Origin of the sequence: Roseobacter sp. (assembly GCF_024639605.1) — a bacterium.
GTDB lineage: Bacteria > Pseudomonadota > Alphaproteobacteria > Rhodobacterales > Rhodobacteraceae > Roseobacter.
The window spans coordinates 1-52,886 of record NZ_JAHEHZ010000005.1 but is presented as its reverse complement, the minus strand read 5'-3'; the positions used below and the strand labels follow the sequence as shown (position 1 = coordinate 52,886).

Annotated in this window: 52 protein-coding genes; 23 read left to right on the top strand and 29 right to left on the bottom strand. The window is 60.6% G+C overall.

Annotation, left to right across the window (positions count from 1 at the left end):
- The 4 genes from Q0M35_RS01580 to Q0M35_RS01565 all read right to left on the bottom strand — a co-directional run.
- On the bottom strand, positions 1-948 hold a 948-nt coding region (locus tag Q0M35_RS01580), incomplete at its 3' end, for a fatty acid desaturase (protein WP_295311514.1).
- Between the two features lie 236 nt (positions 949-1,184).
- Entirely contained in the window at positions 1,185-2,453 is a 1,269-nt protein-coding gene (locus Q0M35_RS01575; RefSeq protein WP_295311510.1) for an ABC transporter permease, read from the bottom strand.
- The gene (locus Q0M35_RS01570; protein WP_295311508.1) at positions 2,450-3,256 is read right to left on the bottom strand and encodes an ABC transporter ATP-binding protein; all 807 of its coding nucleotides are present in this window, start codon (positions 3,254-3,256) and stop codon (positions 2,450-2,452) included. Before Q0M35_RS01570 ends, Q0M35_RS01575 begins: the two co-directional genes overlap by 4 nt.
- Positions 3,257-3,376: 120 nt before the next feature.
- The gene (locus Q0M35_RS01565; protein ID WP_295311506.1) at positions 3,377-4,387 is read right to left on the bottom strand and encodes an ABC transporter substrate-binding protein; all 1,011 of its coding nucleotides are present in this window, start codon (positions 4,385-4,387) and stop codon (positions 3,377-3,379) included.
- Between the two features lie 793 nt (positions 4,388-5,180).
- Here Q0M35_RS01565 and Q0M35_RS01560 point away from each other — a divergent pair.
- From Q0M35_RS01560 to Q0M35_RS01550, 3 genes are all read left to right on the top strand, one after another.
- On the top strand, positions 5,181-6,572 hold the full coding sequence (locus Q0M35_RS01560) for an aminotransferase class III-fold pyridoxal phosphate-dependent enzyme (RefSeq protein ID WP_295311504.1): 1,392 nt from the start codon (positions 5,181-5,183) through the stop codon (positions 6,570-6,572).
- A gap of 124 nt (positions 6,573-6,696) precedes the next feature.
- A complete protein-coding gene (locus tag Q0M35_RS01555; protein ID WP_295311502.1) occupies positions 6,697-6,951 on the top strand; it encodes a glycine zipper 2TM domain-containing protein in 255 nt (84 codons plus the stop codon).
- Positions 6,952-7,085: 134 nt separating this feature from the next.
- Entirely contained in the window at positions 7,086-7,505 is a 420-nt protein-coding gene (locus Q0M35_RS01550; protein ID WP_295311500.1) for an META domain-containing protein, read from the top strand.
- A gap of 73 nt (positions 7,506-7,578) precedes the next feature.
- Here Q0M35_RS01550 and Q0M35_RS01545 read toward each other — a convergent pair whose 3' ends face one another.
- Positions 7,579-8,307 carry an NAD(P)-binding oxidoreductase gene (locus Q0M35_RS01545; protein ID WP_295311498.1) on the bottom strand — a complete coding sequence of 243 codons (729 nt, stop codon included), beginning with the start codon at positions 8,305-8,307 and terminating at the stop codon, positions 7,579-7,581.
- A 383-nt stretch (positions 8,308-8,690) separates the two neighbouring features.
- On the opposite strand from Q0M35_RS01545, the gene Q0M35_RS01540 reads away from it, so the two are divergent.
- The 6 genes from Q0M35_RS01540 (at position 8,691) to Q0M35_RS01515 (ending at position 17,656) form a co-directional block, all read left to right on the top strand.
- Positions 8,691-10,175, top strand: a complete 1,485-nt coding sequence (locus tag Q0M35_RS01540; RefSeq protein ID WP_295311496.1) for a PLP-dependent aminotransferase family protein — start codon at positions 8,691-8,693, stop codon at positions 10,173-10,175.
- Between the two features lie 84 nt (positions 10,176-10,259).
- Complete coding sequence (xsc, locus tag Q0M35_RS01535) at positions 10,260-12,038, top strand: sulfoacetaldehyde acetyltransferase (RefSeq protein WP_295311493.1); 1,779 nt, start codon at positions 10,260-10,262, stop codon at positions 12,036-12,038.
- 44 nt (positions 12,039-12,082) lie between these two features.
- Positions 12,083-13,081: a phosphate acetyltransferase gene (gene pta, locus Q0M35_RS01530; RefSeq protein WP_295311491.1), complete on the top strand. Its 999-nt coding sequence runs from the start codon at positions 12,083-12,085 to the stop codon at positions 13,079-13,081.
- A gap of 18 nt (positions 13,082-13,099) precedes the next feature.
- Entirely contained in the window at positions 13,100-15,913 is a 2,814-nt protein-coding gene (locus Q0M35_RS01525) for a molybdopterin oxidoreductase family protein (protein ID WP_295311489.1), read from the top strand.
- A 124-nt stretch (positions 15,914-16,037) separates the two neighbouring features.
- Positions 16,038-16,784, top strand: coding sequence for a 4Fe-4S dicluster domain-containing protein (locus tag Q0M35_RS01520; protein WP_295311487.1), 747 nt, complete (start codon positions 16,038-16,040; stop codon positions 16,782-16,784).
- Positions 16,784-17,656 (top strand): DmsC/YnfH family molybdoenzyme membrane anchor subunit, encoded by an 873-nt coding sequence (locus Q0M35_RS01515; RefSeq protein WP_295311485.1) that lies wholly within the window; start codon positions 16,784-16,786, stop codon positions 17,654-17,656. Before Q0M35_RS01520 ends, Q0M35_RS01515 begins: the two co-directional genes overlap by 1 nt.
- A gap of 9 nt (positions 17,657-17,665) precedes the next feature.
- Here Q0M35_RS01515 and Q0M35_RS01510 read toward each other — a convergent pair whose 3' ends face one another.
- Both Q0M35_RS01510 and dapA read right to left on the bottom strand, forming a co-directional pair.
- Complete coding sequence (locus tag Q0M35_RS01510) at positions 17,666-18,829, bottom strand: M20 aminoacylase family protein (protein ID WP_295311483.1); 1,164 nt, start codon at positions 18,827-18,829, stop codon at positions 17,666-17,668.
- Between the two features lie 105 nt (positions 18,830-18,934).
- Positions 18,935-19,810 (bottom strand): 4-hydroxy-tetrahydrodipicolinate synthase, encoded by an 876-nt coding sequence (dapA, locus tag Q0M35_RS01505; RefSeq protein WP_295311481.1) that lies wholly within the window; start codon positions 19,808-19,810, stop codon positions 18,935-18,937.
- A gap of 126 nt (positions 19,811-19,936) precedes the next feature.
- Here dapA and Q0M35_RS01500 point away from each other — a divergent pair, with 126 nt between their 5' ends.
- Positions 19,937-21,910, top strand: a complete 1,974-nt coding sequence (locus Q0M35_RS01500; RefSeq protein WP_295311479.1) for a lytic transglycosylase domain-containing protein — start codon at positions 19,937-19,939, stop codon at positions 21,908-21,910.
- Here the strand turns inward: Q0M35_RS01500 and Q0M35_RS01495 are convergent.
- Both Q0M35_RS01495 and mnmD read right to left on the bottom strand, forming a co-directional pair.
- Positions 21,875-22,744: a DMT family transporter gene (locus Q0M35_RS01495; protein ID WP_295311478.1), complete on the bottom strand. Its 870-nt coding sequence runs from the start codon at positions 22,742-22,744 to the stop codon at positions 21,875-21,877. The two genes, Q0M35_RS01500 and Q0M35_RS01495, sit on opposite strands and share 36 nt — an antisense overlap.
- Positions 22,741-23,418 (bottom strand): tRNA (5-methylaminomethyl-2-thiouridine)(34)-methyltransferase MnmD, encoded by a 678-nt coding sequence (gene mnmD / locus Q0M35_RS01490; RefSeq protein ID WP_295311476.1) that lies wholly within the window; start codon positions 23,416-23,418, stop codon positions 22,741-22,743. Before mnmD ends, Q0M35_RS01495 begins: the two co-directional genes overlap by 4 nt.
- A 63-nt stretch (positions 23,419-23,481) precedes the next feature.
- Here mnmD and Q0M35_RS01485 point away from each other — a divergent pair, with 63 nt between their 5' ends.
- Positions 23,482-24,513, top strand: coding sequence for an FAD-dependent oxidoreductase (locus tag Q0M35_RS01485; protein WP_295311474.1), 1,032 nt, complete (start codon positions 23,482-23,484; stop codon positions 24,511-24,513).
- Positions 24,514-24,718: 205 nt separating this feature from the next.
- Here the strand turns inward: Q0M35_RS01485 and Q0M35_RS01480 are convergent, their stop codons facing one another.
- From Q0M35_RS01480 to Q0M35_RS01465, 4 genes are all read right to left on the bottom strand, one after another.
- Positions 24,719-25,261 (bottom strand): NADPH-dependent FMN reductase, encoded by a 543-nt coding sequence (locus Q0M35_RS01480; RefSeq protein WP_295311472.1) that lies wholly within the window; start codon positions 25,259-25,261, stop codon positions 24,719-24,721.
- A gap of 111 nt (positions 25,262-25,372) precedes the next feature.
- Positions 25,373-26,047: an OmpA family protein gene (locus tag Q0M35_RS01475; protein WP_295311471.1), complete on the bottom strand. Its 675-nt coding sequence runs from the start codon at positions 26,045-26,047 to the stop codon at positions 25,373-25,375.
- A 128-nt stretch (positions 26,048-26,175) separates the two neighbouring features.
- Positions 26,176-27,042 (bottom strand): bifunctional helix-turn-helix domain-containing protein/methylated-DNA--[protein]-cysteine S-methyltransferase, encoded by an 867-nt coding sequence (locus Q0M35_RS01470; RefSeq protein ID WP_295311469.1) that lies wholly within the window; start codon positions 27,040-27,042, stop codon positions 26,176-26,178.
- 50 nt (positions 27,043-27,092) lie between these two features.
- The gene (locus tag Q0M35_RS01465; protein ID WP_295311467.1) at positions 27,093-28,181 is read right to left on the bottom strand and encodes a Hint domain-containing protein; all 1,089 of its coding nucleotides are present in this window, start codon (positions 28,179-28,181) and stop codon (positions 27,093-27,095) included.
- 138 nt (positions 28,182-28,319) lie between these two features.
- On the opposite strand from Q0M35_RS01465, the gene nth reads away from it, so the two are divergent.
- From nth to Q0M35_RS01450, 3 genes are read left to right on the top strand one after another with little or no spacing between them, the layout of a single operon-like run.
- Positions 28,320-28,964: an endonuclease III gene (gene nth, locus Q0M35_RS01460; protein ID WP_295311520.1), complete on the top strand. Its 645-nt coding sequence runs from the start codon at positions 28,320-28,322 to the stop codon at positions 28,962-28,964.
- Positions 28,961-29,947, top strand: coding sequence for an adenosine kinase (locus Q0M35_RS01455; RefSeq protein ID WP_295311465.1), 987 nt, complete (start codon positions 28,961-28,963; stop codon positions 29,945-29,947). Before nth ends, Q0M35_RS01455 begins: the two co-directional genes overlap by 4 nt.
- Positions 29,948-29,949: 2 nt before the next feature.
- The gene (locus tag Q0M35_RS01450; RefSeq protein WP_295311463.1) at positions 29,950-30,546 is read left to right on the top strand and encodes a GNAT family N-acetyltransferase; all 597 of its coding nucleotides are present in this window, start codon (positions 29,950-29,952) and stop codon (positions 30,544-30,546) included.
- A 4-nt stretch (positions 30,547-30,550) separates the two neighbouring features.
- On the opposite strand, the gene Q0M35_RS01445 is transcribed toward Q0M35_RS01450, so the two are convergent.
- Positions 30,551-31,039, bottom strand: coding sequence for an RNA pyrophosphohydrolase (locus Q0M35_RS01445; protein ID WP_295311461.1), 489 nt, complete (start codon positions 31,037-31,039; stop codon positions 30,551-30,553).
- The gene (locus Q0M35_RS01440) at positions 31,036-31,494 is read right to left on the bottom strand and encodes a GNAT family N-acetyltransferase (RefSeq protein ID WP_295311459.1); all 459 of its coding nucleotides are present in this window, start codon (positions 31,492-31,494) and stop codon (positions 31,036-31,038) included. The genes Q0M35_RS01445 and Q0M35_RS01440 overlap by 4 nt, the downstream gene beginning before the upstream one ends.
- Positions 31,495-31,587: 93 nt before the next feature.
- Between Q0M35_RS01440 and Q0M35_RS01435 the strand changes: the two genes are divergently transcribed.
- Positions 31,588-33,615 (top strand): NADPH-dependent 2,4-dienoyl-CoA reductase, encoded by a 2,028-nt coding sequence (locus Q0M35_RS01435; RefSeq protein ID WP_295311457.1) that lies wholly within the window; start codon positions 31,588-31,590, stop codon positions 33,613-33,615.
- A 278-nt stretch (positions 33,616-33,893) separates the two neighbouring features.
- Complete coding sequence (locus tag Q0M35_RS01430) at positions 33,894-34,799, top strand: LysR family transcriptional regulator (RefSeq protein WP_169642015.1); 906 nt, start codon at positions 33,894-33,896, stop codon at positions 34,797-34,799.
- 51 nt (positions 34,800-34,850) lie between these two features.
- On the opposite strand, the gene Q0M35_RS01425 is transcribed toward Q0M35_RS01430, so the two are convergent.
- Genes Q0M35_RS01425 through Q0M35_RS01410 form a run of 4 tightly spaced genes read right to left on the bottom strand, consistent with a single transcriptional unit; the run spans position 34,851 to position 37,876 of the window.
- Entirely contained in the window at positions 34,851-35,852 is a 1,002-nt protein-coding gene (locus Q0M35_RS01425) for an OmpA family protein (protein WP_295311454.1), read from the bottom strand.
- Positions 35,849-36,421, bottom strand: coding sequence for a peroxidase-related enzyme (locus Q0M35_RS01420; protein ID WP_295311452.1), 573 nt, complete (start codon positions 36,419-36,421; stop codon positions 35,849-35,851). Before Q0M35_RS01420 ends, Q0M35_RS01425 begins: the two co-directional genes overlap by 4 nt.
- Entirely contained in the window at positions 36,414-37,154 is a 741-nt protein-coding gene (locus Q0M35_RS01415) for a GNAT family N-acetyltransferase (protein WP_295311450.1), read from the bottom strand. Before Q0M35_RS01415 ends, Q0M35_RS01420 begins: the two co-directional genes overlap by 8 nt.
- A complete protein-coding gene (locus Q0M35_RS01410; RefSeq protein WP_295311448.1) occupies positions 37,151-37,876 on the bottom strand; it encodes a molybdopterin-binding protein in 726 nt (241 codons plus the stop codon). Before Q0M35_RS01410 ends, Q0M35_RS01415 begins: the two co-directional genes overlap by 4 nt.
- A 48-nt stretch (positions 37,877-37,924) precedes the next feature.
- On the opposite strand from Q0M35_RS01410, the gene sfsA reads away from it, so the two are divergent.
- A complete protein-coding gene (sfsA, locus tag Q0M35_RS01405; protein WP_295311446.1) occupies positions 37,925-38,632 on the top strand; it encodes a DNA/RNA nuclease SfsA in 708 nt (235 codons plus the stop codon).
- Positions 38,633-38,696: 64 nt separating this feature from the next.
- A complete protein-coding gene (gene map, locus Q0M35_RS01400; RefSeq protein WP_295311444.1) occupies positions 38,697-39,527 on the top strand; it encodes a type I methionyl aminopeptidase in 831 nt (276 codons plus the stop codon).
- Here map and Q0M35_RS01395 read toward each other — a convergent pair.
- From Q0M35_RS01395 to Q0M35_RS01385, 3 genes are read right to left on the bottom strand one after another with little or no spacing between them, the layout of a single operon-like run.
- Positions 39,518-39,688 carry a hypothetical protein gene (locus tag Q0M35_RS01395; protein WP_295311442.1) on the bottom strand — a complete coding sequence of 57 codons (171 nt, stop codon included), beginning with the start codon at positions 39,686-39,688 and terminating at the stop codon, positions 39,518-39,520. The genes map and Q0M35_RS01395 overlap by 10 nt on opposite strands.
- Before the next feature lie 29 nt (positions 39,689-39,717).
- Positions 39,718-40,275, bottom strand: coding sequence for a 16S rRNA (guanine(966)-N(2))-methyltransferase RsmD (rsmD, locus tag Q0M35_RS01390; protein WP_295311440.1), 558 nt, complete (start codon positions 40,273-40,275; stop codon positions 39,718-39,720).
- On the bottom strand, positions 40,272-41,480 hold the full coding sequence (locus Q0M35_RS01385; RefSeq protein ID WP_295311438.1) for an FAD-dependent oxidoreductase: 1,209 nt from the start codon (positions 41,478-41,480) through the stop codon (positions 40,272-40,274). Before Q0M35_RS01385 ends, rsmD begins: the two co-directional genes overlap by 4 nt.
- 96 nt (positions 41,481-41,576) lie before the next feature.
- On the opposite strand from Q0M35_RS01385, the gene Q0M35_RS01380 reads away from it, so the two are divergent.
- Entirely contained in the window at positions 41,577-42,065 is a 489-nt protein-coding gene (locus Q0M35_RS01380; RefSeq protein WP_295311436.1) for a peroxiredoxin, read from the top strand.
- Positions 42,066-42,135: 70 nt separating this feature from the next.
- Here Q0M35_RS01380 and Q0M35_RS01375 read toward each other — a convergent pair whose 3' ends face one another.
- The 5 genes from Q0M35_RS01375 to Q0M35_RS01355 are packed head-to-tail and all read right to left on the bottom strand — an operon-like array spanning position 42,136 to position 45,753.
- Positions 42,136-42,993, bottom strand: coding sequence for a mechanosensitive ion channel domain-containing protein (locus Q0M35_RS01375; protein WP_295311434.1), 858 nt, complete (start codon positions 42,991-42,993; stop codon positions 42,136-42,138).
- Positions 42,994-42,998: 5 nt separating this feature from the next.
- Positions 42,999-43,295, bottom strand: a complete 297-nt coding sequence (locus Q0M35_RS01370) for a 4a-hydroxytetrahydrobiopterin dehydratase (protein ID WP_295311432.1) — start codon at positions 43,293-43,295, stop codon at positions 42,999-43,001.
- On the bottom strand, positions 43,292-44,479 hold the full coding sequence (locus Q0M35_RS01365) for a GNAT family N-acetyltransferase (protein ID WP_295311518.1): 1,188 nt from the start codon (positions 44,477-44,479) through the stop codon (positions 43,292-43,294). The genes Q0M35_RS01370 and Q0M35_RS01365 overlap by 4 nt, the downstream gene beginning before the upstream one ends.
- Before the next feature lie 48 nt (positions 44,480-44,527).
- Complete coding sequence (locus Q0M35_RS01360) at positions 44,528-45,298, bottom strand: glycerophosphodiester phosphodiesterase family protein (RefSeq protein ID WP_295311430.1); 771 nt, start codon at positions 45,296-45,298, stop codon at positions 44,528-44,530.
- Entirely contained in the window at positions 45,295-45,753 is a 459-nt protein-coding gene (locus Q0M35_RS01355) for a RidA family protein (RefSeq protein ID WP_295311428.1), read from the bottom strand. The genes Q0M35_RS01360 and Q0M35_RS01355 overlap by 4 nt, the downstream gene beginning before the upstream one ends.
- Before the next feature lie 500 nt (positions 45,754-46,253).
- Here Q0M35_RS01355 and Q0M35_RS01350 point away from each other — a divergent pair, with 500 nt between their 5' ends.
- A complete protein-coding gene (locus Q0M35_RS01350; RefSeq protein ID WP_295311426.1) occupies positions 46,254-46,928 on the top strand; it encodes a VacJ family lipoprotein in 675 nt (224 codons plus the stop codon).
- Positions 46,918-47,523: a phospholipid-binding protein MlaC gene (locus Q0M35_RS01345; RefSeq protein WP_295311424.1), complete on the top strand. Its 606-nt coding sequence runs from the start codon at positions 46,918-46,920 to the stop codon at positions 47,521-47,523. The genes Q0M35_RS01350 and Q0M35_RS01345 overlap by 11 nt, the downstream gene beginning before the upstream one ends.
- Before the next feature lie 7 nt (positions 47,524-47,530).
- On the opposite strand, the gene Q0M35_RS01340 is transcribed toward Q0M35_RS01345, so the two are convergent.
- A complete protein-coding gene (locus Q0M35_RS01340; RefSeq protein WP_295311422.1) occupies positions 47,531-49,717 on the bottom strand; it encodes a PBP1A family penicillin-binding protein in 2,187 nt (728 codons plus the stop codon).
- Positions 49,718-49,972: 255 nt separating this feature from the next.
- On the opposite strand from Q0M35_RS01340, the gene Q0M35_RS01335 reads away from it, so the two are divergent.
- A complete protein-coding gene (locus tag Q0M35_RS01335; RefSeq protein ID WP_169642031.1) occupies positions 49,973-50,311 on the top strand; it encodes a P-II family nitrogen regulator in 339 nt (112 codons plus the stop codon).
- 26 nt (positions 50,312-50,337) lie between these two features.
- Positions 50,338-51,645: an ammonium transporter gene (locus Q0M35_RS01330; RefSeq protein WP_295311419.1), complete on the top strand. Its 1,308-nt coding sequence runs from the start codon at positions 50,338-50,340 to the stop codon at positions 51,643-51,645.
- 271 nt (positions 51,646-51,916) lie between these two features.
- Here Q0M35_RS01330 and Q0M35_RS01325 read toward each other — a convergent pair whose 3' ends face one another.
- Positions 51,917-52,501, bottom strand: a complete 585-nt coding sequence (locus Q0M35_RS01325) for a cyclic nucleotide-binding domain-containing protein (protein WP_295311417.1) — start codon at positions 52,499-52,501, stop codon at positions 51,917-51,919.
- Positions 52,502-52,886 lie beyond the last annotated feature (385 nt).

Here is a 52,886-nt window from a genome sequence, read left to right as displayed (position 1 = left end):
CAGGCGTTGCGCGCGGGCGAGGTCGCCGTGGTCGCGCAATACTTCCGTCAGGCGGTAAAACGGAATGCGGCAGTAGAGGTGGTGCACGTGATGAATGCCGATATTGGCGGTGAACCACTGCAGCCAGGCCGGCATGACATAATGCGATGAGCCATGCAGGGCCGCATCGTGCATGGACCAGTCGTCGGGCTGGTCCCACTGGGTTTCCTCAAACTGGTGCTGCACGTAAAAGAGCCATACGCCCACTGTCGCGGCGACCAGTGTCGTGGGAACAAAAATCAGCAGCACCGGCATCAGGCCACCGAACCACACAATGAGCCCGATCATGATGGCCGCAGACAGCGTCGTTCCGACAGAGCTGACCCAGATGCGCCAGCCATCTTTCATCATGCCCCAGGGCAGACGGTTTTCAACGTAGAAAACATAGGCAGGCCCGAGCACAAAAAGTACCAGCGGGTTCCGGTAGGCGCGGTACCGCAGCCGCCCAAACGGACTGCGCGCCCGGTATTCGGCCACAGTAAGCGTCACAACATCACCGATGCCGCGCCGTTCAAGATTGCCGGCGCCTGCGTGATGCATCGAATGCGATTTGCGCCACACGTCGTAGGGCGTCAGGGTCAGCACCCCGATCGCACGTCCTATCCAGTCACTGAGGTTACGGTTAGAGAAAAACGACCCGTGGCCGCAGTCGTGCTGAATGCAGAAAAGACGCACCAGAAAGAGACCATTGAGACTGGCCAGCGCCACCGCCGCCAGTGCGCTCACGGGCAGAACCACCCAGGCCAGAACCCAGATCGCGACAAAGGGGATCAGGCTGACGGCGATTTCAAAGGATGAGCGCCATGCGTCCGGCTCGCGGTACTGAGCGAGAATGCGCACCCATGCCACAGCCGGCAACGGCGGCGACCCTGCAGAAATGTCGCCCTCAACGGGGGTCTGAGATGTCATTGGTGCCTGCCTTTTTTCGCTCGTTTCCACAGGGATAAACATGTCACGGGATTACACAAGGAGATTGACCGGTAATGAACGAATGTGTGACTTCCCGGACTCTGTCCGGATTTCGGGCAGATTACCGCTGTTTTCCGGCCGGTTTCCTCGCCGGGGAACAGGTGAGGGCGCGTCCCGGCAATAAAATGGGACCGGGGCCCCGCAGGGCCCCGACATTGTAATAACCGGTCAGCGGATCAGCCCTTGCCCTTCCAGGGCACCAGCAGACGCTCGGCCCATCGCATCAGCATATCGATGCCAAACCCGATGACGCCGATGAGGATGATCCCCATGATGACGATATCGGTGTTCTGGAACTTTGAAGCGGTCATGATCATCATGCCCGCGCCCTGTTCAGCGGCGACAAGCTCGGCGGCCACAACCGTGCCCCAGCAAACGCCCATCGCCACCCGCGCGCCGGTAAAGATCTCCGGCAGCGAGTTGGGGATGATCACATAGCGCATGATCTGCCACTTGCTGGCCCCCAGCGAGTAGGCTGCATGCACCTTTGAGATCTTCACGCCGGACACGCCCGAGCGCGCGGCAATTGCCATGATCCAGAGGGCCGCGAGAAAGAGCAGGATGATCTTGCCCGCTTCTCCGATGCCCGCCCAGATGATCACCAGCGGGATAAGTGCCAGCGGCGGCACCGGACGCATGAACTCCACGATCGGGTCAAACCAGCCGCGGAACCAGTCCGACAGACCCATGGCATAGCCCAGCGGAATGCCAACAGCAGCCCCCAGCAGAAAGCCCACCACAACCCGGAACAGCGAATAGCCCAGATGCTCCAGCAGGGTGAAGTTCCGGAACCCGTCTCTCAGGATCTCTCCGGTGCGTACCCAGACAGCCTCGGGGGAGGGCAGATAAAGCGGCTCCATCTGCCAGCCCCGCTCCGGCTCGAAGTTCGGTGTGCCCTTGTCGCTGAGGGTCACAGCGCCGCCTTCTACGGTTACGGTCTGGCCGGGAGCGATCTTTTGCCCGTTGATGGCAATCACCGTGTTGCCGTCGCCTTTTGAAATCTCGTCGTTTCCGGCCACGTTGATCAGGCCGGTGCGCCACTGTGCAATCGCCGCGCTGTCGTTCTTGGCGAAACCATCGCCGGGCTCTACCCCGGGCGCTTCGGTTTCGACGTCGCGCGGGTGCACGACCACCGTGACGGTCGCATCATCCGGCGCCCGGCCTTCGACCTGGGCAGTATAGGTAAAGGTCGTGGTCCCCTCAAAGGGCCCGGGCGCATGCAGGAACCGCGGCAACAGGGAAGAGCCCGTGAAAATCCCCCACATCAGGAATATTGTCAGGATCGAAATCACACCTGCGGCCCGGTTCGGGCGCACGGCACTCTCATCACCAAAAGTCACCGTTTTCAGCGAAGTATAATCCGCCGGCACTGCTTTCTGCACCACTTTGGTGACAATGAAAAAGGCCGCAACGAAGATGGCGACATATATAATGAGAGGGATCATGCCGCGTCCTCCTTTCCGCCCATAATCTCTTCTTCCATATCCCAGATCATGTTCAGGATCTCTTCACGGCGCGGGCCGAACTCAGGGTGCTTTTTCACCTCGCGCAGATCGGCATTCACGCCAAGCTCCGCAAAAGGCAGCCGGTATTCCTTGTGGATCCGCCCCGGGCGCGGCGCCATCACGATCAGTCGCTCGCCCAGCAGCAGCGCCTCTTCCACCGAGTGGGTGATCAGAATGATCGTCTTGCCGGTCTCTTTCCAGAGCTTAAGCACGAGGCTCTGCATCTTTTCGCGGGTCAGCGCATCGAGCGCGCCCAGCGGTTCATCCATCAGAATGACGTCCGGGTCATTGGCCAGACAGCGCGCCAGCGCCACACGCTGCTGCATCCCGCCTGAGAGCTCATAGACCGCCTTTTCCTTGAAGTCCTGCAGACCTACCACATCCAGCAAATGGTTCACGGTCGCGTCTTTATCTTTTTTCGGCGTGCCCTTCATCGAGGGGCCAAAGGCAACATTTTCGCGCACGGACATCCACTCAAAAAGCGCGCCCTGCTGAAACACCATGCCGCGTTCGGCATCCGGGCCTTTGATCTTGTGCCCGTTCAGGATCAGCTCACCGCTGGTGGGCGCCAGAAAGCCTGCCACGATGTTCAGAAGCGTGGTCTTGCCACAGCCCGACGGGCCCAGCACGCTCAGCAACTCGCCGGCTTTGAGATCAAGCGACACATCCTGCAGCGCCTGGACATGATCTCCGCCCGGCAACTCAAAACGCATCGACAGATTTTTTATGGATAATCCGGTCATGTTGTCCCCACCTTCTGCCCCGCGCGGGGGCTGCTGACCGGGCAGACATCATCCCGCCTCTGGTCTTTCTTCAGGTCTTCAAAGTGAAACGGCGCGGGTGTGACCCGCGCCGTTCATTGTTCAGGAGCCGCCGGCTGCCGCTACGGCTTCGAGCGGTCCGGTGTTCACTGTGTCTGCATAGCTGTCGAGCGCCGAGTCAATCGAACCCGCTTCCACGAACACGTCGGCCACGCCTTTCATGAAGGGGGCCGCGTTGCCGCCAAACCAATTGGAAGATAGCTGCTCCTCAACGGACGGGAACTTAAAGCCCGCGATCGAGGCGCGTGCCGCTTCGACGTCCATACCGGACTGCTCCGCGATTACCGCCAGCATCTCGTCGCTCTGGTTAGCTTTCCACTCTGCGTTTGCCGCGGCTGTCACACCGAGGAATTTCGCAACGACATCACCGTTCTCGGCGATGTAGGACGCAGGTGCAGAAGTTACGTCAAAAACCAGAATGCCAAGTTCCTGTTTCTCATCACCGGTCAGAAGGATGTTGCCGTATTCCTTCATCCGGGACAGACCACCGCCCCAGCCGCAGGCGAAATCAACCGCGCCCTGGCTCAGAGCAGCCGCGCCCTCGGGCGGTGCCATGTCAACGATCTGCAGCGAGGCAAGATCAACGCCAAAGTGGTCCATCTGGCGCAGGAAGCCATAGTGTGCTGCGGTGCCCAGCGGCACGGCGACTTTCTTGCCTGCCAGTTCGCCCGCGCTGTCCTTGTCGATTTCCAGCGCTTCGGCCACAACACAGTTGTCATTGTCCGAATAAGAAACCGCAACGTCCACGATCTGGATGTCCTGACCGCCGGAGGTGGCGACAACGAAGGGCGGCACACCCTGGGACACGGAAAGCTGAACATCGCCCGACGCCATCGCCGCCGACATCGCCGTTCCGGTTTCGAAGGAAACCCAGTTCACTTTCATGCCCAGCGCTTCGTCATAGGCACCGGAGGCTTTTGCTGCGAGGAAAGGCATCGGCCACTCAAGGAAGTATCCGACGGTGATTTCACCGTGTCCGTCTGCTGCTGCTGTTTGTGCGCTGACGGCCATCACGGCGCCCGCGACAAATGCACATGCTGTCTTTTTGATCATTGTGTTTCTCCCGTTGATCATTCCCAACCCTTCCCGGGCCGGCTGTTTTATGGTGCGAGACGGTTTGTCACCGCCCTATTTTTCTTTGCACCGGATTATCCAATGTCAGAATGTTCCTGCCCGCAAGGGCATTATTGAAACAATCCGGCCATTCAGATGAGACTGCCTGATTTTCGTCCTTACTCCGTTCTGCGGTTTTGGAACTCCGGAAAGTCCGTTTCCGGAAATGCAAATCCGGCAGGCCGGCAGGATGCTCCGCCTCAGGATTATACCCGACCCGCGCGCATAGTGCTGTTGATGCCGGCGAATATTAAATGACCACTTTCGCTTACTGCATGAGTCCAGTCGGGACTGCATGCCGGACGCCGGAGCCAGACTGATCCGGCATGCTCGCGGGATTTTCATCAGTGACAAGGTACCGGTTACAGAGGCGCGTGCAACCGCTCCGGCGTACGTCTGACGGGCGACAGGACTGCCGGACGCTAAGGTATCCCCGGGGCATCCCCTGCCGAAGCGATACATCTGAACGATGCCTGCGTTGCGTGGAGACCGCGTTTCTGGCAAGGTAGCGCAACTTGCCCGGGTTATGAGCGTTCACCTGCCGGATCTGAGGATATCACGGTGTTTTCAGATGCATGGCGACTGAATTGCTTGTATGGCGCCCTGAACTGGCGTTACGTTTGCCAGGCATCTGGCCCTACTTCGGGGGCGTAAAAAACATTCATATCGGTGTCATGCGGATCGTACGCGCTCCGATTTCACCTGATTCTATTCATTCAGAAAGGCCTGACCCATGGACGGCAATTTCAATGAGAACGACCTGTCGCGCATCGTCGAGGCGGACCGCGCGCATATCTGGCATCACCTGAGCCAGCACAAACCCTATGAGACGACCGATCCGCGCATCATCGTCGAAGGGCGTGGCATGAAAGTCTGGGATCAGAAGGGCAAGGAGCACCTCGACGCAGTCTCCGGCGGTGTCTGGACTGTGAACGTGGGGTACGGTCGCGAGCGAATCGCCAATGCGGTGCGCGACCAGCTGATCAAACTGAACTACTTTGCCGGTTCCGCAGGCTCGATACCCGGCTCGATGTTCGCCGAAAAGCTGATCTCGAAAATGCCCGGCCTGAGCCGCGTCTATTATTGTAATTCCGGCTCGGAGGCCAATGAGAAGGCCTTCAAGATGGTCCGGCAGATTGCGCACAAACGCTACGGTGGCGAAAAGCACAAGGTGCTTTACCGCGACCGTGACTACCACGGCACCACCATCACCGCCCTCTCGGCGGGCGGCCAGGACGAGCGCAACGCGCAGTACGGGCCCTTTACGCCCGGGTTTGTGCGCGTGCCGCATTGCCTTGAGTACCGTGCTTTTGAGCAGGACGGCGCGCCGCAGGAGAACTACGGCGTCTGGGCGGCGGATCAGATCGAAAAGGTCATCCTCGCCGAAGGTCCCGATACAGTGGGCGGGCTTTGCCTTGAGCCGGTGACCGCAGGCGGCGGGGTGATCGTGCCGCCCGACGGCTACTGGCAGCGCGTTCAGGAAATCTGCCGCAAATACGATATTTTGCTGCACATCGACGAGGTCGTCTGCGGCGTTGGCCGTACAGGCAAGTGGTTCGGCTATCAGCATTACGGTGTGGAACCGGACATGGTGACCATGGCCAAGGGTGTGGCCTCCGGCTATGCCGCCATTGCCTGCCTTGTGACCAACGAAAAGGTGTTTGACCTCTTCAAAACCGACGCCTCCGACCCGATGGATTACTTCCGCGATATCTCGACCTTCGGGGGCTGCACAGCAGGTCCCACCGCAGGGCTCGAAAACATGGCGATCATCGAAGACGAGGATCTGCTGGGCAACACTGAACGCATGGGCGCTTATATGCTCGACCAGCTGAACGCGCTGGCCGACAAACATGCCGTCATCGGTCAGGTGCGCGGCAAGGGTCTCTTCCTTGGCGCCGAGCTTGTCGAAGACCGCGAGAGCCGCAAGCCTATGGTTGAAAAACAGGTTCAGGCTGTCGTTGCAGACTGCATGCAGCAGGGCGTGATCATCGGTATGACCAACCGCTCTCTGCCAGGTAAAAACAACACGCTGTGTTTTTCACCCGCTCTGATCGCGAAAAATGATGATATCGATCACATCTGTCACGCGGTAGACGAGGCCCTGACCCGCGTCTTTGGCTGATACATCTGCTTTCTGAGCCGCATCTGAAAAGCCCCGGCACCGTCCGGGGCTTTTTGCTGTCGCATTTCAACGGGAACTTCTGTGCCGGGCACGGCGTTTTGCCGTTCCCAAAGGAGTTACTGTAATGAAAAAACTGTTTATAGCACTGCCGCTCGTTGCCGGCCTCTCTGCCTGCGCCACTCAGGATCAGAGCACACTTGCCGGGGCGACGGCCGGTGCGGCACTTGGTGCCGCTGTCAACGATGATGACCGCGCGACCGGTGCCATCGTCGGCGGCGTTGCCGGCGCTCTGGCTGGTAATTATCTCGGGCGCACCGCCAGCGGATCCTGCGTTTATCAGAACCCGGATGGCTCGCGTTATACGGCGGCCTGCCCGTAACGACACGGACATGAGCCGATCCCGCCGGCGGATATTCATGCCGGCGGGCGCCCCGTAGCTTCTGCCCGCCGGACGGGCCTTGCAGCGCCGCTCCCTGCGGGTCAGAATATGCGCGACCAATAAGGAGACGTGTCATGCCCGCCCCCCGCGCCGCCACCACAGTTTGTACCACAATCGCGCTGAGCCTGCTTGCCGCCTTCCCCTCCCGCGCCGAACCGCTGCCAGGCAGCGAATGGGCCCCCAAGGAGCTTTCCGGCGCACCTGTACCGCCTGGAACGGATGTTTTTATCCGGTTTGACACCGAGGGTCTCTATTTTGGAAACGGTGGCTGCAACACATTCCGGGGCCGCTATGTCACCCAGAGCGATGCCATTCTGCTCGGCCCTGCGGCGGCGACGATGATGGCCTGTGCTGAGCCCGTGGCCCGGCGCGAGTCTGATTTTATGCAGGCACTCTCAACAGCCCGGTTTTTTACCCGCGACGGCGCGTCACTGACCCTCAGTGATGCGGATGGCACACCGGTTCTGACGATGGACCAGCGCGACCGCGATTGAAGAGTGTCGTGCCGTTTCCGTTTATTGGAGCCGGCAGAACAGCCCCGACAGTCGCGGTGAAAGTCCCGTAAGGTCAGCCGGTGACCCTGTTATAGATCACCGGCATGGCCCCTTTCCATCTCTGCCAGAGGCTGTTGTCGCAAATCAGTTCCGCCATGAAATGTGCAACATTATGCCGGCTGGTTTTTCCTGCATCAAAAATGGCGCTGCGCGTGGGTGAAGGGTGTATGTCGTATGCCGTGACCCCGGCTTCGTCGGTCAACCCGTCGGGCCGGACGGCCGCCCACTCGATCGCCTGGTCACCCTGGCCTATAGCAGTGCGCAGATAGTCGGCGGCCTTTTCATTGTCCCTGTGCGGGGGCAGCAGCAACCGCAGCAGAGCCAGCACCACATGCTGTGCAAAGGAGACAGGTTCATCGAGGTCAGAGTTACTGTTACCTGTGGTGTTCATCAGAACAAATCTGACCGGGTGCGCCGGCGCGCTGTTCCGGATGGCTTCGCAGAACCGCCGCGTCGCGTCGGTCACCAGTCTGCGCGGCGGGCCAAAAAGCCCACGGAATGTCAGATTGTGCCCGAGACAACTGGCCACCGCATCACATCCGGCGATGTGCTGCGCAATCTCATCGTCGCTCAGGTCGGAAACGCTGGCGGTGATGATGGTCAGGAGGCTGCTGGCCCGCAGGTCCTCCGGGACACTTCCGGCGGAGCGGACAATGATTTTTACCGCCTGCCCGCGCGCGATCAGTTCTTTTGTCAGCAGGCGACCGGTCGCGCCACTGGCTCCGAGGATTAGGATCTGCACCAGAACGTCACTCCGTAATTTCTGCACGCGACCTGAACGCCGCACCCCTGTGATCGGCTGTCTTGCTGTCGTCACACCGGTCCCTGCAACTTTCGCACAGCCGGGCCTCTGAGGCAAAACCGGTGTCAGACCAGCGCACCGGCATCCGCGATCACAACACCGCGCGCGGGCAGACGATACACAACAGTGCACCTGCTGGTGCGAGGTAGTGTATGGTATAGCGACTGATTCCCCTTGCAGATTTGCGTGTTATTGATACTCTAAGTTTCAATAATTGCTGTTTTCGACAGGCTAACACTTTGTTATCCCGTGTAATTTTTACCATATTCCCATATCTATGGAGCCAGATTGTCAGCCGCATAAGTCCAGTATAGGCTTGAGATATGGCCCTGCCCGTTGAAACCTTTTTTCTGCACCCTGACGCTCAGGGCACGCTGCAATCCCAGATCCAGCAGATGATTGCACAGGGCATTCTGTCCGGTAGATTTCTGCGCGGAGAAAAGCTGCCGTCAACGCGCAAGCTTGCGGCGCATCTGGGGGTCAGCCGGATTACGGTGACCATCGCCTACACCGAGCTTCTGGCAAATGACTACCTCTCGTCGCGCGGTCGTTCGGGATATTTCGTTTCCGAAAACGCACCCGTTCCGCCGGCTTTCGAGCCGACACGGGCCGGCACAGATGCCGTGGACTGGACGCGCGCCATCGGACAGCGGTTTTCCGGTGGCGACATGCCGCGCAAGCCCGCTGACTGGGCCGGATACCGCTATCCTTTTATCTATGGCCAGGCTGATCCGACGCTCTTTGATCATGCGAACTGGCGCATCTGTGCGCTGAAGGCGCTCGGGCAGAAAGACTTCACCGCACTGACCACGGATTACTATGATCAGGACGATCCGCAGCTCATCGAATTTATCGCGCGTCATACCCTGCCCCGGCGCGGCATTACCGCCCGGCCAGAGCAGATCCTGATCACGCTGGGGGCGCAGAACGCGCTCTGGCTCACGACCCAGGTTCTGCTGACGCAACGCCGGCGCGCCGCTCTGGAAGACCCCTGTTATCATGCACTTCGCGATATTCTCTCGCAATCGCGCTGTCATGTGACGCCGGTGCGGGTGGACGCCGACGGCATGCCCCCCGATGCCATCCCACCCGACACCGATGTGATCTTCACCACGCCCAGCCACCAGTGCCCGACCACCGGCACCATGCCAATGCACCGCCGCCACGAACTCCTGCGCCGGGCCGCCGGAATGGATGCGCTGATCGTCGAAGATGATTATGAATTCGAAATGTCGTTTCTGCGCAGCCCCTCACCGGCGCTCAAGAGCCTCGATGCCGACGGGCGCGTGATCTATGTCGGCAGCTTTTCCAAATCGCTCTTTCCCGGGCTGCGGCTGGGGTATCTGGTGGGCTCCGAGCCCTTTATCCGCGAGGCCCGCGCCCTGCGCGCCTCCGTACTGCGCCACCCGCCCGGCCATGTGCAGCGCACAGCGGCATATTTTCTGTCGCTCGGCCATCATGATGCGCTCATCCGCCGGATGGGCAGCGCCCTGCATGAGCGCCGAGAGGTCATGGCCGATGCGATCACCCGCAACGGGTTGCAAATCTCCGGTCAGGGGGCCAACGGCGGTTCCTCGTTCTGGATGCAGGCGCCCGCCGGCGTCGACACCCGGGAGCTTGCGCGGCGACTTCAGGCCCGCGGGGTTCTTATCGAGCCCGGGCACTCGTTTTTCTCCGGGCCCGAACAGCCCACATGCTTCTACCGCCTTGCCTATTCCTCCATCCCCGTCCAGCGCATCGCCAGCGGCGTTGAACTGGTCGCCAGCGAAATACAGGAGATGGCCGGCCTGGCCTTAACCGCATACTGATCTGGCCCTAACACCGACCCGCTCTTCACACTACTGTCATCCCAAACCGAGAATCGCCAACCCAGCCCCTAAGGAGCACCCGCCATGAAAATGACGACCGAAGAAGCCTTCGTAAAAACGCTGCAGATGCACGGCATCGATAACGCCTTTGGCATTATCGGATCTGCAATGATGCCAATCTCAGACATCTTCCCGGACGCCGGGATCAAGTTCTGGGACTGCGCACATGAAACCACCGGCGGCATGATGGCGGACGGCTATACCCGCGCTACCGGGAAAATGTGCATGATGATCGCGCAGAACGGCCCGGGCATCACCAACTTCGTGACAGCGGTCAAAACGGCCTACTGGAACCACACACCCGTCCTGCTGGTCACGCCGCAGGCGGCGAACAAGACGATCGGCCAGGGCGGCTTCCAGGAAATGGAACAGATGAACCTTTTCGCCGACTGCGTGGCGTATCAGGAAGAAGTCCGCGACCCCACACGGATTGCCGAGACGCTGAACCGTGTGATCATGCAGGCCAAACGCGCCTCCGGCCCTGCGCAGATCAACATCCCGCGCGATTTCTGGACCCAGGTGGTGGATATCGAACTGCCGGCGATCGTTGACTTTGAACTGCCCCAGGGCGGTGAAGGTGCTGTTTCCAAAGCGGCTGAGCTGCTGAGCAACGCCAAATTCCCGGTCATTCTGAACGGTGCCGGTGCGGTGCTGTCCAAGGGCGGAATTGAAGCCTCCAGGATACTGGCCGAGCGTCTCGATGCGCCCGTCTGCGTGGGGTATCAGCACAACGACGCCTTCCCCGGCAACCACCCGCTCTTTGCCGGTCCGCTCGGCTATAACGGCTCCAAAGCGGGCATGCAGCTGATCAGTCAGGCAGATGTGGTGTTGTGCCTTGGCACGCGCCTCAACCCGTTCTCTACGCTGCCGGGCTACGGCATCGACTACTGGCCGAAAGACGCCAAGATCATCCAGGTCGATATCAACCCCGACCGCATCGGCCTGACCAAAAAAGTCACCGTGGGTATCGTGGGCGACGCGGCCAAAGTCGCGCAGGGCATCACCGACAAGCTTTCCGATGATGCGGGCGACACAAACCGCGCCGAGCGCAAAGACAAGATCGCGACAACCAAATCTGCCTGGGCGCAGGAGCTGACCTCGATGACCGAGGAGCAGGACGACCCGGGCACCGACTGGAACGTGCGCGCGCGCAAGGCCAAGCCGGACTGGATGAGCCCGCGCATGGCGTGGCGCGCCATTCAGGCGGCTCTTCCGGTCGAGGCGATTATCAGCTCGGACATCGGCAACAACTGTGCGATCGGTAACGCTTACCCGTCGTTCAACGAATCCCGCAAATATCTGGCGCCGGGCCTGTTTGGTCCCTGTGGATACGGTCTGCCGTCAATTGTTGGTGCGAAAATCGGCCAGCCCAATGTGCCGGTTGTGGGTTTTGCCGGCGACGGTGCTTTCGGCATTTCGGTGAACGAACTGACAGCAATCGGACGCGGCGACTGGCCTGCCATCACGCAGATCGTCTTCCGCAACTATCAGTGGGGCGCGGAAAAGCGTAACTCCACGCTGTGGTTTGACGACAACTTCGTGGGCACTGAGCTCGACGAGGATGTGTCTTATGCCGGGATCGCCAATGCCTGTGGCCTCAAGGGCGTCGTGGCCCGCACACAGGACGAGCTGACAGAAGCGCTGGCTCAGGCGATCAAAGATCAGATGGAAAACGGTGTTACCACGCTGATCGAGGCAATGATCAACCAGGAGCTGGGCGATCCGTTCCGTCGCGACGCAATGAAGAAACCTGTTGCCGTCGCTGGGATCAGCAAAGACGACATGCGGGCACAGACCGTTTAAGACCGGGTGCAGATCAGCATCCGCATAAAAGAGAAGGACAGGCCATGAGCGTTCTGCGCGATCTTTCGACCCGCGCAAGCGCCCGGCCCGCCCACATCGTGATGAGCGAAGGCCACGATCCCCGGATCGTGGCCGGCGCCGTTGCGGCGGTGAAATCCGGGATCGCCCGGATCACCCTGGTCGGCCCGCAGGACACTGTGGCCGCCGCTCTTGTCGCCGCGGGCGAGATCAACAATCCCGCCCTGCAGATCGCGGATCCGGAAACCTCCGACCTCAGCGCCGGTCTTTCGCGGGCCTTTTATGAGCTCCGGAAACATAAGGGCGTCACCCCGGAGATCGCAGAGTCTGAGGTGCGCAAGCCCCTGGTCTTTTCGGCACTGATGGTACGCGAAGGCCACGCAGACGGCACCGTCGGCGGTGCCGTCGCGACCACATCCGACACGGTACGCGCCGCCCTGCAGATCATCGGCAAAGCCAAAGAGGCACCACTGGTGTCGAGCTTCTTCCTGATGGCGCTGCCGGAAAATCACCCCTCAGGCCGCGACGGAATGATCTTCGGCGATTGTGGCCTGGTGATCGACCCATCTTCCGAAGAACTCGCGGCGATTGCCGTGGCCTCCGCCGCCTCCTGCCGCGCGCTTCTGGAGACTGAGCCAGTGGTAGCGCTTTTGTCGTTTTCCACACACGGATCAGCCCGACATCCGTCGGTCAGCAAAGTCGCCGCCGCCGCCGCCCTCCTCAAAGAAAACCATCCTGACCTCAGAGCCGATGGCGAGTTGCAGTTCGATGCAGCCTTCGTGCCACAGGTCGCGGCCTCCAAGGCCAAAGGCTCCGCAGTGGCAGGCGAGGCCAACGTGATGATTTTTCCCAACCTCGACGCCGGCAATATCGGCTATAAGATTGCACAGCGCATCGGTGGCGCGGATGCAATCGGCCCGGTGCTGCAGGGGCTGTCAAAACCTGCCAATGATCTTTCTCGTGGCTGCACGGCCGCAGATGTGACCAATATGATTGCTGTGACCGTCCTTCAGGTCGCGCGCTAACTTCCGAGGAGACTTTCCATGAACCAGCCGGTGATCGACCTGAGCCCGAAAGTCTCTGACGAGGTGCGCAAAACCACCTGTTACATGTGCGCCTGCCGCTGCGGGATCAACGTGCACCTGAAAGACGGCAAGGTCGCCTATATCGAAGGCAACAAAGATCACCCGGTTAATCAGGGTGTGCTCTGCGCCAAAGGGTCTGCCGGGATCATGCAGGTCAACGCGCCCTCGCGTCTGCGTAAACCGCTTAAGCGTGTGGGCGAGCGCGGCTCGGGCGAATTTGAGGAGATTGAATGGGACGAGGCGCTGAAAATCGCCACCGACTGGCTTGAGCCTGTGCGCAGGAAGGATCCCTCGAAACTCGCGTTTTTCACCGGGCGGGATCAGTCGCAGTCTTTCACCTCCTTCTGGGCACAGAACTTCGGCACACCGAATTATGCAGCCCACGGCGGCTTCTGCTCGGTCAATATGGCTGCGGCAGGAATTTATACGATGGGCGGTGCCTTCTGGGAGTTTGGCCAGCCTGACTGGGACCACACAAAGCTCTTCATGCTCTTTGGCGTGGCCGAGGATCACGACAGCAACCCGATCAAAATGGGCATTGGCAAGATAAAAAAGCGCGGCGCGCGGGTGATCGGCGTGAACCCCATCCGCACCGGGTACAACGCTGTGGCCGACGACTGGGTCGGCATCACGCCGGGTACGGACGGGCTCTTTATTCTGGCGATGGTCCACTGCCTGATGAAGGCCGGCAAAATCGATCTTAATTATCTGGCGCAATACACCAACGCACCGGTTCTGGTGAATGAAGACGAAAAGTCCCCTGAATACGGCCTGTTGATGCGCGACGAGAACGGCAAAGAGCTGGTCATCGACCGAGTGACCGGCAAGCTGACGCCTTTCGATCAGCCCGGCGTCAGGCCTGACCTCTCCGCCACCCACCGTGAGGCTGGCGTTACCCACCGGCCGGTCTTTCACAAGATGGCCGATATGTATCTCTCGGATGATTACGCGCCGGAGAACGTGGCCGACCGCTGTGGCATTCCCGCCAAACGCATCCGCGCGATTGCCGCGGAGCTGGCGCGCGTGGCGTTTGAGGAGAGCTTCGAGCTTGATCATTCCTGGACCGATTTCCGCGGCGAAAAGCATGACAAGATGATCGGTCGTCCGGTTTCTTTTCATGCGATGCGCGGAATTTCGGCCCATGCCAACGGCTTTCAGACCTGCCGCGCGTTGCACACCCTGCAGATCATTCTCGGCACGGTCGAGGTGCCCGGCGGGTTCCGCTTTAAACCGCCCTACCCCAAGCCCGCGACCGCCCACCCCAAGCCACACGTCGGCATGACGCCGGGCGGCCCGCTCAATGGCCCGCATCTGGGGTTCACCCACGGCCCCGAGGATCTTGCCCTGCTCGAAGACGGCACGCCCGCGCGCATCGACAAGGCCTTTACCTGGGAAAATCCGATGTCGAGCCACGGGCTCATGCATATGGTGATTTCAAATGCATGGGCCGGAGATCCCTATAAAATCGACGTGCTCTTCATGTACATGGCAAACATGTCGTGGAACTCGTCGATGAACACGCGCGGCGTAATCGATATGCTGACCGACAAGGATGAAAGCGGCGAGTACATTATTCCAAAGATCATCTATTCAGATGCCTACAGTTCTGAAATGGTTGCCTATTCCGATCTGATCCTGCCTGACACCACCTATCTCGAACGCCACGACTGTATCTCGCTGCTTGATCGTCCGATCTGCGAGGCCGATGCTGCTGCGGATGCCATCCGCTGGCCGGTGATCGAGCCCGATCGCGACGTCAGAGGGTTCCAGTCGATGCTTTGTGACCTTGGAGCCAGGTTGAAGCTGCCCGGGTTCACCAATGAAGACGGCAGCCAGAAATACGCCGATTACGGTGATTACATCGTCAACCACGAACGCCGCCCGGGCATCGGCCCGCTGGCCGGTTTCCGGGGCGCAAACGGCGATAAATCAGGCCGCGGCGAGGTCAACCCGCACCAGCTTGAGCAATACATCGAAAACGGTGGCTTCTTCGTCGAGCACATCCCGGAAGGGTCGAATTACTACAAACCCTGGAACACCGCCTATCAGGACTGGGCCGTGGAAATGGGCCTTTATGACAAGCCCATGCCCTATCTCTTCTCGCTCTATGTCGAGCCGATGCGGAAATTCCAGCTCGCCGCCGAAGGCCACGGCGACCGCCAGCCGCCTGATCACCTGCGCCAGCGCATTATCGATACGATGTCACCGCTGCCGGTCTGGTACTCCTGCGAAGAGGAGAACCGTGCCAGTGAATTTCCCGTCACAGCACTCACACAGCGGCCGATGGCGATGTACCACTCATGGGGCTCGCAGAACGCATGGCTCAGGCAGTTGCACGGGCACAACCCGCTGTATCTGCCGACAAAGCTGATGCGGGAGAACGATCTCTCCGACGGCGACTGGGCGACAGTCACCTCACCGCACGGCGAGATTACGGTACCGGTGCTGGAAATGGCCGCGCTCAACGAAAACACCGTCTGGACCTGGAACGCTATCGGCAAACGTAAAGGCGCCTGGGCGCTTGAGGAAAACGCCCCCGAAGCGACCCGCGGCTTCCTGCTCAACCACCTCATCCACGAGCTCCTGCCGCCCAAAGGTGACGGGCTGCGGTGGGCGAATTCCGATCCGGTCACCGGACAGGCCGCCTGGTTCGACCTCAAGGTCCGGATCACCAAAGCCGCAACGGCAGATGAGGCACAACCAGAATTTGCACCAATCAGATCGCCCGTCGGAACGGGCCCGAAAAACCTGACGTGGAAGGTTGGCAAATGACCGCGCCACTTCTCTGGCCTGGAAATATCCCGGGGGTCCGGGGGCCGCGCCCCCGGGAACTCAGCCCGCTTCCCGGCACGCCGCAGAAAATCGCCCCGCCGACCCTCCCAAAAAGGAGCCGCTCATGACCTCCCTGCCAACCTCGACCGACCGCAAACTGGGCCTCGTGATCGACCTTGATACCTGCGTCGGCTGCCACGCCTGTGTGATCTCCTGCAAAGGCTGGAATACAGAAAATTACGGCGCGCCTCTGAGCGACCAGAACGCCTACGGCGCCGACAACAGCGGCACCTTTCTCAACCGCGTGCATTCTTACGAGGTGCAGCCTGAAGAGGGCGCCGCCCAGCTCATCCACTTTCCGAAATCCTGCCTGCACTGCGAGGACGCGCCCTGCGTCACGGTCTGCCCGACCGGCGCCAGCTACAAACGTGTCGAAGACGGCATCGTGCTGGTCAACGAGAGCGATTGTATCGGCTGCGGGCTCTGCGCCTGGGCCTGCCCCTATGGCGCACGCGAACTGGATCAGGCTGAGGGTGTGATGAAGAAATGCACACTCTGCGTCGACCGCATTTATAACGAAAATCTGCCCGAGGAGGACCGCCAGCCCGCCTGTGTGCGCACCTGCCCGTCCAACGCGCGCCACTTCGGCGATCTGAGCGACCCCGACAGCGACGTAAGCAAGCTGGTGGCGGCACGTGGCGGCATGGATCTGATGCCTGAACAGGGCACCAGACCGGTCAATAAATACCTGCCACCGCGGCCCAAAGACGCCATGCCTGAATTTGACGTGCTCGCCCCCTTCCTTGAGCCTGTGGCCGAAGAGCCCAAGGGCTTTCTGGGCTGGCTCGACAAAGCGCTGGAGAAAATCTGATGCATCCCGCACCTTCCGTCATCTTCTTCACCACTTTCAGCGGCTTGGGCTTTGGCCTGCTGGTCTGGCTCGGCTTAGGCTATCCGGCGGTCACCGGCTGGACGGCATTCGTCTTTTTCGCCATTGCCTACGCTATGGCCGTGGGAGGTCTGCTGGCCTCGACCTTTCACCTCGGACGGCCTGAGCGCGCGATCAAAGCCTTCACCCAGTGGCGCTCCAGCTGGCTCAGCCGCGAGGCATGGTGCGCTGTCGGCGCACTGGTTATTATGGGTCTCTATGCCGCCGGTCTGGTCTTTGCCGGCACCCGCATTGCTCCGCTTGGCATCCTCGGAGCGATCCTGTCGCTGGCGACGGTTTTCACCACCTCGATGATCTACACACAGCTCAAAACCATCCCGCGCTGGAATATGAGCATTACGCCGGTGAAGTTTCTCGTCCTCTCACTTGCCGGTGGTGCGCTGCTCTCCGGACAGGTGCAGGCCGCCCTGCTTTTGCTGGTCATAGCCGGCGTCGTTCAGGGCCTGACCTGGATCATGGGCGACAAGGCGCTGGAAGCATCCGGCACCAGCCTCAAAACCGCGACCGGGCTCGGGGGGGCGGGATCGGTGCGCTCCTTTGAGCCGCCGCATACCGGCACCAACTATCTGCTGCGCGAGTTCGTGCATGATATCGGGCGCAAACACAGCCAGAAGCTGCGGCTCATATCGCTGGTGCTGATGGCAGGCGTACCAATTCTGCTGCTGATCCTGCCGTTCAACCACTTCTTTGCTTTGCTCGCAGTGGTCAGCCATGTGGCGGGTGTTCTGATTGCGCGCTGGCTCTTTTTCGCAGAAGCGGAGCATGTGGTGGGGCTCTATTACGGCAAGCGCTGAGCACAGCCCTCAAAGTGGCAGCCGGCGCTCCACCAGACGCGCCATGATCGAGGCGCCTACGGGCAGAATCTCCTCGCCCAGGACGAAACCGGGGTTATGCAGCGGCAGCGTACCGCTGTGCCCGAGACTGCAGTAGGCGCCCGGCACGACCCGCAGCATATCCGCAAAGTCCTCCGAGCCGGTGGTCGGGTCCTCTGCATCTGTGACGTTGTCAGCGCCCACAATATCTGTTGCGGCTTCGAGGTAGGCCGCAGAGAGATCCGCATCATTCACGAGCACATCAAAAACGTTGCGCAGATCGAGCGTAATTTCGGCCCCGTGGGCCGTTGCAAAGCCGTCGCAAAGCGCCTGCATGCGCCCGGCCGCGCGCGCATAAACGTCATCTTTGAAATAGCGGATGGTGCCTGCCAGCGTTGCCACGCCCGGCACCACGTTATAGGCGCTGCCGGCGTTGAGTTTCGTCACCGACAGCACACAGGTGTCCAGCGGGCTGATGTTGCGCGCCACAATGGTGTTGAGCTCTGTGGTCAGGCTCGCCGCGATCATCAGCGCGTCGCGGCTGTCTTCGGGGTGGGCGGCGTGGCTGCCATTGCCCTGCACGGTGATGTCGAAAAACGCCGCCCCCGCCATCGCGGCCCCGGCGCGGATGCCGAACCTGCCCGGATTACCGTCCGGATAGTTGTGCATCCCGTAGACCTCATCGCAGGGAAACCGCTCGAAAAGCCCGTCGGCGATCATACCGCGCGCACCTCCGAGACCCTCTTCGGCGGGCTGAAAGATCAGCACGGCTGTCCCGTCAAAATCGCGCGTGGCCGTAAGGTGCTTTGCCGCGCCGAGCAGCATCGTGATGTGCCCGTCGTGTCCGCAGGCATGCATTACGCCGTCATTGGAAGAGGCATGTGGCAAGCCCGTTGCTTCGGTGATCGGCAGCGCATCCATATCCGCACGCAACCCGACGCAGCGATTGCCCTGGCCTTTGCCCCGCACAATCGCCACCACGCCGGTCCCGGCGATGCCGGTGTGCAGCTCATCAACGCCATAGCTTTCCAGCAGGTGCGCCACCACGCCGCTGGTGCGCTTTTCCTCAAAGCCAATCTCGGGATGGGCATGCAGATCGCGGTAGATCTCCTGCAGCTCCTTCGTGCTGTCTTTGATCACTGGCAGGATGTTCACAGGCGTTTCTCCGGGTTTCTGAGCTTTCGGCAATTCTGGGAGCCCGCAGCGCCAGGGTCAACGCCTGAAATCCAAAGGGCGGGTCGACCCCGCCCCCGACGCGTTTCAGTTCATCAGACCCGCGTGACGCAGGCCGTCATCGACCAGAACGCGCGTCTCATCGGACAGCCCCGTCAGCGGCAGGCGCACCTCTTCCGAGCAGAGATCAAGCCGCGACATGGCGTATTTGACACCGACGAGACCCGGCTCGGTAAAGATCGCTTTGTGCAGCGGCATCAGCCGGTCCTGGATTTCCAGCGCGCGGCCGTAGTTGCCCGAAAGACAGGACGCCTGCATCTCGCTCAGCATCTTCGGTGCGACATTGGCAGTAACCGAAATGCAGCCCGTCCCGCCCTGTGCGTTGAAGCCGTGTGCCGTAGCATCCTCGCCCGAGAGCTGGATGAAATCCGCACCGCAGGTCATCCGCTGATCGCAGACCCGCGCCAGATCGCCGGTGGCGTCTTTGACCCCGACAATACGCGGCAGTTCAGCAAGCCGCCCCATGGTATCCGGCTTCATATCGACCACGGACCGGCCAGGGATGTTGTAGATGATGACCGGCAACTCACAGCAGTCGTGGATCGCCGTGAAATGCGCGATCAGACCGGACTGAGTCGGTTTGTTGTAATAGGGCGTGACAACGAGAATCGCATCAGCGCCGACCTTTTCCGCGTGCTGCGCAAGGCGCATCGCTTCGGTCGTGTTGTTCGAGCCCGCCCCCGCGATGACCGGCAGACGGCCCGCAGCGGCTTTGACGACTTCCTCGACCACCGTTTCATGTTCACGGTGGCTCAGGGTGGGGCTTTCGCCGGTCGTCCCCACGGGGACAAGGCCGTTGCTGCCTTCACCGATATGCCATTCAACGAGTTTCTTCAGTGTGTCCAGATCCAGCTCGCCGTTCCGAAACGGCGTGACGAGGGCAGGCATCGAGCCTTTGAACATTTTCACGCTCCTTTACATTGTGGCCGGCAAATGGCCTGGTTTTAACATCTTTTCAGCAAGATCGTGATTTGATCCCGCGCTATGCAGATGTATGTATCAGAGGCTCTAGCCTTCAAACGTCGGGAAATGCAAGTGATCACACGCGCGCTGTCGACCATTGTTCTTCTTTTTGCGCTGGCGTTGCCGGCCCTTGCCGAACGCCCGCGTCCGCTGAGCGTCGCCTTTGACGCGTTGCGCCAGGGCGACTGGGCGGGTGCCTCGCGGGTGGCTGCGAAAGATGGCGAAATTGCGGCAGATATCATTGAGTGGGCCCGGCTGCGTGACGGCCAGGGCTCCTGGTCCGAAGTGCGGGATTTTCTGACGCGCCGCCCGGACTGGCCCGGAGAGCGCTATCTGCGTAAACAGTCCGAACCGTCTGTGATCCGCGCCGGGGACGCAGCGGTTACAGCATTTTTCGCGCAGATGCCGCCGCAGACAGCCGGCGGCGTACTCGCCTACAGCGCGCGCCTCACAGAAACGGGCCGCACCGATGAAGCACAGGCGCTGGTCCTGAATGCCTGGCTGAATTTTCCGATGGGCAAAAGTGAGCAGTCCCGCTTTCTTCAGGCGCACGGTGCATTTCTCAAAGACCATCACGACGCGCGCCTTGATGCGATGCTCTGGCGCGGAGTTTATGAGAACGCCCGCCGGATGTTTGATCTGGCCTCGCCCGCCGCTGTGGCCGTTGCCCGGGCCAGGATTGCACTGAGAGCCGGTGAAAAGGGTGTGGATACCCTGATTGAAAAGATACCCGCAAAATATGCGACCGATCCCGGGCTGCAGTATGACCGGTTTATCTGGCGAGCGCGCAAGGGACGGACGAATGATGCCAGAGAGATGCTGCGCGCGACATCTGTGAGCGCCGAAGCTCTCGGGCGCCCCGGAGAATGGGCCAGCAGACGTCGCTCGATGGCGCGTGCGGAGATGCGCACGGGTGATCCGGAAGTGGCCTATGAAATAGCCTCGCGTCATTTTCTGACGCAGGGGTCCGATTATGCGGATCTGGAGTGGCTTTCAGGCTATATCGCCCTGCACAAACTTGATGAGCCGGAAACCGCGCTGCAGCATTTTCGCAACCATGATGCCGCAGTGCGGTCGCCGATCTCCAAAGGTCGTTCAGGGTACTGGCTCGGCCGTGCACTGGAAGCAATGGGTGATGTGGCGGCGGCGGATCAGGCCTATACAGGGGCTGCACAGTTCCAGACCTCGTTTTACGGCCTTCTGGCAGCGGAACGCGCCGGCATTCCTTTTGACATGGACCTTGCTGGTGAGCCTGCAACAGGCGACTGGCGCACCTCACCGATCTCACAAAACCCGGTTTTTCGTGCCGGATTGCTGCTGCAGGCCTCTGGCGAGATCAATCTCGCTGAACGGTTCTGGACTCACCTTGCCGAAAGCCTCGATCGCAACGAGGCCGGTCTGCTGGCGCAGGCCGCACTTGATGCCGGGCACCCGCATCTCGCTGTGATGATCGGCAAACGCACCGCAAGTCGGGCGGTGGTCATTCCCGGCGGGTATTATCCGCTGCACCCCGTCGCCGAACAAAAGCTGCCGATGGCGCCCGAGATGGTGCTGGCGATTGCCCGGCGGGAGAGTGAATTTGACCCCGGCGTACAAAGCGGCGTGGGTGCGCGGGGCCTGATGCAGGTCATGCCCGCCACCGGCCGCGAAGTTGCAAAACGCCTCGGCCGCCTCGCCGGGCACAGCACTGAACGCATGATCAGCGACCCTGAGTACAACGCCGAGCTTGGCGCGGCATATCTTTCCACGCTCGCCGGACGGTTCCGGGGCAATGTGGTAATGATGTCGGCAGGCTATAATGCGGGGCCCGGGCGCCCCGACAGCTGGATGCAGATATTTGGTGATCCCCGGCGCGGGCAGATCGATGTGGTCGACTGGATCGAACACATCCCTTTTCGCGAAACACGTAACTATGTGATGCGCGTGACGGAAAGCCTGCCGATTTACCGCGCGACGCTTGGCAAAGACCCGATGCCGGTACCCTTTTCCGAAGAGCTGGCCGGATCAACGCTGCTGTCGTTCGCGCCACAGGGTGAATAGACCCGCAGACACGATGATGGCCACGCCAAGAGCAACATTGGGACGGATCGTTTCGCCAAAGAGGAGCACCCCCATCGAGGCTGCAAAGACCAGCTGAAAGTAGGCGAAAGGCTGCACAGCACTGGCTTCCGCGACCTCATAGCAGCGGATCAGCATCCAGTGACCGGTCGCCCCGGTCACGCAGAGCATACCCATCCAGATCCAGTCGGTGCTGATCATCGGCTCCCAGTACCAGACCCCCGCCGCGGTCATCGCAATCGCTCCCGTCGTTCCGGTCCAGAAAAAGCTGGTCGCGGTGGTGTCGCGTCGCGCCACGTAACGTGTGAGCAACCCGTACAGCGCAAACATCAGCGCGGCCATCAGCGGCACAACTGCCGCCGGATCAAAAACACCGTATCCCGGCTGCAGAATAATGATCACACCGACAAACCCCACGGCAATCGCAGCCCAGCGGCGCCAGCCAACCTTTTCCCCCAGAACCGGGCCCGACAAGGCAGCGACCAGCAAAGGGTAACAGGCAAAAACAGCGTGGCTTTCCACCAGACCGAGCAGGGTAAAGGCCGCCACCATGACGCAGATTTCTGCCGCCAGCAAAAAACCGCGGAACGCCTGCACCACAGGCTGCGATGTCCGGGCTGCCTGGCGCAGCCCACCGGCCTTGCGACGCGCAACGCTGATCACAAAAGCGGCAAAAAACCAGTAGCGGATCATCACTACCATCATGACATTGTATTCCGCTGCCAGATGCCGTGAAAGGCCGTCCTGCACCGCAAACACGAAGGTCGTCACCACCATCAGAATGATGCCAAGGCGCAGATTATCGGGCTGGTTCATGGTGCCAGCACGCCACGCGACATATGCCTTTTACGCCCGAAACCGGGCACGCGCTGCACCGAAAATCCGGCGTGCTCAAGACCGCGCCGCACAAACCCGGCAGCCGTGTAGGTGGCAAAGGTCCCGCCGGGCGCGGTGTGATCTGCCACGGCCTGCATCAGATCCGCGCCCCAGAGTTCGGGGTTTTTGGCAGGCGAAAAACCATCCAGATACCAGGCATCGGCCACCCCGCCCCACGCCGGGACCTGCACGCGCGCATCTCCGGGCAGAACGGTCAGCGTCACGCCAGGCATAAAGTCCACCGATCCGCCGGTCGGGTCCCACTGCCGCACCAGAGCCGGCCCCAGCGTCGCAAAAGCGTCAAAGGCACCAAGCGCGCGGTCCATATCCTCACCTGTCAGGGGGAAGGCTTCGAAGCTGGTAAACCTCAGAGGTGCCTCTGTGCCCGCCGCCTGCCATTCCAGCACGGTTGTCAGAAAGTTCAACCCGGTACCAAAGCCAAGTTCCGCAATGTGGACGGGCCCGTCAAAACGCCCTGGCAGATCATTGCCCTCCAGAAACACATGCCGGGTTTCCTCCAACCCGTTTTCCAGACTGAAATAAGGGTCATCAAACCGACCGGAAACCGGCACCCGCCCGCTCTTCCAGGAAACATCTGCCGTCTGGTTCTGCACGTTCGGGCCTTGTAGGGTGTCACGGATATGGCGCGACACTGAGGCAGAAGGCAGGCTTTAGCAATGGGCGAAATAACAGTGCGCGGTGCCGGGATCTTCGGTCTGAGCATTGCCTGGGCCTGCGTGCGGCGTGGGGCGCAGGTTCGGCTGACTGACCCTTCCGGCCCTGCGTCCGGCAGCAGTGGCGGGATCGTGGGCGCGCTCGCCCCGCATGTGCCGGAGAACTGGAATGCCAAGAAAGCTTTTCAGTTTGAAAGCCTTCTCGCAGCGCCTGCATTCTGGGCCGGGGTCAGGGAAACGGGAGGCACCGATCCCGGATATCAGGCTTCGGGCCGGTTACAGCCTGTGCCAGACGCCGGTGCCCTTGAGCTGGCGCGGCGCCGTGCGGATACCGCGTCTGAGCTCTGGCGGGGACAAGCCACGTGGTCGCTGGAACCAGCAGGCGACGACCCATGGACACCGGCGAGCCCGACGGGCTGGCTGATCCGCGACACGCTTTCGGCGCATCTGCACCCAAGACGGGCCTGCGATGCTCTGGTAGCCGCGCTGGCCACCCGGGGTGTCCGGACAGAGGTGGACGGTGAAGACAGAGGTGCGGTCATTCATGCCACCGGCATTGCGGGGCTTGAGGTGCTGAACGCCGGACATCACAGGCTGGTCGGTGCCGGCGTGAAAGGTCAGGCGGCCCTGTTACAGCATGACGCGAGAGGCGCCCCCCAGCTTTTTGCAGACGGGCTGCACATCATACCGCACAGCGACGGGACCGTCGCCGTGGGGTCCACCTCCGAGCGGGAATACAGTGATCCGTCGCGCGTTGATCAGCAGCTTGAGGAAGTGATCGCAAGAGCCCGCGCCGCCGTGCCGGCGCTGCGCAATGCGCCCGTCACGGAACGCTGGGCCGGCGTGCGCCCCCGCGCGCGCAGCCGTGCGCCAATGCTGGGCGCATGGCCCGGGCGGCCGGGGCATTTCATCGCTAACGGCGGCTTTAAAATCGGGTTTGGTATGGCGCCTGGCATAGCGGAGGTGATGGCGGATCTGGTGCTTGACGGCAAAAACCGCATCCCGGACGGGTTTGAAATTGAGGCATCTTTTTGACCCTGACGGGCACTCAGCCATTTCTGATCCGGACAGTGCGGGGCCCAGACTGCGCCGTCGCCGCCGGTGACCTCCGGGAGTGCCGGCCGCAAGCCCGTACGCATCGCTTCCTGATCCACATCGGATTTTTCTGCGGCCTGACCTGTCACGACGCCGCCCGGGGATTTCAGAATGCACCCCGGCTGTCAGTTTCCGGCCAGGCGGATCAGCGCGCGATCTCTTCTTTCAGACCATTCATCAGCGCCGTCAGTTCACGCAGATAGATCTCGCCTTTCAACCTGCCGTTCTCGTCAAACTGGTTGGTGCAATCGGCAAGGTGAATTTCCGGGCCCTGAAGAATACGGGTGCGGAAAGGGACCATGAAGCCTCGCAGCACCATCTGGGCACGCTCGCCCCCGGCGCGCCCTGCAGCGGCGGACATGACCGCCAGCGGCTTATCCTTCCAGGGTGATCCTTTGGTACGGCTGATCCAGTCCAGGGCGTTTTTCAGAACCCCGGACGGCCCCTTGTTATATTCAGGCGTCGAGATCAGAACCGCATCCGCGGCGGCGATCTGACGTGCGAGGCCGGTCACCGCTTCGGGTACGCCGGTCTCGGCCTCCGCGTCCGCGTCGTAAAGTGGCAGGTTCAGATCCGCCTGCGTATAGCTGCATGGCCCGAACAGCCGTGCGGCCTCGCGCAGCAGCTTTGAATTGGACGATCCCTCGCGCAGGGACCCCGACAGGCCGAAAAGTTTAACGTCCGACATGGATGCTCCGATAGTTTGTGTTTTCCGTTGCGCTTTCACCTGTGGCACCGCTGCGGAAAAGCAAGAGGCCGCGGGGATGCCGCGGCCTCAGTAATGGTCTGCCGGGTGTGATCAGGCGTTCGGCAGGATCACGATTTCCACGCGGCGGTTCTGTGCTTTGCCGTCAACGCTGAGGTTGCTGGCCACCGGCTGGCTCTCGCCTCTGCCGATGCTGCGAACCCGTGCCGAGGAGACGCCGGCATTGATCAGAACATCCCGGACCGCACCGGCGCGTCGCTCAGAAAGCCGCTGATTGTAGGCCGCATCACCATCGCTGTCGGTATGACCGATCACCTGAATGGTCGATTGCGGATACTGGCGCAGATTACCGGCCACCGTGCGCAGGTCGGTTTGCAGATCAGGTCGGATCGCAAAGCTGTCGGTGGCAAAAAGAATATCCTGGGGCAGGCTGACAATCAGTCGGTCACCGGTGTTCACGATTGTGACATTGTCGTTGCCGAGCTGGTTACGCAGATCGGCTTCCTGTTTGTCGAGCGAGTAACCGATCCCGGCACCCACGGCCGAGCCGATTACAGCGCCGATAAGCGCTGCATCACCGCGGTTACCGTCACCTTTGGAAAGTGCTCCGGCCAGCGCACCGACACCGGCACCCACAAGCGCGCCCTGCTGGGTATTCTGGCCCGCGGGCACGGGGGGGGCGTTCGGATCCGAGGCCGGAACGGTGCAGGCACCAAGCGCCAGGCTGCCTGCGAGCGCAAGCGCCACGGGAGATTTCAGATTTATCATAAACATACTGCCTTCAGTGGTTGCGGCCCCGTTCGGGCGGGGCGTCATTTATTAACGCTGTCAATATGGGGGCGGTTCCGCCGCAAAGGAAGGGGGGGATCAGCCATTATTTACCGGTTGTGAAGGGCTCAAGCCGGACTATTCACTGTTTCCAGCGCCAGCATCGCGCGTTTCACTGGCAGGCCCCAGTGGTATCCGCCAAGCCCGCCTGATTTGCGCAGGGCCCGGTGACAGGGAATCAGCCAGCTGATCGGGTTGCGTCCGACGGCCGTGCCCACAGCGCGCACCGCGCGGGGGTTTCCGACCGCGCGGGCAATCTCGGAATAGGTGGTCACGTGACCGGACGGGATTGCCAGCAACGCCTCCCACACCTTGATCTGAAAGGGCGCGCCGATGAGAAACAGCGGCGTCGTATCCGGTTTGCCGCTGCCGGCGCCGAAAGCCTGAAGCGCCCAGGGGCGCAGCATCACAGGATCTTCGGTGAATTCAGCTGAGGGCCAGCGCTGCATCAGGTCATCCATGGCAGCTTCTGCGCCGAGCTCGGCGGCAAAACCGATGCCGCAGATGCCTTTATCGGTGCCCATCACGATGGCCGGACCGAAGGGGCTCTCAAACCAGCCCCAGCGGATTTCAAGGCCGGCCCCTTTGCGGGCGAATTCGCCGGGGCTCATCGCCTCCCAGCGCACAAAAAGATCATGCAGGCGGCCACTGCCGGACAGCCCTGCGGCATGTGACGCTTCAAGTGTCGTGAACCGCTCGGCAAGAAGAGTTTTTGCATGACCCAGGGTCAGATATTGCTGATACTTTTTTGGTGAGATGCCAACCCAGCGCGAGAACAGCCGCTGAAAATGGGCGTTACTCATGCCCATCTCCGCTGCGATGGCATCGAGGGACACGGGTTCTTCTGCCTGATCAAGCAGTTCAATCGCCCTGCGGATCACCCCGTAGTGATAGCTGCCTTCTGCGTCGGCGGTAAAAGTCTGATGCTCTGTCATGCTTCAGATGTAGCCGGGACGGCGGGGAATTTCGACCCGGAACCTGCGCATCATGCACGGATGGCCTGCTGTTGCCCCGGCAGATCCTGACTTTGCGCCGGCGGGTCGATCAGCAGGCGTGCTTCTTTGCGGGTCACACAGGGACGCACGGTGCTCTGACGGCGGTAATCCGCGCCGAGCAGGTCTTTCAGTCGCGCACGGTCCTGCGGGCTCAGACGGCGCAGCGCTTCCGGCCCGGTGAACATCGTCTCGACCCATGCACCTTCGGCAAGAATGATCTGATGCTCTGCGCACAGAATGTGGGTCAGCGTAAAACTTCGTTGCGGCACAACAGCGCGGGCGACATCACGATCAAGCCAGGCTTTGGCCGGTGCCAGCACTTCAGCGGAAAAATAAAGCAGTTCAGCACGCGCAGAACACAGCAGCACCCGGTGGTCACCGGTCAGGCAAAGATCATGCACCGGGGTCCCGTTTGCCAGAGATCCCGCCGGCAGACACAAGGGTGCCTCATCGGGATACTGCCGGAAATAGCCTGCATCCAGACGGGTGCGCCCGATCCAGAGGATAGGCTGATAACCGTTGTCGCGCGTCAGCACCAGATCGGAGGTCTCCAGCCATTCGACCGGCATATCCCCTTCCTGGGTTGCAATCATCGTCCCCGGACCGAAACAGGCCACCGAATTCTGCTCATAAAAATTATACTGGCTCTTTGCGTCCTCAGACTGCCTGCCTTTCATCTTTTCGCCGGAATCTGTTGTGCCGACAAAGGTGTAGCTCTCTCCCGGCTGCATCGGCTCACTGGGCACATAGCCCACAACCTCGCCGTCGATCTCAAATACGTGCACCGAGAAAACGTCACCGCCCGATGTCTCGTACCAGCGCACCTCTTCGACATAGATACGGCCCGCATCGAGCGTATTGCCGCTGCTGTCATAGACCGTTGCCGTCTGGTCCGCGTCATCGCCGACCTCGTCATTGTTGCCGTCACCGTCGGCGAAAATGTCGTTGTCTTCGACCTCGATACGCGTACGCCCGTCGCGGGCGTTGTAATCAGAAGCCAGAGAGGTCTGACCGGTTTCCGGGTCAATTACGAGTGCATCCGGCCCATAGGCATAAAAGGTCCGTGTCGGCATATTCATCCTGCTCCTGCGATTGCGCCACTCTTTCAGATCAGGGTAAATTTCCGGCTGAAAAAACCGTTGGCTTTTGTGACGGATTTTAGAGATATCGCGGCCGATCAGCTTGCCCCGGGCTGTAAATCACCGCATACCTCCGGCATGGCAAAACAGCTCGGCTATCATACGATCCGCGAGATTTTCACGCGCTTTCAGAAGGCAGATCCCGCACCTGTCGGCGAGCTGGATCACGTGAATGCTTATACGCTCGTGGTAGCTGTCGCTCTGAGCGCCCAGGCGACGGATGCCGGCGTCAACAAAGCCACGCGCACGCTTTTCGCAATCGCGGATACGCCGCAGAAGATGCTCGATCTCGGGCAGGAGGCGCTCACCGAGCACATCAAAACCATCGGTCTTTTCCGGCAAAAAGCGAAAAACGTCATGAAGCTGAGCCGGATCCTCGTCGATGACTACGGCGGCGAGGTACCTAACAGCCGCGCGGCCCTCGAAGGGCTGCCGGGGGTCGGACGCAAGACCGCCAATGTGGTGCTGAACATGTGGTGGCGGCATCCTGCACAGGCCGTGGACACGCATATCTTCCGGCTCGGCAACCGCTCAGGCATTGCCCCCGGCAAATCGGTCGAGGCGGTCGAACGCGCCATCGAGGACAATATTCCGGTGGATTTTCAGCTGCACGCCCACCACTGGATGATCCTGCACGGGCGCTATCATTGTAAAGCACGCAAACCGCAGTGCCCAACCTGCATCATCCGCGACCTGTGCGCATTTGAGGATAAGACGACATGAAACACTACCAGCTTGTCGGCATCGGTAACGCCGTTGTCGATGTGATCAGCCATGCCGATGACAGCTTTCTCGATCATATGGGCATCCAGAAAGGCATCATGCAGCTTGTGGAACGCGACCGCTCCGAGACGCTTTATGCCTCGATGTCTGACCGGTTGCAGACCCCGGGCGGGGCGGTTGCCAATACCGTGGCCGGGGTCGGCGCTCTGGGGCTGCAGACGGCGTTTATCGGGCGTGTACGCGATGATGCGCTGGGACGGTTTTATGCTGATGCAATGACGGATAACGGCATCGATTTCGTCAACCCGCCGGTACAGAACAGCAATTTGCCGACCTCGCGCAGCATGATTTTCGTGGCCCCTGACGGAGAGCGGTCAATGAATACCTATCTGGGCATTTCAGTTGGGCTGACCTCGGGCGATTTGCCGCATGAAGTCACCGCCAACGCGCGGATCATGTTCCTTGAGGGGTATCTGTTTGATCACGACGCCGGCAAAACCGCGTTCCGCGAAGCGGCCCGCGCGACCAAAGCCGGGGGTGGCATCGCAGGCATCGCTATTTCGGACCCGTTCTGTGTGGAGCGGCACCGGGCGGATTTCCTCGCGCTGATCGAGCACGATCTTGATTATGTGATCGGCAATGAGCATGAGATCTGCTCGCTTTTTGAGACGGACCTGGAGAGCTCGCTGACCAGAACCGCCGCGATCTGTCCGCTGGTGGTCTGTACCCGGTCGGGTGATGGCGTTTCGGTCATCTCTGACGGCAAGCGCATTGATGTCGCCGTTAAGGAAGTCACCCCCGTGGATGCCACAGGGGCAGGTGATCAGTTCGCAGCAGGGTTCCTTTATGGCCTGGCAACCGGACGCGCACTGGATGTGTGCTGCAAAATGGGCAATGCCTGTGCGGCTGAGGTCATCAGTCACATCGGCCCGCGCCCGCAAAAAGACATGATGAAGGTGTTTCAGGCCGAAGGCCTGATCTGAGAATGCTCAAAGACGGGTTTCACGATGTGCCGCCGGGCAAAATCGCGGTGATTGTTACCAGGCTGGAGATGCGCGCGCCACCTGAAATGCGCGCGGTGCCGCTGCCAGACGGAATAAGCTTTCATGAGGTGACGCCCGACCGCGACTGGTACCGGGATATTTTTCGCCGCGTGGGCTCGGAGGACTGGCTCTGGTACGGGCGTCTGCAACTGGATGATACGGCGCTCGATGCGATCCTGACGGATCCTGCAACAGCCTATTTCACCCTGCGCACGGACGGGCGGGACGAGGCGCTGCTGGAGCTTGATTTCCGACGCAAAGGAGAATGCGAGCTGGCCTATTTCGGCCTGACACGGTCGCTGATCGGCTCCGGGTCCGGAAGGTATCTCATGAACGAAGCGATTACGCGGGCCTGGGCACAACCCATCAGCCTTTTTCATGTGCACACCTGCACCATGGACAGCCCGCAGGCGCTGGAATTCTACCGGCGCAGCGGGTTCACGCCAGTCGGTCAGAAGGTGCAGATCGATGACGATCCGCGTCTCAAGGGGCTGCTGCCGGAAACGGCCGGTCCGGGCGTGCCGGTTTTCACAGACTGAATTTTCAAAGACTGAGGTGGTCGCGGAATTCCTGCAGGACGGCCTCATAGACGTGGCGCTTGAACGGCACGATATTCTCTACGAGATCCGCGACCGGCAACCAGCGCCACTCTGAGAACTCGCGGGGTTCTGCCTCGATATTGACCTCATCATCGGTGCCATGAAAGCGCAGAAGAAACCATTTCTGCTCCTGACCGCGAAACCGCCCTTTCCAGAGCTTAGGTACGAGATCATGGGGCAACTCGTAAGGGAGCCACCGGTGGCTTTCGGCCACGATGCTTACCTTATCCGGCGAGACACCCGTTTCCTCCCGCAATTCGCGCAGCGCCGCATCGCGCGCCTCTTCGCCTTTGTCGATCCCGCCCTGCGGCATCTGCCAGGCGGCGATCCGGCTGTCGATCCGCTGTCCGACAAAGACCTCGCCCGCGGCATTCATCAGCATGACACCGACGCAGGGGCGATAGGGCAGCTTTTGGATGTCTTCGGGGGTCATGTCAGAAATCTCTCCATTAAGGCCCGGCACAGATGCTGGCCCGACCTTTGCACGCTTTCCCGCTGGATAACCTGAAAGCCCGTCGCCTGAAAGGCCGGTTCCGCCATCAGGCTGGCGTGTGTCCACAGGCGCGGCATGTCGTGCCGGCGCGCGCGAGCTGCAATTGCATCTGAGAGCGCGCGAAAAAGGCCGCGGCCCCGCGCCTGAGGCAGGATAAAGGCCAGACCGATGTATCCGTCGCGCGCCAGCGTCATGAAGCCCGCCGTCCCGCCCGCTTCTTCGGCGACGGCACAGTCACAGGCGGCCAGCCGCGCGGCAAAGCCTGCAGGCTCCGGTCGCGCGGGCATCCATGCGGCCCTCTGCGCCTCGCTGTACGGGCTCTCCCCTTCGCGCACCGCACGGAACATGATCTCCGCCAGCGCGGGCGCGCAGCCGGGCTCTGCCCACCTTATCATTCTGCATGCTTTCGCCGTTTGACGCCGCGTTCGACGTGACAGCGTATATGTGAAAATGTGATGTGGTGCCAACCAACAGGGGGAATTTTCGGCATGGCAGACTATCCGCATCTTCTGGCGCCGCTGGATCTGGGGTTTACCACGCTCAAAAACCGCGTGCTTATGGGCTCGATGCACACCGGTCTTGAGGAAACGAAAGACTGGAACCGGGTCGCGGAGTTCTACGCCGCCCGTGCACGGGGTGAAGTGGCGCTGATGGTTACAGGCGGGATCGGCCCCAACCCCGAAGGCTCCGTCCTGCCGGGTGCCGCACAGATGGTCAGCGATCAGGATGTCGCCAACCACCGCATCGTGACTGACCGGGTACATGCGGCGGGCGGCAAGATTGCCATGCAGATTTTGCATGCAGGGCGCTATGCCTATGGCCCGAAATGCGTGGCCCCCTCTGCGATTAAATCTCCGATCTCCCCGTTTGTCCCGACCGAGCTCGACGCGGACGGCATTGAAAAGCAGATCAGTGATATCGTGGCCTGTGCACAGCGCGCGCAGGAAGCGGGATACGACGGGGTTGAGATCATGGGCTCCGAGGGGTATTTCCTCAACCAGTTCCTGGTGACGCATACCAATAAACGCACCGATGAGTGGGGCGGATCCTATCAGAACCGGATGCGCCTGCCGGTGGAGGTTGTGGCCCGTGTGCGCGAGGCGGTGGGCACTGATTTCATCCTGATCTACCGGCTCTCGATGATCGATCTGGTGCCCAACGGCTCCACCCATGCCGAAGTTGTCGAGCTTGCGCAGGCCGTTGAGGCCGCGGGTGCTACGATCATCAATACCGGTATCGGCTGGCATGAAGCGCGGATCCCCACGATTGCGACATCGGTGCCTCGTGCAGCCTTTGCCTGGGTCACCAGAAAGCTGATGGGTAAAGTGGGCATTCCGGTGATCACCTCGAACCGGATCAACACCCCTGGCGTCGCCGAAGAGGTGCTGGCGACGGGCTGTGCGGATATGGTCTCCATGGCGCGTCCGATGCTCGCGGATGCCGATTTCGTCGCAAAGGCCATCCGTGGCGAAGGCGATACAATCGCGCCCTGTATCGCCTGCAACCAGGCCTGTCTGGATCATACGTTCTCGGGCAGGATCTCCAGTTGTCTGGTGAACCCGCGCGCCTGTTATGAGACGGAGCTTACAATCGCGCAGGCGGATGAGACGCGCACGATTGCCATTGTCGGTGCCGGGCCTGCGGGCCTGTCCACCGCAATCACAGCGGCTGCGCGCGGGCATAATGTCACCCTCTTTGACCGCGCGGATGAAATCGGCGGTCAGCTGAATATGGCCAAACAGGTGCCGGGCAAAGAAGAGTTCTTCGGCCTTGTGGACTGGTACCGGACGATGCTGGACCGGCAGGGTGTCTCTGTGCATCTGGGCCGCGAGGTGACCGCCGACGATCTGCAAAGCTTTGACGAGGTCGTGATTGCGACCGGTGTTCTGCCGCGTGATCCGGGCATACCCGGGCAGGACGCGCCGCATGTGGTAAATTATGTCGACGTGCTGCGCGGCAAGGCAAAGGTCGGTGACCGGGTGGCCATTGTCGGGGCCGGCGGCATCGGTTTCGACGTGGCTGAGTATCTTGTGCACGAAGGTACCAGCCCCACCGAAAGCTTGCCTGACTGGATGCGCGAATGGGGCGTCACCGACCCCGAAGAGCACCGCGCGGGTCTCGCCCCCGAAGGCCCGCAACCGGATGCGCCGGCCCGCGCCGTTACCCTGTTGCAGCGCAAAGCGGAGAAACCCGGCAAGCGGCTCGGTAAGACGACTGGCTGGATTCACCGCATGGCGCTGGCGATGAAAGACGTGAAGATGGTCGGCGGCGTAAATTACGAGCGCATCGAAGACGGCGGTCTCGTGGTCTCTTATGGTAAGGCCCGCGAGAACCCGACGCTGATTGAGGCCGATACGATTGTGCTTTGCGCCGGGCAGATTTCCGACCGCACCCTTGCAGATGCGCTGGAAGAACGCGGTATCGCCTGTCATCTGATCGGTGGCGCCGATGTGGCCGCCGAGCTGGACGCCAAGCGCGCGATTGATCAGGGCACCCGCCTCGCCGCCGCGCTGTAACAGCGGACAGAGCTGTGTCTGCGGCGGCGGGACCATAAGAAGCTGTTCGCGGCGATTTGCAGCTGCGGGGCGAGGTACCTGCCAGACACCGGGGTCGGATTTACGCAGTGCGGCCAATACAATAACGTGTGATCTGATCCTGGCCGCGCGCATATAATTAGCGTTTCCACGCCTTCAACGATCCATGCAAAAACCGCGATACTGTCCAGGATGCGCCCCGTTCCTGCCTGAATTGGTGACCATAAGTTTGCGTAACGAGGAAATTGAAGGGATCGGCAATGGACCGCCTGACAGAAATGGAAGCCTTTGCGACGGTCGTAGACCAGGGCGGCTTCACAGATGCGGCCAAGAAAATGGGGATTTCAAAATCCGCCGTTTCCAAGCATGTCTCATCACTTGAGGCCCGTCTGGGCGCACGTTTGCTGAACCGCACGACGCGCCGCGTCAGCCCGACAGAAATCGGGCTTGCCTATTATGACAGGGCCCGCCGGGTCCTGAATGATGCCGGTGAGGCCGATGCACTTGTCACCTCGATGCAAAGCGCGCCCTCGGGCCTGTTGCGCATCTCGGTGGCAACGGATTTCGGTGTGAACCATCTGTCGCCCGTGCTGAGTGAATTCCTGTCGGATTTCCCGGATATCACTGTGAATATGGTGCTGAACAACCGCTATGTTGAGCTGATTTCTGAAGGCTTTGATATGGCCGTGCGGATCGGAGAGCTGGAAGACAGCACCCTGCGCGCGCGCAAACTGACCGAAACTACAAAACGCATGATCGCGAGCCCGGATTACTTCGAAAAGTACGGCCGTCCGGAAAAGATCGACGATCTGAACGATCACAAACTGCTGCATTATTCGAACCAGTCTTCCGGCAATGTCTGGAAACTGACGGCCCCCTCGGGCGAAAAGCGGCAGGTACGGACGGCAGGCTGGCTCAGCGTGAATGACGGGCAGTCTTTGCTGAACGCTGCGATTTCGGGTCTTGGCATCGCATATCTGCCGAGTTTTCTCTATGCTGATGCGATGGAAAAGGGTCTGATCGAAGACGCAATTCCCGACCTGCCGGTTGAGACACAGGGCATCTATGCGGTCTATCCCCCGGGTCGTTTCACTCAGCCCAAAGTGCGCGCCTTTATCGATTTTCTGGTGCATGCCTTTGCTGAAAAAGGTCCGTCGGACTGGTGAACCCACCCGCCCCGTCAGCTTTACCCCGGTGTCTCCTGCGCCGGGGTTTTTCTATTCCGAATTGAGCAACACGGCCTCGACGCGGCGGTTGAGGCTGCGCCCGGCGTCGGTCAGGTTCGAGGCAACCGGTGCAAGGTACCCCATGCCCTCTGCATCGAGCCGGCTGCCGTCAATTCCGTACTGATCAACCAGCCGCTGGCGCACAGAGCGCGCTCGGGCGCGCGACACTGCGATGTTCGGAGAGAGCCCGCCGGTCGTATCGGTGTGCCCCACCAGAGCCAGGCGCAGATCCGGGCGGTCTCTGAGCAAAGTTGCAAGCCTTTGCAGCGATGCAAAGGGACCCGGACCCAGATCGGTGCTGCCGGTATCAAATTCGAGATCACGCAGCACGACGAAACCCCGCTCCAGCAGGTTGTCTTCGTTCACACGGGGCAGAGCAGCCGCAGGTGCCGCCGGTTCCGGGGGCGGGCCGGCCTGAGGTGTTTCTGACACCACATCGGGTGCAGGCGCGGTTTCGGGCAACAGATTTTCCATCGACACGCCGGTATCAACGGCAATCACCTGAACATAGGCAGATGCCGCCGTTACGCTGACAACCACGCCCAGAACCCGCCCCGGCGCTTCCCGCGGGCCGGCAACAGCCGTGAGATACCGGTAGCGCGAAAGGTTCACATACATGTTCGGGCCGGGCAGGATTTCGGTCTCGAAGCGGAAATCAAACCCGCCACAGTCGCGCGCGGCACATTCGAAAATCACCTCATAACCCGCAGCCTCAATCTGCGCACGCAACGGCAGAACGACCTGAAGCGGGGTCAGTCCGGGTGTATTGATCCGCCACGCGCGCCGGGTCACGGCCCCCTCGACCTGCAGGGACGGCACAGCACCGTCGCGCCACACACCCACCGGCGCTTCAAAGCTGTCAGGGGCGGTATTGCGTTCGACGGTCAGACGCGCGCCGAGGGGCAACTCTGGCTCAAACGCTTCCAGCGGCAGGGCGGCACAAAGCGCCAGGGCGGCAAACAGGCCGCGTAAAAACGGCCCGCGCGGTGTCATCTGCCCTGCGCGTGATAATCGTCGTTAGGACGCATGTCAGTGGCACTCGCAACCCGGTTGGTCATGTTGAAAAAACCTGCCACATTCGCGATGTCCCAGATATCGTTATCGGTGAAACCCACCTTGCGCAGGGACTGGCGGTCAGCCTCTTCTATGGTGGCGCTCGCGGTGGTCATCTTTGCGGTAAAATCGAGCATCGCGCGCTGGCGGCCGTCAAGATCTGCCACGCGGTAGTTCATCACCAGCGCTTCTCCGAGCTTCGGATCGCCCGAAAGAACCCGCACAGCCGCGCCATGCGCGACCAGGCAGTAAAAGCACTTGTTGATCGAAGAGACGACCACTGCAATCATTTCGCGCTCCAGCTTGCTCAGCCCCGAAGGCGCCAGCATCAGATTGTTGTACATGCCGGTGAAAGCATCGAGCTTATCGATGTCAAAGGCATAGGCGCGCAGCACATTCGGGATCATGCCCAGCTTTTCCGTGCAGACGTCGAAATACTTCTGCGTGGGCGCGGGCAGCGGGTCCGTCATCGGAAGGTCCAGCGCTGTGGGCAGGTCACGGTCAGCCATAATCTTTTGCTCCTGTCGCAGACGTCATGCGGTAATGGTAATGTCCGGCCCTCTCAAAGCCCAGAGCCGAATAGAGCGCGTTTGCTGCGGTGTTGGCTTCGGTGCAGAGGACGGCCATGGTTCGGGCGCCCTGATCCTGCGCCCAGAAGGCCGCCGCGCGCATGATCCAGCCTGCCACCCCCTGGCGGCGCTGCGCGGGTTTAACCTCGACCGCATGCACCATCGCGATATCGCCGTCACAGGCGACAAAGCCCGTTCCTGCCGGTTTCTCGTTCCAGCGTACCAGAATGCCGGTCCGGTTCTCCGCCCGCGCCATTACGTCGAGGCGCGCGGGCCCGATGCCACCCTCTGCCCAGATTTCCGCCATGATCGCCAGCGGCTCCCGGATTGCGAACGCGGTAACAGGGGGGACCGGTTTGTCCGTCAGGCCCGCAACGGGCATCACCAGGACCCGTACCGGGTCAACGATCGTATAACCCCGCGCGTCCAGCAACGCATCCAGCGCCTCGTCACCGGCGCGGATCATGAACAGCGGCGCCTGATGCAAGGCGCGCATGGCGTCTTCGGCCTGCGCGATATCGGCTTCGGTGACCGGTGCCGCGGCCGTTGCCGCCGAAACGCGCTTGCCACCGCCCTGCCCGTCCCGGATGAGCCATGGGCCGGCCCGGTGCGTTGCTGCCGCAGGCCAGGTTCGTTCCACCGCGTCAAAGAGCCGGGAGGGCGCAGGCGTCATTCCGCAAAAGCCGCCCGCAACTTTGCCAGTGCCTCGTTAACCAGCGCATTATCCCCGCCACGGATCACCACGTTGGCACCGTATTTCCCGTCTCTCAGCTGAAAGGGATATGACCCCATGCTGAGCTGCGGATAGGACGCGGCAATCTCACCGAGAGGCCCCGCGATATCTCCCTCGCCGCGGTTGATCCGCAACGTCTCCGAGATCAGCGGCGCGCCACCGGTCAGCTGAGGCAGAATGCTCTCCACCATCGCTTTGAAGACCGAAGGCACACCCGCCATGACATACACGTTCTCAACGGTAAAACCGGGGGCAACCGAGACCGGATTATCGATCAGGCCGGCACCCTCGGGGATGCGCGCCATGCGCAGGCGTGCCGCATTAAGCTCGAGCGCCGATTTTCTGTAATGCGCTTCAAGCAGGCTGCGGGCATCCTCGCGTACGTCGATGCTGCGCCCGAATGCTGCGGCAATGCAGTCGGCGGTGATGTCATCATGGGTGGGTCCGATGCCACCGCTGGTAAAGACATGATCATACGCAGCCGCGAGCGCCCGTACCGCGGCAATGATCGCCGCACTGTCGTCGCTGACAACCCGGACCTCGCGCAGATCGATGCCTGCCGCAGTCAGTTCGCCAGCGAGATAGTACATATTCGCGTCGCGTGTACGTCCTGACAGGATTTCGTCTCCGATCACCAGCATGGCCGCTGTGGGGTTTGACATGTGCACATTCCTTGCGTCTGTCTCTCACCGGGGTATAGACCCCGCATCATGCGCTTTCAAACTGATCTTATCCCGGCCCGCCTGACCCGCCGCTACAAACGCTTTCTGGCGGACTGCGTACTGGAAGACAGCGGTGCGGAGATTACCGCGCATTGCGCCAATCCGGGTTCCATGGCGGGTCTTGCGGACCCGGGCACCCGGGTCTGGCTTGAGCCCAACGATGATCCGAAAAAGAAGCTGAAGTATGGCTGGCGGCTCGTTGATCATGAAAACGGACATTTTACAGGTGTCGATACCGGCATTCCGAACCGGGCTGTGAAAGAGGCACTGAATGCGCATCAGATCGCGCCGCTGGAAGCTTACGGGACGGTGCGGGCGGAAGTGAAATACGGCCGCGCGAGCCGGATTGATTTCCTCTTGCACCAGGAGGGCCTGCCCGATGCCTGGGTTGAGGTCAAAAGTGTGACGCTGAGCCGGGCCGGGGGGTTCGCCGAATTTCCCGACAGCGTCACGGCACGCGGGGCAAAGCACCTCGCAGACCTTGGGGAAGTTGCCGCAGCCGGGCACCGCGCAGTGATGCTCTATCTGGTGCAGCGCAGCGATTGTACACACATGGGGCTCGCCGGCGATATCGACCCCGCATATCTCGCAGCCTGGCGCGCGGCCACGTCGCAGGGTGTTGAAACCCTGTGCTTTGATACCGATATCTCGCCCGAAGCCGTGCGTGTCGGCCGTCCGCTGCGGATTGAAATCTGAACCGCCTCTGGCCCTTGCCGGTCAGGCGCGATAAAATAAACGAACAAGGCTCAAGAGACGTACGATGGAGACACCGGTGAACGAAGACCTGCGCGGACGCCAGACCAAAGATGGCATACGCATCTACAACAGCAGCGATTTCGCGGGCATGCACAAGGCAGGCGCGCTGGCGGCGCGTATTCTTGACGATATCGCGCAACATGTGTTTGTCGGCCAGACCACGGGCGAGATTGATCGCCTGATCACGCAAATGGTCAGTGACGCGGGTGCCACGTCGGCGACGATCGGCTACAAAGGCTATCAGCATGCGAGCTGTATTTCGGTCAATCACGTGGTCTGTCACGGCATTCCGGGCGATAAGAAGCTCAAACCCGGTGACATTCTCAACATCGACGTGACCGTGATCGTGGATGGCTGGTTCGGTGACACCAGCCGCATGTATGTCGCCGGCAAGCTGCCGCGCAAAGCCGAACGCCTCATCGAGATCACCCATGACGCGCTGATGATCGGCATCGATGCGGTAAAGCCCGGCAATACGTTCGGCGATATCGGTTATGCCATCCAGTCCTTTGTCGAGAGCCACCGGATGTCAGTGGTGCGCGATTTTTGTGGCCACGGTCTGGGGCGGGTGTTTCACGCGCCGCCCAATGTGCTGCACTACGGCCGTCCGGGCACCGGTGCGGTTCTCGAAGAGGGCATGTTCTTCACCATTGAGCCGATGGTCAATCTGGGCCGCCCGGAGACCAAGACACTGTCCGATGACTGGACGGCTGTGACCCGTGACAAATCACTGTCGGCGCAGTTTGAGCATTCAGTTGGTGTCACGACTGAGGGGGCGGAGATTTTCACGCTCTCGCCCGGCGGCATGTTTCATCCGACGTATTCTCAGGACTGATCTTTCTCCGCCTGCGCATCGCGGCGGATGATTTCCAGCAACAGCGTGTCCCTGCCAAGGGGCTGCACCGCATCACCGATGAACACCGGCGTGCTTTTGCGCGGCTGTCTGGCCGGCGCTGTCCGGTCGCGCTCAGGCAGGGTCCAGGCGGGAAAAAACACAGATGCAAACATGGTGGCAGACTAGCACATCATTTCGCTTTTTTCGACAGCAGTGTTATCCAGCTGTCGCCGTATTTCCGCTGATCAACCGGCGAAAAACCCTCAGGCGCCTGCATGGGCCCCGCTTCTTCCCAGACGACAAAGGCGTCCTGCGCCAGCCAGCCGGCGGCACCGGCCTGTGCCAGAGCCTGATGACCAAGATCCTTGCCATAGGGTGGATCCAGAAACACCAGATCGCAGGGTGTGCCGGCACAGGCCGGCAGCGCGCGTGCGTCCCGCGTGATCAGGCGGGTTTCCCCGGCCACCCGCAGCTTTGCGATATTCTCACGGATCAGGCGCCCGGCCACCCGCCCGTCATCGACAAAGGTGACATGGGCGGCGTCCCGCGACAACGCCTCCAGCCCCAGCGCACCGGTGCCGGCGAACAGATCAAGCACCTGCGCGCCGACGAGCACATCGCGGTTGTGCAGCACATTAAAGAGGCTCTCGCGCACCCGGTCGGTTGTTGGACGCAAATGCGCACCTGCATCTCCCTTTCCGACACTCGTCAGAGCGACACTGCGGAACCGGCCCGCAATAATCCTCATGCTTTCAACAGCGGTTTCAGATCAGCAGCCGGATCACCGACCAGTGCAGGATCGGCGGTTTTACCGCTCTCAATAAGCCGCTTACCGATCATATAAGCGCGCGGATCGTTCATCGCATCAACAGCCAGAAGCATCCCGTCCCGGTAATACCAGAATGAGGCTGTCTGCCCCTCGCCGCGCCGGGTCACTACGGTATCATATCCGGTATTGAGCCCGGCGATCTGCAGTTTCACATCGTACTGATCGGACCAGAACCAGGGCGTTGCCACATATTCAGCTCCAGCGCCCATGATATTGGCGGCGACGGCTTCGGCCTGATCAATGGCATTGGGCACGCTTTCAAGACGGATGCGCCCGCTGCGCCACGGGAAAGACGCACAATCCCCCGCCGCCCAGATATGCGGGTCTGAGGTACGCCCGAAGGCATCCGTGCGGATGCCGTTGTCTGTCTCCAGGTTAGCCGCCTCTGCCAGGGCTGTGGCAGGGCTGATGCCGACACCAACGATCGCAAAATCAATATCGATCTCACGGCCGTCGGTCAGACGCGCGCCCGACACGCTGCCCTCGCCCAGCAACCGGTCGAGACCCACCCCTTCGCAGATCTCAACCCCGTGGCGGTTATGCAGTTCGCGGAAATAGTCGCTGGTCTGCGGGGCCGCAACGCGTTGCAGGATCCTGTCAGCCATCTCCACCAGCGTTACCCTCAGGCCGAGTTTTGCCGCCACCGCCGCAGCTTCAAGACCGATGTAGCCGCCGCCGATGATCAGCACCTTTGCACCGGCCTTGAAATGCGGCGCCATGGCATCGGCATCCGACAGGTCCCGCACCACAAACACGTTCCCCAGATCACCGCCGATGGCAGCCGGCAGCCGGCGCGGCTCTGACCCGGTCGCCAGCACCAGATCGTCGTAGCGCAGCACTTCGTCGCCAAGTGACACCGTCTGCGCCGAGGGGTCGATCGCGGCCACGAGAGCACCCGTGCGCAGTGCGATGCCCTGTTCCGAATAAAAACTTTCCGGGCGCAGAAAGAGACGCTCGCGCGTCATCTCACCCATCAGATAGGCCTTGGACAGCGGCGGACGCTGATAGGGCGGGACCGGTTCATCACCAATGAGTGTTATGTCGCCCTCAAAACCGCTGTTGCGCAGTTTCGCCACACAGGATGCCCCCGCCTGGCCTGCACCGATCACGATTACCTGTCCCATTCACGCCCCTTCCGACATGGAATTTGCTGGTCGCCTGCCCGCACGCACCCTATATCGACGCTGAGAACGAACGCAATTACAAGAAAGGCGTATCACATGACGATTTCTCAGGGCGATCAGCTTCCCGATGCAACCCTTGTCCGGCTGGGCGACGAAGGACCGGAGACGGTTTCGCTGGCAGATAAGACAAAGGGGCGCAAAGTCGTGATCTTCGCCGTGCCCGGCGCCTACACACCGACCTGCCATTCGGCGCATGTGCCGAGCTTTGTCCGCACTAAAGATCAGTTTGACGCCAAAGGAGTGGATGAGATCATCTGCGTTTCGGTCAACGATCCGTTTGTGATGAAAGCCTGGGGCGAGAGCACCGGTGCCGCCAAAGCCGGTATCACCATGCTCGCCGATCCCGACAGCAGCATGACCAAAGCACTCGGCATGGAGTTCAGCGCACCGCCCGCGGGGCTGGTGGACCGTTCCAAACGCTACGCGATGCTTGTGGAAGACGGCAAAGTGACCCTCTTCCAGCCCGAAGAGGCTCCGGGCATGTGCGAGGTCTCAGCCGGCGAAGGCCTGCTCGAAAACATGTAAACCGTAAGTTTGTGGTCAGGACCAGGGGCCCGGTGCTGATGTGCCGGGCCCTGTTTCGTGACCTGGGGGTTCAGTCGGATGCATCGGCATCCACGCTGACGATCGTGCGTGTCGGGAAGGGGATGTCGATACCACCTGCATCCAGCGCCTCTTTGACCGCGCGTTTCATGTCAGCCTGATAGGCGAAATACTCAGAGGCATCGACCCAGACTCGCACCAGAAAATCAACTGAGCTCGCACCGAGGTTGTTGACCTGAATGAATGGCGCAGGCTCTGCTTTTGACCGCGGATCCCGCATAATCGTGTCGATAATAATCCGCTCGGCATCGGCCAGATGAACCCCGTAACCCACACCGAACGTCCACTCCGCGCGGCGCGTGTCATTGGTCGAATAGTTTGTGATCACATTGCCCCAGACCTGCGAATTGGGGATGATCACCTGTACATTGCTGATATCGGCCAGTTCGGTGAAGTTGAGGTTTACCGTCACCACGGTGCCCATGGTGCCGCCCACATCGACAAAATCGCCGGTGCGGATCGGTCGGAAAAGGATCAGCATCACGCCGGCGGCAATATTTGACAGAGTGCCCTGAAGGGCCAGACCCACCGCCAGACCGGCGGCACCGATAACCGCGATAATCGAGGTCGTCTGCACGCCGAAGGTGTTGAGCACAAAAAGCGCCGTGAACCCGAGCACCACATACCGGACGATCGAGGACAGGAAATCAAAGAGCATGTCATCAAGATGTGCATGCGCCCGGCCAAGCGCGCGAACGCGTTGCTGAAGCCAGGCCGATATGAACCAGCCGAGCAGCAGGATACCGATGGCTGCGAGCACGGAACCCGCAATACCGGCCAGAAAATCAAGGGTGAGCAGATCGGCGAGGGTCTTTCCCTGCCAGATTTCGGTCTGAAGCATATTTTCCATTGGTATTACCCGGCGAGGCTGTTCATTTTACTGGCGAGTTTGACATCGAGAGCGCTCAGCCCGTCCACGTCATGTGTGGTCAGCACCACGTTGACCGTTTTATAGACGTTGTCCCATTCCGGGTGGTGGTTCATCTTTTCAGCCCAGATCGCGACCTGAGTCATCCAGCCAAACGCCTCGACGAAGTTTTTGAACTCAAAGGTTTTGCAGATCGCGTCGCGGCCTTCGGCCATTTCCCATTCGGTGGCCAGAAGCGGGCCCAGGAGGGTGCCGCGCTCATCATCTTTCAGTTTCTCAGTCATTCCTGTTCCTCAACTTTGGCCCGCCGGAAGGGGCCATATTCCGTCAGCACGCTGATCTCTTCGTCTACAGCGTCCCGTTCCGCTTCAAGATAGCGCGCGATGGCGTCCTGAAACCCCGGATCACCGACCCAGTGCAGCGACCAGGTGGGCCGTGGAAGATACCCGCGCGCCAGTTTGTGCTCGCCCTGAGCACCGGCCTCGACCCGGTCAAGTCCGCGCGCAATCGCGATATCGATGGCCTGATAATAGCACAACTCGAAATGCAGGCACGGGTGATGTTCGGTACAGCCCCAGTAGCGGCCGTACAGCGCCTGACCACCGATAAAATTCAACGCACCCGCAACCGGCACGCCATCGCGTTCCGCGAGCACCAGCGCCATGTCATCGCGCAGCGTTTCCTGAGCGATGTCGAAAAACCGCCGCGTGAGATAGGGGGTTCCCCATTTGCGCGCGCCCGTATCCTGATAGAACCGCCAGAAAGCGTCCCAGTGCTCAGGCTGCAGATCATCGCCCGTATAGGTGCGGATCGTGCCGCCGAAGGCCTGTGCCTGTGCGCGCTCCTTGCGGATGTTTTTGCGCTTGCGCGAGCTCAGGCTGGCCAGAAACCCGTCGAAATCAGCATAACCGTGGTTTTCCCAGTGAAACTGCTGTGTCTTGCGCAGCATCAGGCCCATATCGGCGGCGCGCTCAGCTTCACCTCCGGTACAGAAGGTCACATGCAGCGAGGAAATATTGTTGTTCTGCGCCAGCTGCACCGCGCCCTGCACGAGGGCTGCTGTGCCGGTCTCTTCAAAATCCGGGCGCACGAGAAACCGCCGGCCCGTGGCGGGCGTATGTGGCACCGCAATCTGCAGTTTGGGGTAATAGCGCCCGCCAGCGCGCTCATAGGCATGCGCCCAGTTGTGATCGAAAATATATTCGCCCTGGCTGTGAGATTTCACGTACATCGGTGCGACACCGATCAGTTGCCCGTCAATGAGGGCGGTCAGATACTGCGGCTGCCATCCGGTGCCCGCCCCCACCGAGCCGCTGGTCTCAAGCGCGCTCAGAAAACGGTAGGTGGTGAAGGGATCATCGGGCCGCCCGCCATCTGCGGCTTCGGGGCAGGCGCAGGCATCCCAGTCCTGCGCGGTTATTTCGCGCAGGCTGGAAACAACCCGGATCTCGACTTCCTGTTCGTGCATGTTGCGCGCTTCTGCCATGGGCATAACCTGTGCTGCTGCGCGGCTGGTTCAAGCGTTCAGCGGTGCGTGATACTGCTCAAAGGTAATATTTTCCGCGATCCGGCGTGCCTGCGCCTCTTCCTCCGGCGATTTTATCGTCCAGCAGAGGATATGCGCTCCGGCAGATTTCAGCGCCTGCACCCGCGGGCGGGACAGATCCTGCCATTCGTGACTGATGAAACTGCACGCCGCCCGGTCGTAATCCGGAATGTCGCGCAGGCTGGCGCAAACTTCCGGATCAAGCTGCCAGCCGGAAGGGTCGTAAGAGCTGGTCACCAGCCCGCGCGGCACATCCGGCAGCAGCGCCGCCATCTTTGCCACGGAATGCGGGTTGAATGACATCACGGCGACAGGTCCGGCGTATCCGGCAAGAGCACTCGCCACGGCCCGCTCCAGCAGCCCGATGTCAGGTCCCATCGCGCCGTCCTGATCCTTGATCTCGATAAGAAGCGGCACGCGACCATCTACGAGAGCGAGGATTTCTGTAAGCGTCGGGATGCCTTCGCCGTCGCCACCTTTGAGTTCAGTAGCGGTCAGCATGTCGCTGCTTTGTGCCCGCACGGGGCCGCTGGCACGGGCGAGCCGGTCCAGATTGTCGTCGTGAAAGACCAGCGCCTGATCATCTGCGCTCAGCTGCACGTCAATTTCAATGCCGTATCCCGCCGCAATCGCGGCCCGGATCGCGGCACGGCTGTTCTCCGGGCGACCGTCGGTCACATCATGCAACGCACGATGCGCGAGCGGAACCGTGAGAAAAACGTCAGGAAGCGGCGGTCTCATCGGATCTGAAAGATGCCTTCGATTTCGACAGCCACACCAAAGGGGAGTGACGCCGCGGATACCGCGGAGCGCGCGTGACGGCCCGCGTCACCCAATGCTTCCACAAGAAAATCCGATGCCCCGTTGATCACCTTTGGCTGATCGCCAAAATCGAGGGTCGAATTCACGAACCCGGTAAGTTTCACCACGCGCTCCAGCCGGTCAATATCCCCGTCGCAGGCAGCTTTAACCTGAGCAAGCAGGCTGATCGCGCACCAGCGGGCCGCATTGGCTGCCACATCGACATCCATGTCATCGCCGAGTTTGCCTTTGATCATTCCGTCGGGTCCGGCGGATATCTGCCCGGAGACGTAAAGCGTATCACCCGTCCGGACCCAGGGCACATAATTGGCCGCTGGGGCGGGTGCGTCGGGCAACGTAACACCCAGTTCGGCAAGTCTGGCAGCAAAGCTCATGGCGTATTCCTTTGTTCAGCGAAGGCGCGTCTGATCACGCAACCATCTCACGCCCCCCGATACCAGCCCCGACATCCTCTGTGCGAGCAAAAACTTGTCCTGACCCCTTGCGAAATGCAGTTGCAGAGCGACCGGCAGGGACATCACCGGACCGCCCCGCCGCAGCCAAAACCAGTCTCTGTACGGGCAGGTGATGCCCGGACGCCCCTGCGCGGGGCATATATCGTTGACCCGGGAAATTTTCCACGCTCTTGATGATGTGCGCAATAACCGTTACCGCTCAGTTTCATGTTTCCCGCTCTGTCACTTCGTTGCCACATCACAAAGTTTCCTCGAAATCGCCGTCTGGGCAACGCAGACAAAAGACTTATCTGTCGCACACTCTGATTTGCAGGATCGCACCATTGTTTCATTACCGCCCCTCAGGACTGCCCCTCCGCGCCGCCGCAGTACTTTTGCTCTGTGTTTTCGTCAGCGCCTGCGCAACATCGCAGGATCAGGTGACCCGCACAGCCGGTATTAACGATCCCTATGAGACGACCAACCGGAAAATCCATGCATTCAACAAAGGGCTCGACAGAAACCTCGTGCGCCCGGTGGCGCAGGGATATGGTTATGTGGTGCCGGTGGAAATCCGCAATACGGTGAATAATTTCTCCGATAACCTCTCGACACCCGGTTATGCAGTCAACAGTCTGTTGCAGGGCGATCTGGCAAGTGCCGGTGTATCGGTTATCCGATTTGTGCTGAACACGACCATCGGTCTGGGCGGCTTTGTGGATGCAGCTTCGGAACTGAAGATTGCAGACCGCAAAACAGATTTCGGCGAGACGCTGTCGGTCTGGGGCGCCGGCGAGGGTGCCTATATTGAACTGCCGCTCTTCGGGCCGTCTACTCAGCGGTCGACCGTCGGCCTGGTCGTGGATTTCTTTACCAACCCGCTGACTTTTGCAACAATCGAAGATGTGCCGGAGCGGTATGTACCGCCTGTCTCGAAAGGCTTTGCCGGTCTGAACAATCGCGAAAAGTTCAGCGACACAATCGACTCAGTGCTGTATGAAAGTGCAGACAGCTATGCTCAGACGCGCCAGATCTACCTGCAGAACCGGCGTTTTGAACTTGGCGAAAATTCCGCAGACGACTTTGATCCTTATGAGGACCCCTATGCTCAGTAATATTTCCCGCCGGAGTGTTCTTTCCGGCACCGCTGCAACGCTTTTTGCAGCTGCCTGCGCCACCCCTGCGCTTGCTCTCAGCGAGAGCGCTGCGCGCAATCTTGTTGAAACCGTTGTTGGCGAGATCAACCGCGTCATCGAATCCGGCAAGTCCGAAGCGGCAATGCTGCGCGATTTCGAAGCAATCTTCGTGCGGTATGCCGATGTGCCGATCATGGCGCAATATGCCCTTGGAAACGACGGTCGCTCGGCCACCGCAGCTCAGAAAAGTGCCTTTACCAATGCTTTTCAGGGATATATCTCGCGCAAATACGGCAAGCAGTTCCGTGAGTTTATCGGCGGACGCGTCGAGGTACAGTCTGCACGGCAGATCAAAGCCGGGTACGAGATCCGGTCCGTGGCTTACCTGCAGGGCGAAGAGCCGGTCGATGTTACCTTTCTGGTGTCTGACAGGTCCGGACGGGACAAGCTCTTCAACATTTTCGTCGAAGGCGTGAACCTGCTCCTGACAGAGCGCACCGAAATCGGCGCGATGCTCGACAAGCGCCGGGGCAATATCGATCAGCTGGTTGCCGATCTGCGCAACGCCGGCTGAGAAACGCTCAGCGTTCCTGTAGCGGGCGCGTCCCGGAGGACCCGCCCCCACCACCGCCCAGAATATCTCTGAGCAGGCTTTCCAGCAGCCCCACAGGGCCGTTTGCGGACGGCGTGCGGGTCTCGCGCGTTTCGCCCCGGCCCGGCAGCATCATCGGCAGCGGCGACAGGGGCATCCCTTCATGCACGCGGCTCATGGTTTCACGCCAGATTTCCGCCGGCAGCCCGCCACCTGTCACGCCGGTCAACGGTGTATTGTCATCATAGCCCATCCAGATGCCCGCCACGTAATCCGCAGAGAAGCCCACAAACCATGCATCACGCGCGGCCTGGGTGGTGCCGGTTTTCCCGGCAAGTTCCCGACCGCCGAACTGTGCGCGCTGTCCGGTGCCCTCAGAGACTACTTTCTCCATCATATAGATCAGCTGGCGCGCGGCCTCTTCCTGTATAACCCGCTCACCGATGCCGCCGCCGGTTTCCATCAAAGGCTCTTTGTCATCCAGCAGACGCAGGTCAATCAGCCCGTAGGGTGTCACCGACGATCCGCCGTTAAGGATGCCCGCGTAGGCGCCCGTCATGTTGATCAGCGTGCTTTCAGAAGCCCCGAGCGCCAGCGCCGGCCCGGCAGCGAGATCACTTTCCAGACCGAACTGAGTGGCCACATCCCGCACCAGATCACGTCCGACAAACTCCGAGACCTTGACCGCCGGAATGTTCAGGCTGTCCTGCAACGCCCGTGTCAGGGTCACAGTGCCGTAATGCCTGTTGGTATAGTTTCGCGGCGACCAGGGGCCTGAACCCGGGATATCGATGGTCAGCGGTTCATCCTCGACCGTATCATTGGGTGAATACCCCAGATCAAGGGCTGCGGCGTAGACAAACGGTTTGAAAGCGGAGCCGGTCTGGCGCCTGGCCTGGACCGCCCGGTTGAACGCACCGTCCACCCTGGTCCGCCGTCCGCCGACCATGGCGCGCACGGCCCCGTCAGCGGACATGACAACGATGGCGGCCTGAGCCTCAGAACCCTCGCGCACTTTATTTGCGAACACCCATTTCATGGCCTCCTCGGCGCTGCGTTGGATGCGCTGATCAAGCGTTGTGCGGATGATCACGTCTTCGGTGGTTTTGCGGGTGAAGAACTCAGGACCCGACGACATAACCCAGTCCGCGAAATACCCGCCCGAGCGGGCCTCGGCAGCCTCGGAAAGCTCGGCGGGGCTGTTCTGTGCCGCTTTCGTTTCAGCATCCGACAAAAAGCCCTGTTCGTTCATCAGGCGCAGGATCGTCGCCGCGCGGTTGCGCGACCGGGTCAGGTCATTGGTCGGCGCAAAGCGGGTCGGCGCCACCAGCAGCCCTGCGAGCATCGCCGCTTCGGCGGCATCCACATTTGCGGCCGACTTGCCGAAATAGCGCTGGCTGGCGGCCTCAAATCCACGGGCACCAGCGCCCAGAAAGACGCGGTTCATATAAATCGTCAGGATCTCGTCTTTGGAGTATTTTACCTCCATCGCCAGCGCATAAATCGCCTCGGACGCCTTGCGCTTTATAGTCCCGCGGCGACATTCGGTCTCATATTCCGCTTCGCTCTGGGTTTCGGGATTATAGGGCACGCCAAGACACAGCAGCTTGGCGGTCTGCTGCGTGATGGTTGAGCCTCCGTGACCTGAGAGCGGCCCGCGTCCTTCGCTCAGGTTAATTCTGACCGCACTTGCAATGCCGCGCGGGCTCAGGCCGAAGTGACGGTAAAAGCGCCGGTCCTCGGTGGCGAGGATCGCATTCTTCAGATAGGGCGAGACTGTCTGAGCGGTGACGGCGCCCCCGAACTGATCGCCGCGCCAGGCAAAGACGCGGCCCTCGTGATCAAGCAGGGTCACAGATCCGCGCGCCCGCCCGTCGAGCAGCTCCGTCGCCGGCGGCAGCGAGGTTGCATAATATCCGACAAAGAGCGCCAGAACGACGCCGGCGACAAGCCCGACACGCCAGACCACCCGCCAGATCAGGCGGATCACCCACCTGATCAGCCGTTGCACCAGCCCGATCAGCCCGCCACGACGGGGCCGCGACGGCTTTTTGCGCCGGCTCCTGCGGGCAGGTTTCGGTTTGGCCTTTACTTTGCGCGCAGATTTAGCGGCCGCTTTGCCGCCATAACGTTTGTCTGCGACCAGAGGACGTTTGCCTCTTGGTGAATCACTCATGAAGAACCTGCCCGGCCCGGTTTGTTTTGCGCACCTTATCCGGCTTTGAGCAGATTGTTGAGGCGCGGTATGCTGCAGTAGCAATCTATTTTAAGCCTTATTTTTGTGCAAATTAAGTATTTCGCATAATTTTTGTGCAATTTTGCAGGAAACACCTGCTAATCGCCCGCCGAAATCTTCCATCGCTACATGCCACCGGGCGACATCTGCTTGCGTAAAACGCAGGACAACCTGCCCAGTTCAAGGGGATCAGAGGTGAAACTCATCATAGCAACAATCAAGCCGTTCAAGCTGGAGGAGGTCCGTGAAGCGCTGACCGAAGCCGGCGTGCGCGGCATGATGGTCACGGAAATCAAGGGATTTGGTTCCCAGTCCGGCCACACAGAAATTTACCGTGGCGCCGAATACGCCGTGAACTTCGTACCGAAGGTGAAAATCGAGATCGTCGTGCCCGAAAGCAGCGTGGATCAGATCGTCGAAACCATCACGAAGACGGCCCATACCGGCAAAATCGGTGACGGCAAGATCTTTGTCCTCGGCGTCGATCAGGCCGTGCGCGTGCGCACCGGCGAAACCAACGAAGACGCTCTGTAAAGCGGCATCATCCAGGGATAACCATTATGACACACTTCAAGACACTTGCCGCTGCCGCTGCGCTGACTGCGCTGCCGACACTGGCGCTCGCGCAGGACGCGGCTCCGGGGTTCGATGAGATCGGCCCCTATATCATGACAACTCTGCTCTTCTGTATGGCGGGTTTTCTCGTTTTCTTCATGGCAGCAGGCTTTGCCATGCTCGAAGGCGGCCTCGTGCGGTCCAAGAACGTGACGATGCAGATGACCAAAAACATCGCTCTTTTTTCGATTGCGGCGATCATGTACTGGCTCGTCGGCTTCAACACGATGTATCCGGGTGATTTCAACGGGTATTTCGCTATCGGAGGCCAGACGGTACTCGACGCAGTTGGTGTTGCAGCTGCTGACGCCGCGCTGGATTATGCCTCTGTCGGGTCCGACTTCTTCTTCCAGCTGGTGTTTGTTGCTGCTACCGCGTCCATCGTTTCAGGTGCTGTGGCAGAGCGCATCAAGCTCTGGCCCTTCCTGATATTCGTCGTTGTGCTGACAGGCTTCATGTACCCGATCTCCGGCTCCTGGCAGTGGGGCGGCGGCTGGCTCAGCGAGATGGGTTTCTCTGACTTCGCCGGTTCCACCGTTGTGCACTCCGTGGGTGGCTGGGCCGCTCTGGCCGGTGTCATCGTACTCGGACCGCGTCTGGGCAAATACAAAGACGGCAAAGTGAACCCGATGCCCGGTTCTAACCTTGCACTTGCTACACTCGGTACGTTCATTCTGTGGCTCGGCTGGTTCGGCTTCAATGGCGGCTCACAGCTTGCCATGGGCACCGTGGGTGACGTGTCTGACGTCAGCCGTATCTTTGCCAACACCAATATGGCAGCGGCAGCGGGTGCTGTAACGGCGCTGATCCTGACGCAGATCCTCTACAAGAAGCCTGACCTTACCATGGTGCTGAACGGCGCGCTGGCGGGTCTGGTATCGATCACAGCTGAACCTCTGGCGCCAACTCTCTTTGGTTCGCTCTGGATCGGTGCCGTTGGCGGTATCATCGTGGTCCTGACCATTCCGATGCTCGACAAAATGAAGCTCGACGACGTTGTCGGCGCCATCCCTGTACACCTCTTTGCAGGTATCTGGGGCACCATCGCGGTGATTTTCTACGGCGAAGCAAGCCTCATCACGCAGCTCACAGGGATCGTTGCCTACGGTGTCTTCACTTTCGTGGCCAGCCTCGTGGTCTGGTTCATCCTGAAGGCGGCAATGGGTATCCGCGTCAGCGAGGAAGACGAGATCAACGGTCTCGACGTCTCTGAGCTGGGCATGGAAGCCTACCCCGAGTTCGCCAAAGGCTGATCTTCCTCTCCTCCCGGAGAACACCACCTGCCCGGGCGTTCGCGCCCGGGCTTTTTTGTGCCCACGCTGTACCGTCAGGGTTTCACAGTTACCCCCGAACGTGCTCCGGCGTCACAAAATCCAACGTGCCTCTGAGACAATCAGGTCAGCGACAACCGGTTTGCAGTTGCCGCGAATGACTGGTCCGGGCCCGGTTCAACCTTCCTGACGATGTTGTTCGCGCCTGCGGCACAGCAACCCGCTGAGGAAACGTAATCTGCCGCCCTCTGGTTCAGATACTCGTCGTTTGCAGGTACAGTTCAGGTTCCGAAGGGGTTTCGGCAATCAGTCTGCTGGCAATCAGTTTGGTCAGGAACAGGCCGAACTGCGGATTATCGAGGCACAGATTTTCCACGTTGTCTTGCGAAATTTCGTAAAGCTCGCATTCAGTTATGCACAGTACGGAAGCCGTGCGGTCTTTGTCGGGGCGAAAAATACCCATCTCACCTACCAGTGTTCCTGGTGAGATGGTTTTCTGGAGTTCCGGGATCAGGAGCTTTCCGTTTGCGAGGAAATAGATTGCATCCGCAACGTCTCCCCTCCGGAACAGCACCGTGTCCTTGGGCAGTCGCTTTCGCGTCATGAAGGGGATCAGGATGTCGATTTCCGCACGACCTTCGAGTGCCGTTCTGATGCTTCTGATCTCCTTTACCTTCTGTACCGTCCGGTAGAGATTCAACGGCAGCAATGCGGCATGCAATACGAAAATCGGAATGAGTTCGGCGACGGCCCCGTAGATCAGGAAAGCAATGTTTGAGGCAACTGCCATCACCCGAAGTTTAAGCATTCCTTTCATGCAAAATGTCAGAAACACCATGCCACAGGCGAGATATCCGATTAATTCTGCCCAGGACGGATGGAAATTTAAATTGTCTAAAATTTCGATTGCTGTTCACCTGCAGAGTACTTCGGGAAATTCATTTTCAAAATACTTCGCAGATTTCTATGCTAGTGCAACCCTGCCGCTGCAAGGCAGAAAAGGGGCCACACCTGGTTGGAGATAACGCAGCAATTCTCCGGCCACAAGCATTCACATTTTCCCGAAAAATCGCCAGATGCTCCGCACTTAATGCATTCGGGACGCGCCGCGGGAGACCAATTGGCATCTTTGCCGTGCCGCCACTGCCATATGGCTGCTTGAGACCATTGGCTGCGCTGCGCACGGACAAGGCAGGTTTGTCCTGAGGCTGTGTGAAAACTCC

Excerpts from the sequence above, each read along its gene's own strand:
- Q0M35_RS01455 (WP_295311465.1), top strand. The coding sequence starts at position 28,961 with ATGAAACACTACCAGCTTGTCGGCATCGGTAACGCCGTTGTCGATGTG.
- Q0M35_RS01565 (WP_295311506.1), bottom strand. The coding sequence starts at position 4,387 with ATGATCAAAAAGACAGCATGTGCATTTGTCGCGGGCGCCGTGATGGCC.
- Q0M35_RS01325 (WP_295311417.1), bottom strand. The coding sequence starts at position 52,501 with ATGGTGTTTCTGACATTTTGCATGAAAGGAATGCTTAAACTTCGGGTG.
- Q0M35_RS01415 (WP_295311450.1), bottom strand. The coding sequence starts at position 37,154 with ATGACGCCTGCGCCCTCCCGGCTCTTTGACGCGGTGGAACGAACCTGG.
- Q0M35_RS01375 (WP_295311434.1), bottom strand. The coding sequence starts at position 42,993 with ATGGAAAATATGCTTCAGACCGAAATCTGGCAGGGAAAGACCCTCGCC.
- Q0M35_RS01345 (WP_295311424.1), top strand. The coding sequence starts at position 46,918 with ATGCTCAGTAATATTTCCCGCCGGAGTGTTCTTTCCGGCACCGCTGCA.
- Q0M35_RS01560 (WP_295311504.1), top strand. The coding sequence starts at position 5,181 with ATGGACGGCAATTTCAATGAGAACGACCTGTCGCGCATCGTCGAGGCG.
- Q0M35_RS01340 (WP_295311422.1), bottom strand. The coding sequence starts at position 49,717 with ATGAGTGATTCACCAAGAGGCAAACGTCCTCTGGTCGCAGACAAACGT.
- Q0M35_RS01475 (WP_295311471.1), bottom strand. The coding sequence starts at position 26,047 with ATGATAAATCTGAAATCTCCCGTGGCGCTTGCGCTCGCAGGCAGCCTG.
- Q0M35_RS01575 (WP_295311510.1), bottom strand. The coding sequence starts at position 2,453 with ATGATCCCTCTCATTATATATGTCGCCATCTTCGTTGCGGCCTTTTTC.
- Q0M35_RS01365 (WP_295311518.1), bottom strand. The coding sequence starts at position 44,479 with ATGCACGAACAGGAAGTCGAGATCCGGGTTGTTTCCAGCCTGCGCGAA.
- Q0M35_RS01485 (WP_295311474.1), top strand. The coding sequence starts at position 23,482 with ATGGGCGAAATAACAGTGCGCGGTGCCGGGATCTTCGGTCTGAGCATT.
- Q0M35_RS01470 (WP_295311469.1), bottom strand. The coding sequence starts at position 27,042 with ATGACAGAGCATCAGACTTTTACCGCCGACGCAGAAGGCAGCTATCAC.
- Q0M35_RS01380 (WP_295311436.1), top strand. The coding sequence starts at position 41,577 with ATGACGATTTCTCAGGGCGATCAGCTTCCCGATGCAACCCTTGTCCGG.
- Q0M35_RS01495 (WP_295311478.1), bottom strand. The coding sequence starts at position 22,744 with ATGAACCAGCCCGATAATCTGCGCCTTGGCATCATTCTGATGGTGGTG.
- xsc (WP_295311493.1), top strand. The coding sequence starts at position 10,260 with ATGAAAATGACGACCGAAGAAGCCTTCGTAAAAACGCTGCAGATGCAC.
- Q0M35_RS01480 (WP_295311472.1), bottom strand. The coding sequence starts at position 25,261 with ATGTCGGACGTTAAACTTTTCGGCCTGTCGGGGTCCCTGCGCGAGGGA.
- Q0M35_RS01330 (WP_295311419.1), top strand. The coding sequence starts at position 50,338 with ATGACACACTTCAAGACACTTGCCGCTGCCGCTGCGCTGACTGCGCTG.
- Q0M35_RS01465 (WP_295311467.1), bottom strand. The coding sequence starts at position 28,181 with ATGAATATGCCGACACGGACCTTTTATGCCTATGGGCCGGATGCACTC.
- Q0M35_RS01450 (WP_295311463.1), top strand. The coding sequence starts at position 29,950 with ATGCTCAAAGACGGGTTTCACGATGTGCCGCCGGGCAAAATCGCGGTG.
- Q0M35_RS01435 (WP_295311457.1), top strand. The coding sequence starts at position 31,588 with ATGGCAGACTATCCGCATCTTCTGGCGCCGCTGGATCTGGGGTTTACC.
- Q0M35_RS01555 (WP_295311502.1), top strand. The coding sequence starts at position 6,697 with ATGAAAAAACTGTTTATAGCACTGCCGCTCGTTGCCGGCCTCTCTGCC.
- Q0M35_RS01445 (WP_295311461.1), bottom strand. The coding sequence starts at position 31,039 with ATGACCCCCGAAGACATCCAAAAGCTGCCCTATCGCCCCTGCGTCGGT.
- rsmD (WP_295311440.1), bottom strand. The coding sequence starts at position 40,275 with ATGAGGATTATTGCGGGCCGGTTCCGCAGTGTCGCTCTGACGAGTGTC.
- Q0M35_RS01440 (WP_295311459.1), bottom strand. The coding sequence starts at position 31,494 with ATGATAAGGTGGGCAGAGCCCGGCTGCGCGCCCGCGCTGGCGGAGATC.
- Q0M35_RS01500 (WP_295311479.1), top strand. The coding sequence starts at position 19,937 with ATGCAAGTGATCACACGCGCGCTGTCGACCATTGTTCTTCTTTTTGCG.
- Q0M35_RS01430 (WP_169642015.1), top strand. The coding sequence starts at position 33,894 with ATGGACCGCCTGACAGAAATGGAAGCCTTTGCGACGGTCGTAGACCAG.
- Q0M35_RS01425 (WP_295311454.1), bottom strand. The coding sequence starts at position 35,852 with ATGACACCGCGCGGGCCGTTTTTACGCGGCCTGTTTGCCGCCCTGGCG.
- Q0M35_RS01410 (WP_295311448.1), bottom strand. The coding sequence starts at position 37,876 with ATGTCAAACCCCACAGCGGCCATGCTGGTGATCGGAGACGAAATCCTG.
- Q0M35_RS01370 (WP_295311432.1), bottom strand. The coding sequence starts at position 43,295 with ATGACTGAGAAACTGAAAGATGATGAGCGCGGCACCCTCCTGGGCCCG.
- Q0M35_RS01355 (WP_295311428.1), bottom strand. The coding sequence starts at position 45,753 with ATGAGCTTTGCTGCCAGACTTGCCGAACTGGGTGTTACGTTGCCCGAC.
- Q0M35_RS01420 (WP_295311452.1), bottom strand. The coding sequence starts at position 36,421 with ATGGCTGACCGTGACCTGCCCACAGCGCTGGACCTTCCGATGACGGAC.
- Q0M35_RS01385 (WP_295311438.1), bottom strand. The coding sequence starts at position 41,480 with ATGGGACAGGTAATCGTGATCGGTGCAGGCCAGGCGGGGGCATCCTGT.
- nth (WP_295311520.1), top strand. The coding sequence starts at position 28,320 with ATGGCAAAACAGCTCGGCTATCATACGATCCGCGAGATTTTCACGCGC.
- Q0M35_RS01360 (WP_295311430.1), bottom strand. The coding sequence starts at position 45,298 with ATGAGACCGCCGCTTCCTGACGTTTTTCTCACGGTTCCGCTCGCGCAT.
- sfsA (WP_295311446.1), top strand. The coding sequence starts at position 37,925 with ATGCGCTTTCAAACTGATCTTATCCCGGCCCGCCTGACCCGCCGCTAC.
- Q0M35_RS01525 (WP_295311489.1), top strand. The coding sequence starts at position 13,100 with ATGAACCAGCCGGTGATCGACCTGAGCCCGAAAGTCTCTGACGAGGTG.
- Q0M35_RS01515 (WP_295311485.1), top strand. The coding sequence starts at position 16,784 with ATGCATCCCGCACCTTCCGTCATCTTCTTCACCACTTTCAGCGGCTTG.
- dapA (WP_295311481.1), bottom strand. The coding sequence starts at position 19,810 with ATGTTCAAAGGCTCGATGCCTGCCCTCGTCACGCCGTTTCGGAACGGC.
- map (WP_295311444.1), top strand. The coding sequence starts at position 38,697 with ATGGAGACACCGGTGAACGAAGACCTGCGCGGACGCCAGACCAAAGAT.
- Q0M35_RS01570 (WP_295311508.1), bottom strand. The coding sequence starts at position 3,256 with ATGACCGGATTATCCATAAAAAATCTGTCGATGCGTTTTGAGTTGCCG.
- Q0M35_RS01540 (WP_295311496.1), top strand. The coding sequence starts at position 8,691 with ATGGCCCTGCCCGTTGAAACCTTTTTTCTGCACCCTGACGCTCAGGGC.
- Q0M35_RS01520 (WP_295311487.1), top strand. The coding sequence starts at position 16,038 with ATGACCTCCCTGCCAACCTCGACCGACCGCAAACTGGGCCTCGTGATC.
- pta (WP_295311491.1), top strand. The coding sequence starts at position 12,083 with ATGAGCGTTCTGCGCGATCTTTCGACCCGCGCAAGCGCCCGGCCCGCC.
- Q0M35_RS01550 (WP_295311500.1), top strand. The coding sequence starts at position 7,086 with ATGCCCGCCCCCCGCGCCGCCACCACAGTTTGTACCACAATCGCGCTG.